The following is a 57,671-nucleotide window of genomic DNA, read 5'->3' as shown; positions in this document are numbered from 1 at the left end:
CGCCCGGCGCGACGCGGCGGACGTATCCGGCGCGGACGAGAAGCTTGTGGCTGGGCACCTCGGCGTCGGCGGGATCATCACGCAGGGTGCGCAGGAACAGGTGGGAGAGACGGGTGATCACGGGTGCACAGAGTAGCCTCCCAGTCCCGCGATACCGACAACGCATCAGCCATACGCCACCGCCTCCGCGTCCGGATCGTTCGCGCCGGTACCGTAACGGCTCGTGCTGGTGATCTTGCCTCCCTCCGAAACCAAGTCCGACGGTGGCGCGCTCGGTCCGCTGGACCTGGACGAGCTGTCGTTGCCGCAACTCAACGTGGTGCGCGACAAGCTGGTTACGGCGCTGACCGATCTGGCGGCCGATCCGGAGACCGCCCGCGCCACGCTCGGTCTGGGCAAGGCCGCCGAGCCGGAGATCGCCCGCAACGCGGCGCTGCGCAACTCGCCGACCCGACCCGCGCTGGAGCGCTACACGGGGGTGCTCTACGACGCGCTCGACCGCCGGGCGTTCACCAAAGCGCAGCGCGAGAAGGCCTACCACCAGCTGGCGATCGGTTCCGCGCTGTTCGGCGTGGTGCGGGCGGGCGATCCGATTCCGGCCTACCGGCTCTCGGGCGGTTCGAAACTGCCCGGACTGCCGACGCTTTCGTCGCTGTGGAAGCCGGTGCTGGCGCCCGCGCTGCAGGTCGAAACGGCCGGGCAGCTGGTGGTGGATCTGCGGTCGGGGACCTATCAGCAGCTGGGCCGCGTTCCGGGCGCCGTCACCGCGACCGTCCTCACCGAGCGGCCCGACGGGTCCCGCGCGGTGGTCAGTCACTTCAACAAACATCACAAGGGGCTGCTGGCGCGGGCATTGGTCTGCGGCCGCGCGGAACCGTCGGATATCCGGGGTCTGGCCCGGGTGGCCGAAAAGGCCGGGCTGCGCGTGGAGATCGCGTCGTCGGCGGAGCTGTTGATTCTCACCTGAGTGAATTCCCGGTAGCGTCCGGTGCAATTCGAATCGAATTCTGCCCGTCGCCGATTCGAATTACCGATGACGAAAACCCGTGCCGCACCACCTCTTTCGTGCAATCTGTTCGTAAGATACTGCCCCGCTTGGGAATGGCGACTGACGTACCGTAGTGTCTGTGCCGCGCGAACCGCGCGTATCTGTCGAATGCGATGCCGAGGAGCTTGGCGTGGGTGTGCATACCACCCCTGAGGACAAGGCCGCTCGTGAAGAAAAAGCGCTGCGCGAGCTGACGAATCGCCTCGTCGAGATCTATACCGACAGCCATCCCGCGGAGCGGGTGGAAACCGCGGTGGGTGCGGCGAGAAACAGATTCGACGGAACAGCGGTGCGCGATTTCGTGCCCATTCTGGTGGAGCGCCTGGCCCGGCGGGAGCTGGAGCCCCCGGCGGCGGAGCCGGAATCCACTGCCGCCCAGGCGGTTTCGGCGCCCGCAGAGCCTTCCTCCGGCAATCCGGGCCGGTGGCGCGCCGCGGCCGAGGATCTGGTGTCGCCACCGTGGTCGGTCCGCAAGCTCGCGATCCCCTTCGGGGCGCTCGCGGTGGTGGTGGCCGTGGCGGTCGCCGTCGGCATGAGCGGATCCTCCGAATCCCCCACCGCCGCAACCGCGTCACTGACCACCGTGGGCGGCATCGTCGGCTCGGAGAAGGCGGCGTTCTTCACCGACCCGCGCGTGGTCGACGCCTTCGCCCGCGACGGCCTGCGCGTGCAGGTGGACCCGGCCGGCTCGCGCCAGATCGCCACGACGGTCGACCTCGGCAACTACGACTTCGCGTTCCCGTCGAGTACGCCTGCGGCGGAAAGGATTCTGCGCCAGCGCAATGTCACCGCGCGCTACACGCCGTTCTCCTCGCCGATGGCGATCGCCACGTTCCGGCCGATCGTGGAACTGCTGACCAAGGCCGGTGTGGTGCGGCCGGGGCCGGTGCCCACCTTCGACATGAACCGCTACCTGGACCTCACCCAGCGCGGTGTGCAGTGGGACCAGTTGGAAGGCAACACCGAGTATCCGGTGCGCAAGAGCCTGCTCATCTCCACTACCGATCCGCGCACCTCCAACTCCGCCGCCATGTACCTGGCGGTCGCCGGATATGTGGCCAACGACAATTCGATCGTGCGCGGCCGCACCGCCGAGGAGTTCGTGGTGTCCAAGGTGGCGCGGCTATTCACCAAGCAGGGCTTCACCGACAGCTCCAGCGAGGGCCCGTTCGCCCAATACCTCTCCGCGGGAATGGGACCCGCGCCGCTGGTGTGGAGCTACGAGGCGCAGTTCGTGGAGGCGGGTGCACAGGGCCGGTTGCAGCCCGATATGACACTGCTCTACCCGTCACCGACCGTGCTGTCGCGGCACACGGTGGTCCCCCTGACGCCCGAGGGCGACCGCGTCGGTCGCCTGCTGTCGACCGATCCGGAGCTGCAGCGCCTGGCCGCCGAGCACGGGTTCCGGCCCAACGACGCCGCCCAGTTCTCCAAAGTCGTTGCCGAACACAAGATCCCGGCGGCGTCCGAGGTGGTCGACGTGGTGGACACCCCGGCCTACGACACCCTCGAGCATCTCCTCGACGGCGTCTCGGAGTCCTACAACTGAACGATCCGGCCCCGCCCGAAAATTCCGGCACGCTTTCGGCCGGAATCCACAGCCCGAGTGGATCCCGGCCAAAAGCTCGCCGGGAATGAAAGGCCGGGCAAGACACCGGGATTCCCAAAACGCGAACGACACCGGGATGACGCAAGGCGGGCACAGCGCCGAGACATGCACGGGCACTGGGATACATACAGCGCCACGACGCCGGGATACACAGAGCGACGAGACACCGGGATACGCAGGACGGGCGAGACACCGAGATACCAGAGCGGACGCGACACCGAGATACGCAGAACGGACGAAGCACCGGTATAGGCAGGGCGGGCGAAGCACCGGGATACGCAGGACGGGCGAAGCACCGGGACACGAAGGGGCGGGGTGAGACGCTGGGGTGCTGAGGGTGGGTGAGGCGCTGGACTGAGGGGGCAGGTGCTTGCCGTTCGGGGTGGATAGCGAAATAATTGCTGGATGGTTGGTTCGGCGGTGTGGGAGGCCCGGAGTACCTCTGCGGGGGCGGGTAAGGACGCACGTAAACGCCTTACTCGTACCGACGCCGGGGTATGGAAACCCGAGAGTGGCCGGGCGGATCCGGTCGCGATCCTGGAGCGGCAGGCGCGGACCCGGCTGCCCGCGCTCGCGCCCATCCGCTATGCGCGAATGATGCAGTCGCCGTTCGCTTTTCTGCGCGGCGCACCGGCGATCATGGCGGCGGATCTGGCGCACAGCGCGGATACCGGGCTGACGGTCCAGCTCTGCGGCGACGCCCATATCTCGAACTTCGGCCTGTACGCCTCGCCGGAGCGCAACCTCGTCTTCGATGTGAACGATTTCGACGAGACGCTGCCCGGCCCCTTCGAATGGGACGTCAAGCGGCTGTCCGCCGGTGTCGCGGTCGCCGCGCGCGACGGCGGGTTCTCCGATCAACAGGCCGGCGCCATCGTCCGGGACGCGGCCGCCGCGTACCGCGAGACGATGCAGAGCCTGGCCGCCCTGGACAGCCTGGCGGTGTGGTACCAGGTCGCCGCCGCCGACCAGGTGGCGCAGCTGATCGATAAACCGAAGCAGCGCAAGAAGATCGAGAAGGCGGCGGACAGCGCCCGCAAGCGCACCAGCCTGCAGGCGTTGAACAAGCTGACCGAACCGGACCCGCACGGCGTGCCGCGGATCAAGAACCAGCCCCCGCTGCTGGTGCCGATCGAACTGGTGGACCGGCGGCTGATCGAGGCGGTCTTCGCCGACTACCGCGACAGCCTGCCGGACGAACGCCGGATTCTGATCGACCGCTACGAGATCGTCGACTTCGCGCTGAAGGTGGTCGGCGTCGGCAGCGTCGGGACCCGCTGCTTCGTCGTGCTGCTGCAGGACCGCGACACCGGAAGCCCGCTGTTCCTGCAGGTGAAACAGGCCGAATGCTCGGTGCTCGCCGACCATCTGCCGCCGAGCGCCTATCGGCACCAGGGACAGCGGGTGGTGGTAGGGCAGCGGCTCGTGCAGTCGGCCAGCGATATCTTCCTCGGCTGGTGCGCCGGTCCCGCCGACAACTGGTTCTACGTGCGCCAGCTGCGGGATATGAAGGGCTCGGCCGACATAGCCGCCATGTCCGCCGAGGAACTGGCGGCCTACTCCCGCCTGTGCGGCGCGGTACTGGCACGCGCCCACGCCCGGTCCGGTGACCGCGTCGCCATCGCCGCCTACCTGGGCACGAGCGACGTATTCGGCAGCGCGATGGCCGATTTCGCGATGTCCTACGCCGACCAGACGCTGGCCGACCAGCAGGCGCTACAGGACGCCCTCGACTTCGGACGAGTGACGGCTGCGGCAGAGCCGTACTGAGGATTTCGGCGGGGGAACTACGGGTGCCGCACACCGGGACGTGCTATGACTGGCGGCTCTCCAGGTGGTTGGGCAGCACGCAGACCGCGTCGAGGCCGAAGACGCGGTTGAGGCGGCCGAAGCCGAGCCACGAACCCAGGCACATGGTCAGTTCCACGGCCTCGCGCTGGGTGTAGTGGGTGAGCATGCGCGACCAGAACTCGTCGTCGAGGTTGTGGTGATCGAACGCGTAGCGTTCGGCGTATTCGGCGGCCAGACGGGTGCGCTCGTCGAACCGGTCGGTGGTGCGCCAGTCGGCGACGGCGTCGGCGAACTCCGGTTCGACCTTGGCGCCCTCGCGTTCGGTGCGCCAGTCCTGGCAGAACAGACACCCGTTGATCTGCGCGATGCGCAGCCGCGCCGCCTCGAACTCGCGCAGCCCCAGTGTGCTGTCGGAGTACACGGCGAGCGCGAATTGCGATGCGGCGACGCCTATTCCGGGAACCATCTCGCCCCAGACGTATTCGATCGGGTCACGCCCCTCGGGCACGTCGATGATCATGGTTTGTTCCTTCCGAGAATGCCGGGCGCCGGACGCAGGGGAACGTCGAGCGCGTCGTAGAGTCCGGGTGCGGCGGCGGCCAGCCAGTCGACGGCGCCGACGAGGCGGCCGACGGCGGTGGCATTGCCCCCCGCCGAGCGGTTGCCGTCCTCGTCGCTCGCCTCGACGGTGACCTCGATGCGCGGGCGGCCCTCGACGATCACGCGGTGCGCGCCGTCGCCGGTGGGCGGCGTCGGCCAGTCCGGCGCGCAGGACGGGTGGATGCGGGTGACGTGCTCGATGACCAAGCGCGGCTCACCGTCGACGATGCCCTGTACCTCGAACCGCACCGCGCCCTGGGTTCCGGCCTCGAAGGCGCCCATCCGCTCCGTGACGACCGTGTCGTCGAGCGCGCGACGGTCCAGGGTCTCGCGAATCTCGTCGAGTTCGGCGCCGAGCGCCCGGGCCAGCAGCCGAATCTGCCCGCCCCACACCATGGTCGGCACGCCCGGCGCCAGCATCGGCGGCTGGTAGTCCATCGGCTGGCCCATGCCGACCAGGAAGCGGACCGAATCGGGCTGGTCGTAGGTGGTGTAGTCGAAGATCTCCTGGCAGCGGATCTCCTCGACCTCGCTGCCCAGACCGCTGACCAGCAGCGGCAGCACGTCGTTGCCCCAGCCGGGGTCAACGCCGGAGACGAACAGGGAGCCGCCGCCCGCCGCGACCGCCGACAGCACCCGCTCGCGCAGTTCCGGTGGGGCGCTGCGATGGTCGTAGAACGCGTACAGCGCCGGGGTCACCACGACGGCGCCGGCGCCGATCGCCCGGACGATATCGGCGAGCGCGTCGTCGGGCCGGATGTCACCGGACGCCGCGTAGACCACCGCGCGCGGCCTCGACGCCAATACGGCCTCGACGTCGTCGGTGGCGGGGATGCCCAGCGTGCGGTTCAGGCCCGCGAGTTCACCGGCGTCGCAGCCGACCTTGGCGGGATTGTGGACGAGCACGCCGGACAGCTCCAGCGCCGGATGGGCGGCCACGGCACGTATGGCCGCGCGGCCGACGTTTCCGGTGCCCCAGACGATCGTGGGGATCATCGGGCGAGCCTAGCAAGTGCTTGGTCGGGTGTACGGCGTTTACGTGAATCGCGTGCGGCCGGTCACTTCGAATACCTGGAGCGGACCGCATGACCGAGAGCCTGAATGTCCGGGGTGGACTGGACCGGGAGCCTGGATTATCGGGGTGCGCGGTTTGCCCTGTGCGGGTGCGCGCTACTGGAAAGTGGTAGTAGTGGCCTGGTGACCGAAGGCATGGACATGGATCCGGAGCTGATCGAGCTGGCGACCAAGGTGTTCGACCTGGCCAGGACCGGTGATGCGGCGGCGCTGGCCGCCTATCTGGAGGCCGGTGTGCCGGTGAACCTCACCAACGACCGCGGCGACACGCTGCTGATGCTGGCCGCCTACCACGGCCATTCGGAGTCGGTGACAACACTGCTCGACCGCGGCGCCGACCCCGACCGCGCCAACGACAAGGGCCAGACCCCGGCCGCGGGCGCGGTATTCAAGGGCGAGGACGAGGTCCTGCGGGCGCTGCTGGACGCGGGCGCCGACCCGGACGCGGGCACCCCGTCGGCCCGCGACTCGGCCACCATGTTCGGCAAAACCGACCTGCTGGCCCTGTTCGGCGAGTCCGACTGAGGTCGTCGCAACCACTCCGGCGCGGGGCAGCGCCGATACTGTGGTCAATCCTTGGCGAAATCGATTTGCGCGGCGGCATTGCCGACGGCCGTGACCATCCCCGTGCCGATCGGGCCGCGCGAGTCGAACAGGGTCGCCGTACCGACGGACACTCCGTTGGAGGTCAGATGGCTCTCGGCGCGCAGACCGACACGATCGCCGACCGGCACGCGGTCGAGGGCGACGGTCAGGTCGGCGTTGATGTAACCGATGCCGTGCGACCCCCAATTGGTGACCAGGCTGGTGGATTCGGCGGCGACGACGGCTTGGACGAACGGGCTGCGCTCCTCGCCGTCCACCGCGCCCAACGGCACGGCCCACAGGCTCTTCCGTCCGGCATTCTGATGGTCCCCCATGCTGGTCGACCACTCGTGGCCACTGCGGAACCACCAGTCGACGCCCGCGTCGGCGGGCGGATCGAAGGGGTGCTCGGAGTGCCATTCCGCGCCGGGCGGCGCGTCGGTCGCGCGCAGTTGGACCAGGCGGGCCTGCGCGACCTCGGTGTCGCCCTGGCACACGCGGGCCGAGGAGATGTGGATACGCCGTCCCGATCGGACCACCTCGGTGTGCACCTCGAGCGGTTGGCCCTTGGCCGCCTTGAACAGGTCGATGGTGAATCGCGCCGGGATGAAATCGGCCAGACCGTGCGCGCGTTCGAGTGAGCGAGCGGCGGCGGCACAGATCGCCGGACCGCTGAGCATGTCGGCTCCCCAGCGGCCGTACGCCCACTTCTGCGGGAGGTATCGCCCGTCGTCGTCGACCTTGAACAGGGAAGGCATATCTGTCATACGCCCATAGTGTCGTATGCCCGATCAGCGTTCGCACCGGCCGGTCTCGGTGCGCCGCCCGACCGAGCGGTGTGCGGATCTGCCCGAGCGGACGCGAACCGCATCCGCATGGCGAGAATTGCCGCGTCACGCGGGATTGTGTCCGCTCGGGCCGGACGCTACCGGGACGCTCGGAGCAGGTCGGCACGATCCGGACGGCAGGCACCGAGTAGGCAAGACCGGTTCCGCGGCGGCGCACCACAGATGATCCGACGCGCAGTCGGGGCGCCGAACTCGCGAAGGGCGAGGATCGGCGAGAACCGTTGGGGCGGTGGGGATTACCTTTCCACCGCGTCGACATCTCGGGAAACGGACGAACGGGACGGCGGGGCGCGGTACGGTTCCGCTATGAGTTCTCCGGCACAATCGTTCCAGCCACAGCGGTGGACGCCGCCGATCGCCACTCCCCGTGCCCGGCAGAAACACAGCACGCCGCGGATGCCCGAACCGCGGCTGCTGCCGCTGCCCGGATCCGGGCCCGAGGATGTGGTCGTGGCTGCGGACGGGCGGGTGCTCACCGGGGTCGCCGACGGCTCGATCCTCGCCGTCGATCCGAAAGACGGTGCGGTCGAACAGATCGCGCGGACCGGCGGGCGGCCGCTGGGGTTGCATGCCGAACCGGACGGCTCGCTGCTGATCTGCGATTCCGAGCGCGGCCTGCTGCGGCTGGACAAACCGCACGGCACGCCCGAGGTGCTGGTCGCGGAGGTGGACGGGCAGCGACTCACCTTCGCCAGCAATGTGGTCGCCGATTCCGACGGCGCCATCTACTTCTCGGCCTCGACCCGCCGGTACTCGCTCGACAACTACATGGGCGACTTCTTCGAGCACTCCGGCACCGGCAGGCTGCTGCGGAGGAATCCGGACGGGCAGGTCGAAACCCTGCTGGACGGACTGCAATTCGCCAACGGCGTGGTGCTGGCGCCGGACCGCTCGTGCGTGCTGGTCGCCGAGACCGCCGCCTACCGCGTGGCGCGCTACTGGCTGACCGGCGCGCGGGCCGGTACCTCCGACTACCTGGTGGAGAACCTGCCCGGCTTCCCCGACAATATGGACCTGGGCAGCGACGGGCTGGCCTGGGTCACACTTGTCACACCACGAAATCCATTGCTGGACAGGCTACTTCCGATGCCCGGTCTGCTGCGGCGCATCGTCTGGGCGATTCCCTCCGCGCTCCAGCCGAAACCGGCGCGCTCGGCCTGGGTGCAGGCATTCGATTTCACCGGCGCGCTCGTGCACGACCTGCAGCGCGAGGGCGGCGACTACGCGCTGGTCACCGGGGTCGCCGAGCGGGACGGCACGCTGTATCTGGGCAGCCTCGTCGAATCGGCGATCGCCGTCACCCGGTTACCCGCCGAAGAATAGGCGCCGCAACCGAATTCGTGGTCGGCCGCACCATGCCGGGGACGGGATGCGGCGGGCTAACCGGCCACCGACAGGTCGATCTCGACGGGGTACGGGACCGCAGCGGCAAACGTCCCCGTGTGCACGGCTTCCGGCGCGGGAATGTAGGTGTCTGTCACCTGGTCGAGCCAGTACTCGTACAGGATCGGGCGGTCGTCCACGCCGCGCTCCACGCGCCAGAAGTAGGAGATGCCCGCGGCCGCATACAGTTCCGGTTTGCGGAACCAGTCGTCGACGCGGCCGTCGACTATCTCGACCACCAGCGTGACCGACTCCACCGGTAGATATTCGGCGGAATACAGGTCCACCCCGGTCTGGTCGACAACCACCACATCCGGTAGCGCGGGGTTGAATTCGTCCACGAGCACACACTGCTGGGCGAATACCGCGTACGGCGCGCGCCGGGCCTCCCCCAGCGGCGTCACCAGCGCATCCCGGATGGCATCGTGCCAGTCGTCGACGCCGTCGCGCACGGCGATCTCGCCATCCACCAGCTCCCAGTCGAACGGCAGCTCCAAGTCCCTGACCTGACCGTAGGTCCACCCCCGACGGGGGCGTAGACAGTCGATCGGCTCCGCGGTCATATCCCCCTCCTAACCCGTTGCGGGCCAGCGTAACCCGGGCCAGGGGTCGACGTAGGTCGAGCAGCACCCCCCGCACCCCTATTGCATTCACGCACCCCTACCAGCGCATACGCGGGGTGCGGGGGCGAACAAGCAGTGCGTGGGTCGGGGGTGGAGCATGGCGCTCAGGACTGCTGGGCTTCCTCCTGAGCGTGCTGGGCCTGAGCCAACTGCTGCGGGGTGTAGCGCAGGGTGAGCGCGATCAACCCGACCAGCGCCGCGCCGACGCCGCAGAGGAACAGCACCAGGGTGTAGCCGCTGTTCAGCGCGGCGATATCGCTCGCGTTCATATCGGCGGTGCGTCCCGTACGGCCGCCCAGGGACAGGGTGCGCGACGCGGCGATCGGGCTGAGAATGCCGATCGCGAGCGGCGTGCCCAGATTGAAGATCATCTGACCGATCGCCGACAGCGGGCCGACATCGGTGGCCGGGACGCCGACCAGCAGGCACAGCGGCCCCACCACGATCACGACACCGACGCCGAATCCGGCGGCCAGCAGCAGCGGCAGCAGCGTGGGCGCGTAGCTGATGCTGCCGTCGAGCGTCGACCCGTAGAGCCCCGCCGCGGCCAGGATGACCGCCGAAACGCTCAGCAGCCAGCGGGGTTTCACGACCATGGCGGCCTTGGACGCCACCGCGGTACCGGCGCCGGCGCCGAGGGTGAACGGGATCGACGCGAGCCCCGCCATCAGCGGGCTGTAGCCGATGACGTTCTGCAGGAACTGCGCGACGAAGTAGGTCATCCCGGCCAGCACGCCCGAGCCCAGCAGCACGGCCAGGAAGGTGGCGGACCGGTCGCGGTCGCCGAACAGCGACAGCGGAAGGACGGGGTTCTCGGCCGTGCGCTCGACGAAGACGAACGCGATCAGCAACAGCAGACCGGCGATCAGCGACCCGATGATCACCGGACTGGACCACCCCATAGCGGGCCCCTCGGTAGCTCCGAACACGACGGCGACACACGCCGCCGTGCCCAGCACCGAGCCCGGCACGTCGAGCGCCAGCCGGTGGTGGGTCGTATCGCGCAGCACCCAGACGGCGCCGAGCACGATCAGCAGGCCGATCGGCACGTTGATCAAAAACACCAGGCGCCAATCCAATTGGGTCAGGGCGCCGCCGATCACCAGCCCGCCGACCGAGCCGATGGCCTGCATCGACCCGAAGATGGCAATGGCCTGGTTCCGCACCGGTCCCGGAGCATACGTGCTTGCCACCAGGGCCATCGCCGAGGGCGCGGCGATCGCGCCGCCGATGCCCTGGACGGCGCGGGAGGCGATGAGCATCGCCTCGTCCTGCGCCAGCCCGCAGGCCAGCGACGCCAGCGTGAACACCACGACGCCGGTGATCAGCACGCGCTTGCGGCCGAACAGATCGCCCAGTCGGCCGCCGAGCAGCATCAGTCCGGCGAAGGTCAGGCCGTAGGCGGTGACCGTCCACGCGCTGCCGGAACTCGACAGCCCCATCTGCTCCTGCAGTCGCGGCAACGCCAGAATCACGATGGTGCCGTCGAGGATCACCATCAGGTTGAGTCCGCTGAGCACCAGGATCGGCAGCCCGAAGGCCCGCGTCGTCACCGGATATTGCATCGTCGCGGCGGGTTTATCGAGCACAGTGAGCCACTGTAACGGATACCCGGAGCCCCGCCCCGAACCCGCCGCGGCCGCCCGACGCGGCCCAAGGCCCGCGCAGGCGGGTCAGTGAGTGGCCGCGGTCCCGCCCCCGCATCCGCATGCACGGGCCAATGAATAGCCGCCGCCCCGCCCCCCGCCTCCGCATGCACGAGTCAGTGAGTAGCCGCGGTCCCGCCCCCGCCTCCGCATGCACGGGCCAGTGAGTAGCCGCGGTCCCGCCCCCCGCCTCCGCATGCACGGGCCAGTGAGTAGCCGCGGTCCCGCCTTCCGCATCCGCATGCGCGGGTCAGTGAATAGCCGCGGTCTCGGACCTCTGGGTGCGCATGGGCGGGTCACTGGGAGGCGGCGGTTTCGGCCTCGTCGGGGATGCCCGCGGTGAAGCCCGCCGTCGGGCCGATCACGATGATGGCCGGGGGGCGGATGTTTTCGGCGCGGACGCGTTCGGCGGCGGTGGCGAGGTCCGCGCGCAGGACGCGCTGGGTGCGCAGGCTGCCCTCCTGCACGACGGTGACGGGGGTGTCGGCGGGGCGGCCGCCGTCGATGAGCGCCGCGGCGAACTGTTCGATCCGCTCCACCGCCATGAGCAGGACGAGGGTGCCGCGCAGCCGCGCCAGAGCAGGCCAATCCACCAGGGAGTCCGGGTGATCGGGGGCGATATGCCCGCTGACCACCACGAATTCGTGCGTGACGCCCCGATGGGTGACCGGAATCCCGGCCAGCGCGGGCACCGAGATGGCACTGGTGACGCCGGGCACCACCGTCACCGGCACCCCGGCCGCGGCACAGGCCTCCAATTCCTCGTAGCCGCGCCCGAATACATACGGGTCGCCGCCCTTGAGCCGCACCACGAACTTCCCCGCCCTGGCTCCGTCGATGAGCGCGGCATTGATGGCGTCCTGGGCCATAGCCCGCCCGTACGGGATCTTCGCGGCGTCCACCACCTCGACGTGTGGCCCCAGTTCGGCGAGCAGTTCCGGCGGCGCCAGCCGATCGGCGACGACGAGGTCCGCCCGCGCCAGCAGCCGACGCCCGCGCACGGTGATCAGGTCCGGGTCGCCGGGTCCGCCGCCGACCAGCGCCACCCCGGGCGCCACCGGTGCGGAGTCGTCGGTCGCGACCCCCGACTGCAGCGCCTCCAGCAGCGCGGTGCGCACCGCCGCCGACCGTCGATGTTCACCCCCGGCCAGCACGCCGAGCGTCATGCCGTCGTAGCGGGCCGTGGCCGGGGTGACGGCCGTACCGAGCCGGGCGGCGTCCGCGCGCACGCAGAAGATGCGGCGCCGGGCGGCCTCGTCGACCACGGCGGCATTGGTGTCCGGCTCGTCGGTGCAGGCGATGGCATACCAGGCGCCGTCGAGGTCGCCGTCGGCGTAATCGCGCAACTCCACCGTGAGCTGCCCGGAACTCGCCATCCCCTCGACGGCCGGTGTGACCGCGCGGCTGATGACGTGAACCTCGGCGCCCGAAGCGATCAACAGCCCGAGCCGACGCTGCGCGACCGTCCCGCCCCCCACCACGACAACGCGGCGATCGACGAGATCGAGCCCGACAAGATAATTCGGGTCCCCAGCATGCGACTCGGCTGACTCAGGCACAATCTTCGAGCCTACGGCCTGCGCCGACCCTGCGGACAATCGCCCACACAACCGATAGACAGCTCACCCGTCATGCGATCGGCCGGAGTCGCCGGGAGGCGCTGACGCTACAGTCGCCCCAGCACCTTGGTGGGGGTGATGCGGACGATGACTCGCTCGGCATCGTTCGCCGAAGCCGGGTTGAAGTCGGCGTAGCTCTTGCCGGTGTATTTCAACGCGAGGCGATTCGGCAACTCCTTGTCCGGGTCCGGCGTGAGGGTCACGGTCCCGCGGATCTGCGCGTAGGTGTAGGGCGCGTCGGGCGGATTGATCATCACGGAGATCCGCGGGTCACGGACCAGGTTCTTGTACTGCTGCCGGGAGACGGTGGTGGAGTACAGCAGTTCGTCACCGTCGCGTTCGACCCAGTTGACGGTGAGGTGCGGCTGGCCGTCCCGGCCGACGGTGGCCATGGTCGCGAAGACCTTGGCGCTGTCCAAGTACTTCTTCAGGTCATCGGAAAACTCGACTGTCACCTCAGGTGCGAACCCGATACGCGCCGTGAGTATTCCGTACCCCATCGCCGACCAAAGCCTGGGCCGCCCGTGGCATCTATCCGGTGGGCTCGTAGTCCTGTACCCAGTGGAATCCTGTGCTGCGCAAGGGCAAACTGTCCGGATCCACTCGCCGCAGCGTCATCGTCACCGAGTGGCCGTCGAGTTCGCCGGTCAGCGTCGCCGCGTCGGGCGCGGGCTGCTCGAAGGTCAGCGCGGCCGTCGGCGCGCGGCCGTCGGTCAGTTCGATCCGGCGGGTGGCGGCGTCGACAGTGCCGGGGACGGTCACCAGCTCGCCGCCCATCCGCTGGTAGGACACCTGCCCTGGGAAGTCGAACACGACCGTGCGCCAGCGTGTTTCGTCGGTGAGCAGCGGCGGCACCGCCTGTCCGTCCCGGACGAACTCGGACACCGACCAGATGCCGTACAGCGGCGGCTTCGGACGGTCCGGGCCGCCCTCCTTCCAGAAGCCCCAGCCGACGTGGATCATCTCCACGGCCACCCAGATGCCGAGGGCGACCTGCACCAAGCCCGCGATCAGGCGCGAGCGCGGTGTGTGGAAGGGGTACGGCGTCGTCGACGGTCCCGCGGTCCGGTTGAACACCAGGACGTCGGCCAGGCGCCGCGCCTCGGGCGCCAGCAGTACCAGCGACATCAGCAACAGGTGCCCGGCCAGGATCTTCACCGGCACGCCGAAGGTCATGTTCAGCACGAAGATCTGCGCCGTGCTGATCAGGGCCAGCATGGCGCCCGCCAGGGCGGTGCGCGGGATGAACAGCAGGATCGCCGCCACCACCTCCGCGGCGCCGAGCAGCATCTCGTACGGCGGCGATGTCCCGACCTGATTCCACAGCACCTCGAACGGGATGAGGTTGCCGAACGGCTCCAGCAGGGTCGTCAGCGCCGGTTCCGGCATCTGGGACGGAATCAGCTTCCCGAAGCCGTAGTTCAGCATCTGCCCGGCCACGCACAGCCGGATGAACAGCAGGAACCACCCGGCCAGCGCCCGATAATGCGTACGGCGCCGGTCGAGCAGCGTCCACAGCATCGACCCGGCCACCGCGAGCACCAGCACGCAGAACACCAGCACCCACAGCACGCCCTGGTCACCACTGCCGTTGAAGCGCAGTTCGACGTCGGCGCCGAAGACCGTGCGACCCACCCAGGCGTAGACGGGCTCGAGGATCCGCACCTGCCACAGCACCACGTCGCGGGGCAGTGTCGAGTGGAACCAGCCGAGGTACGCGGTGACCGGCTGCGGATACAGCAGGCAGAACAGGCCGAAGTACAAGAAGGAGAACCGGAACACGACCCGGGTCACCGGATTCCAGGCTGCCGGACCCGGCTCCTCGATCTCCGGCTGCGCCGCCGGCGGTGTGGTTGCCGTTGCGACTGCGCCCACGCTTGTCCCCTTCCATGAAGTTTGCATTCCGAAGTTACGGAGCGAATGTCGTAGGCCGCTTCCGGGAAGGCCCTGAGTCGTACCCCGATCCCGCGCTACGTCGCAGGGCTGATCCACTATCGCGGTCCGCGGACCTCTTCGCTCACGACTGCCGACACTACGAACGTGGAGCCGAACCGCACCTCCCGCTGCGGACCGATTTGTCGCGCGCGGATACCGCGGAAGGCGGGGCGCCGTCCCGTACTCCGGTAGGGGTCGACGTCACCCACCGGTAGGGCAATCCGCGGTCCCGGTGACCGGAACTGGGGGAATTCGCCGCCGGATTCGGCCCCCACACTGGGTAGAACGCGTTACATTTCACTCACCGCGCGCCGCGGCCCGTGCCCTGCGCCACGGAACAGATTGGCGCGCAAGCATTTCCATACGCCCAGGAGGTCAGGTCATGTCGGCCGATTCCGAACCCGATCCCGGACAGCGCCGGCAGCTGACCACCAGCGCCCGCGATCTGGACGACCTCGCCGAGCGGCTCATCCGCTGGCTGGCCGCCCGCCTGGACTGCGACGGCCCGCCGAAGATCACCAACCTGACCCGCCCGCAGGCCGGTGGCATGTCGAGTTCCTCGGTGCTGTTCGACGCCGAATGGCAGGTCGACGGCCGGCGCGACGGTGGCTCCTATGTGGCGCGCATGGCACCCGAGGCCGGATCGTTCCCGGTATTCGAGACCTACGACCTCGAGACCCAGTACTCGGTGATGGCGGGGGTGGCCGAGCACACCGACGTGCCGGTGCCGCCGCTGTGCTGGCTGGAGACCGACGAATCCGTGCTGGGCACACCGTTTTTCGTGATGCGCCGGGTGGAAGGGCGGATCCCCGAGGACAATCCGCCCTATGTGTTCGTCGGCTGGCTGTTCGACGCCACCGCCGAGGAGCGACTGCGGCTCACCCGCAACACCGTCGACGTCATCGCCAGGATCCACGCCCTCCCCGATCCGGTCGCGAAGTTCCCGATGCTCGACGGTGCGGGTTCGCCGCTGCGCCGCCACGTCGAGGCCCAGAAGGCCTGGTACCGGTGGGCGCTGGCCGCCGACGGCTACCGGATACCGCTGCTGGAGCGGGCCTTCGAGTGGCTGGAGGAGCACTGGCCCGCCGATCCGGGCCCGGACGTGCTGAGCTGGGGTGACGCGCGGCCCGGCAATGTGATCTACCGGGGCTTCGAGCCCGCCGCCGTACTGGACTGGGAGATGGCGGCACTGGGCCCGCGCGAGCTCGACATCGCGTGGATCATCTTCATCCACCGCTTCTTCCAGGACATCGCCACCCGATTCGACCAGCCCGGCCTTCCGGACTACCTGCGCCGCGACGATGTGGTGGACCACTACCAACTGCTCACCGGATACACCGTGCGCGATCTGGATTGGTATCTGGTCTACGCCGCCCTGCGGCACGGCATCGTGATGGCGCGCGTGAAGCGCCGGATGATCCATTTCGGCGAGGACACCGACACCGCCGACCGCGACGACTACGTCATGCACCGGCCCAGCCTCGAGGCCCTGCTCGCCGGTACCTACGACTGGGACTGACCCCGCGACGAACAGGATCGATCATGCCCGTCCCCTTGGACGAATACCCCATCCACCAGACTCCGCTGTCGTTCGCCCGCGCCAGCAGCGGCGACCGGAACTTCTACGACCGCAGCTACTTCAACGCCCACGATCGCGACGGGGGCACCCTGCTGATCACCGGCATGGGCGTGTACCCGAATCTGGGAGTCGTCGACGCCTACGCCGCCGTCCGGCGCGGCGACACGCAGCGCGCGGTGCGGTTCTCCGACGCACTGGGCGAGCGCGGGCTGCGGCAGCGGGTCGGCGGCTACCGGATCGAGGTACTCGAGCCGCTGCAGCGCATCCGGATCGTCTGCGAGCACGACGATCTCGGCTTCGACCTCACCTGGACAGGTGCGTTCCCGGCGGTGCAGGAGCAGCCGCACCTGATCCTCGCGGGCAACCGGCCGATCATCGACGCGTCCCGGTTCGCCCAGGTCGGTTCGTGGTCGGGCACGCTGAGCCTGGGCGGGACCGACATCACCGTCGACCCGCGGATGTGGACGGGTACCCGCGACCGCTCCTGGGGCATCCGGCCCGTCGGCGAGACCGAACCGGCGGGCCGCGCCAATGCCGAAGGGCCGGGCGGGTTCTGGTGGATGTACGTGCCGCTGCGCTTCGACGACTTCGCCATCGTGGTGATCATGCAGGAGAACCCGGACGGCTTCCGCACCCTCAACGATGCCGTGCGGGTGTGGCCGAGCGGCCGGGTGGAGCAGCTCGGCTGGCCCCGCGTGCGTATCGAATACCGGTCCGGCACAAGAATTCCCGTCGCCGCGCGGCTGGATCTGACGACGCCCGACGGCACGCCGCTCGAGGTGGAGATCACGCCGCACACGTTCATGGCGCTGCACATCGGCTGCGGCTACGGCGGCGACCCGGACTGGGGGCACGGTCAGTGGAAGGGCGCGGACTGGTCGTCCAGTGTCGCTTACGATCTCACGGATCCGGCCGTCGCGGGCCGCATCCCGTGGGGCGTCATCGACCACGTCGCGCAGGCCCGATGCAACGGCGCCGAGGGCTGGGGCCTGTTCGAGCACGCCAGCCTGGGCCGCCACGACCCCACCGGCTTCGCGGACTGGACGGCGGTGGCGCCGTAGCGGATTCGGCTCATCGGTTGTACGGGAACTCCTGCACCCAGTGGAATCCGCGGCTGGGCAGCGTGAACGCCGTCTCGTCGAGGCGCTGTGCCAGGAGGCGGACCGGCTGGTCTCGCAGGGTGCCCTCCAGCACCATCCGGTCGGGCACGGGGCATTCGAAGGTCAAGGCCCCGTAGGGTTCTCCGGGCGCCAGCTCTATCCGGCGCTGACCGGTGTCGATGAGGGCCGACATCCGGCTGATCCGGGCGAGGGCGGCGCTACCTCCGGGCGACGCGCGTCCGCCCTTCGGTGGGCTCCTGATGGAGGGTGTCCCTCGCGGCGACGCCCGTGCCGAGATTCGTCCCGTCGTCGACCGGGTCCTGAACTCCTGGCGCTGATCGAGCGCCTTCGTTCTCGGCTCCGGCGCGGACGCACCGCTCACACGGCTCCGGGCCGGAAGGCCGGAAGCAGCCCTTCGGCGACGGAATCGACCGGCGGCAGAAACTGTTCGGCGATATCGCCGAGCAGATAGCGGTGCAGCGCCCGCTGATGCGCGGCGCCGACGAGCAGCACCGCGCCTGCCGCCGGATCTAGCCCGGCATTCACCAGCCCGGCCCGCTGTTCGGCGCGCAGCACCTCCGCGACCGAGCGCAACGCCAGGTGCGGGCCGATCTCGCCGTTCCTGTGCGCCAGCAGTTCCCGCAGCTGCCGATCGGACTGCAGGGCGCCGAGAATCGGCATGATGCCCAGGTAGAAGCGCTCCACGCCGGTCAGCAGCGCGGCCAGGGCCGCGCGTAGATCCTGGTTCGGGGTGCGGCGCCCCAGCACGACCGCGGCGTCCGCGAAGTCCGGCAGATGCTGACCGACCACCGCCTGCAGCAGACCGAGCCGGTCGCCGAAGTGGTAGAAGATGCTCGACTCGGCGACGCCGGCTCGGCGCGCGATCTCCTTGGTGGACAACGCCATTCCCGCCTCCGCCAACGTCTCCTCGGTCGCCCGCAGCACCGCCTCTCGGACCCCGGTGGACGGTCGGCCTCGTCGCGACACCGCCACGGATGCTCCCTTCTTATTGCGCGATCGCTCAGTAAAGAGGTTAAATTACTGAGTCACCACTCAGTAATTAGCGTATCGCCGAAGGGCCGATCATGACCACGCAGTCACACAAGGACACCATCCGCCGCCTCTACAAGAACCTGGAGACGGGCAATGCCGACATCGCCGACGAGCTGTTCACCGACGACTTCGTCACCACCGAGGGCGATCACCAGAACGCCGTCGGCGCACAGGGTTTCAAGGATGCGGTGCGCGCGATCCACGCCGCCTACACCGATCCCACCTTCGACATCCTCGACATCGTGGGCGAGGACGACGGGGTGATGGTGCGCTGGCGGATGCACGCCACCCACACCGGCGAGCTCATGGGCATCCCGCCCACCGGCCGCAAGATCAGCATGGAGGCCTTCGCCCTCTTCCGTTTCGTCGGCGACCGCATCAGCGAACGCCACGCCGTCATAGACCGACTCGGCCTACTCCGCCAACTCCAGGCCGACTGACCACCACAGTCGGCAAGCAACCCGGCCACCGCCCGCGGACCTACCGCGGGCAACCGCGACAGTGCGCCGGGCTCAACCGCCGACCGGACCTACCGTTGGCAGCGGGCGACCGCGACCGTGAGGCCCGATCGCACCTGCTTCGGGACGACGAGGTCCCCGCCCGCCGCCAGCACCGCCGCCGCCTCGGCCACGCTGGGCGCACCGATTGCGGCGGCGGTACGCGCCCGCGGATTCGGCACCTCGACCCGCGCCAACTCCTCCGCCCCGAACGACACAACAGGCACCCCGAGTTCGCCTGCCGCCTCGACCAACCCCGCATCGCCAGCCCGCCGGTCCACGGTTGCCAAACACCGAATCACCTTGTCCCCCACAATGTCCCGAACAGCCCCAACAATATCCGCACCCACCACGAACGACCGAAACCCCACCCCCACCACAAATTCTCCCCCAACCCCGATCACCACCCACCCTCCTCACCGTGCCCGGCCACGTGCGTTTCCCGCCGCGCGGCCCCTGGGCCGCGCAGGTCAGGCACTGGGGCGTTCGATTGCGTAAGCGGTTGCTGCCTTGACGAATCTTGCTGTGGCCGTGGGGTTTCCTGCTGGGTGGGTGTGGAGGTAGGAGGCGTGTGCGCGGTGGATCAGGGCGCCCTCGCGGGTCGGGCGGCCGTCCGGGGATCGCCAGCCCCACGCGGGGGCCTGTGTGTCCGCGCCGACCAGGTGGGTGCGATGGAACTCGTGGCCGCGTACCCGCTCGCCCGCCCGCCAGAGCGGAGAATCGGCCAGCGCCACGGCATCCCGGTATCCCAGGGTCAGCCGGGGGCCGAATTCGGCCGCCACGTCCACGACCCCGGCCATGCGGTGGCCGTCGAGCGAGCGGGCCAGGTACAGCAGCCCGGCGCATTCGGCGTGCACGGGCATGCCGCGCCGCACCGCCTCCTTCACAGCGGTCAGCAGCGGGCGGTTGGTGGCCAGTTCGGCGGCATGTTCTTCCGGAAAGCCGCCCGGAAGCACCAGACCCGCTGTGCCCCGGGGTAATTCGTCACGCAGCGGGTCGAAGGGGACGACTGTCGCCCCGGCCGCTTCCAGCAGTTCCCGATGCTCGGCGTAGCCGAAGGTGAATGCTGCCCCACCGGCGACCGCGATCACAATCTCGCCGGTATCGGGACGGGCCGTGGAACCCGTCGCCCGCGCCGCACCGGGCACCGTCCCGGAAATCACGTGCGACGACTCCGCGGACGCGCACACCACCCCTGCTACCGCATCGACCGGATCCCACGCCGGGCCATCGACCCGCACCGCCGCCAGCCTCGCGATCTCCGGCAGATCCACGTGCGCCGCGACGAGTTCGATCATCGTCTCGACCGCCGCCTGGGCCGCGCCACCGTGTTCCACCGCCGGGATCAGCCCCAGATGCCTTGACGGGACGGCCAATTCGGCCATGCGGGGCAAGGCGCCGAGCACCGGCAGGCCCACCCGGTCACAGGCGGCGCGCAGTACCTGTTCGTGACGCTCGCTGCCGACCCGGTTGAGAATCACGCCCCCGAGCCGGATCCCGCTGTCGAAAGTGGCGAAACCGTGCAGCAGCGCGGCCAGGCTCTGGCTGTGCCCGCGCGCGTCGACCGCCAGGACCACCGGCGCGCGGAGCAGCCCGGCGACCTGCGCGGTCGAGCCCTCCGCGACGACGGCGGTCCGGCTGTCGTCGATGCGGCCGTCGAACAGCCCCATCACGCCCTCGACCACCGCGATATCGCACCCCAGGGTGCCGTGCCGATACAGCGGCACCACGAGTTCGGCGCCGACGAGCACCGGATCCAGATTTCGACCCGGCCGCCCCGCCGCCAGCCCGTGATAGCCCGGATCGATATAATCGGGTCCCACCTTGAACGGCGCCACCCGATGCCCGACCCGCCGCAGCGCCCCGATCAAACCCGTTGCGAGAGTGGTCTTCCCGCTTCCCGACGCGGGCGCCGCGATCACCACCGCGGGGGTATTCACCGCTGGTCTCCGGGCGTCCGGGCTGCCCGACTACCGCTGTCCCGGCATGCTTTCGGCCGGGATTCACGTCTCGGCGGCAGTGGATCCCGGCCACAAGCGTGCCGGAGAGACAAAAGGTGGGGCAACACAGATCCCCGAGCGGAACTCACCACTCGATGCCCCGCTGACCCTTGCGGCCCGCATCCATCGGGTGCTTGACCTTGCTCATGTCGGTGACCAGATCGGCGGCGTCGACGAGGGCGGCGGGGGCGTCGCGGCCCGTGATCACCACGTGCTGATTGCCGGGGCGGGTCCGGAGCGTCTCGACCACCTCGGCCACGTCCACCCAGCCCCACTTCAGCGGGTAGGTGAACTCGTCGAGCACGTAGAAGCGGTGCTGTTCGGCGGCCAAGCGGCGGGCGATCTCCTGCCACCCGGCCAGCGCCGCGGCGGCATGATCCTCCTCGGAACCGGGCTTGCGCACCCACGACCAGCCCTCGCCCATCTTGTGCCACTCGACCGCCCCGCCGATCTCGGTCTCCTCGTGCAGACGCCCGAGCGCGCGGAAGGCGGCCTCCTCGCCGACCTTCCACTTGGCGCTCTTGACGAACTGGAACACCGCGAGGTCGAAGCCCTGGTTCCAGGCCCGCAGCGCCATCCCGAACGCCGCCGTCGACTTCCCCTTGCCCGCCCCGGTGTGCACGGCGAGCACCGGCTGATTGCGCCGCTGCCGCGTGGTCAACCCGTCGTCGGGAATCGTCTCCGGCACACCCTTGGGCATTGATTCGCTCCTTCTCGCACCTGCGCTGCCGCTCCACGGTGCCATACCCGGACCAGCACCGATCCGCGGGCCCGCCCGTACCCTGGACCTATGCCGGACACCCTGCCCGCCCGCGCCGGTCTCGAACTGGACCGGCTGCACGAGCTGATCACCGACCGCCGCGTCGCCGTACTGACCGGTGCCGGAATCTCCACCGACAGCGGCATTCCGGACTACCGCGGGCCTGGCTCACCGCCCCGCACCCCGATGACCTATCAGCAGTTCGTCGGCGATCCGGTGTTCCGGCAACGATATTGGGCGCGCAATCACGTCGGCTGGCGACGCATGGACGCCGCGCGGCCCAATCCCGGGCACCGGGCGCTGGCCCGCCTCGAGCGCGGCGGCCTCGTCACCGGCGTGATCACCCAGAATGTCGACCTGCTGCACACCAAGGCGGGCAGCCGCCGCGTGCTCGACCTGCACGGCGCCTACGCGCGCGTGCGCTGCCTGCGGTGCGCGGCCCTGATCTCGCGGATGACCCTGGCCGAACGGCTCGAGGCCGCCAACCCGGGCTTCGCCGAAACAGCGAGCGCCAGCGGACTCGAGGTGGCTCCCGACGCCGACGCGGTGGTCGCCGACACCCGACACTTCCGGACGGTCGACTGCGCCCACTGCGGCGGCATGTTGAAACCCGACATCGTCTACTTCGGCGAGAACGTGCCCAAGGACCGCGTCGCGGTCGCCTTCGAACTCGTCGACCAGGCGGACACGCTCCTGGTCGCGGGCTCGTCCCTGACGGTCATGTCCGGCCTCCGATTCGTCCGCCACGCCGCCAAAACGGGCCGCCCGGTAATCATCGTCAACCGCGGCCCCACCCGCGGCGACGACCTCGCCGCCCTCACCCTCGACACGGGCTGCTCCCCCGCACTGTCGGCCCTGGCCGACCGCTACGCCTGAAATCTCCACTCCACCATGACATTTCGACATGTGCGGATCCGAGCGAAACCGTGAGCACGACGCGCACCGGCTCTACGATCGGGCGTGACACTCGTCCGCACGAGCAATGAGCAGGATCTCATCGAATCGTAGTGGCGGGCGGCCGCAGTCGGTGAAAGTGCGAGACCGAGCAGTTCGCTGCCGGTTCACGCAACCCGCGAAGTACCTGCCGCACGCACCGCTCCGGCGACGGAATCGCCTGTGAGCTCGGACAATTGGAGGTATGTCGCCCGGAGGTCCCGGGCCAGGTCCGCTGCGAGGCCCAGGCGGACCATGCCGCGCTCGCAATCGACCACCACGCCGCCGACGCCGTCTCCGGCCAGTCTGCGGGCCGCGGTCCGGGCGCGCGGCACCGGGTCGACCCCGCCGGTGGCGCGGCCGTCGGTGAGCAACACGAGCATCGCGCGCCGCCGCGGGTCCCGCACGCGCTCGCGCCGGACGATCTCGCGGGCGCGCACCAGCCCGTTCGCGAGAGGCGTCTTGCCTCCGGTCCGCAGGTCGGCCAGGCGCCGCACCGCGATGTCGACCGAAGAGGTCGGGGGCAGCACCAAGTCGGCCTCGGCGCCGCGCATGGTGATCACGGCGACCTTGTCCCGGCGCTGGTAGGCGTCGCGCAGTAGCGCCACGACCGCGCCGGTGACGGCGGACAGCCGGTCGCGGGCCGCCATCGACCCGGACGCGTCCACCACGAATACCACCAGATTGCCTTCGCGCCCTTCGCGATACGCGCCGCGCAGATCGCCGACCCGCAGGGCGAGCGGCCCTGCGGACCGGCCGCGCGCACGCTGATGCGGGGCGGCGGCGAAGAGGGTGCCCAGCAGATGCAGCCCGGCCGAGGTGTCGGAGGTCGAGCGCACGACCCGCCCGTGCCTGGAACGCGCCCGCGAGCGGCGACCCGGTGCGCCCTCCCCTAGACCCGGAATTTCCCAATGCGGCGGGCGCGCACCGGAATTCACCGGAGTCGCGGCCCTACCCTCACGAGCGCCTCCACCCGGCCCGCCCTCGGGCGAATCGGGCCCGCCGCCCGGATCCTCCGGCCCGTTGTCGGGATCATCCGGCCCGCCGCCATCAGCACCGCCCGGCTCATTGTCGGCATCGTCGGGCCTGTTGTCAGCACCGCCCGACCCGTCTTCGGCATCGTCGGGCCTGTTGTCGGCACCGCTCGGCCCGTTGTCGGGACCATCGGTGTTATCGGGGCGATCGGGGCCACCGTCTCCGGGTTCCGCTTCGCTTGTGCCCGATTCGGTTTCGGATTGCCCGGCCTGCTCGCCCGCCTGCCGCATGGCCTCGTCCAACTGGTCCTCGCTGATGCCCGGCTCGTCGAACGGATCGCGCCGACGCCGGTGCGGCAGCGCCAGTTCCGCGGCGACGCGGACGTCTTCGGCTGTCACGCGGTCGCTTCCACGCCAGGCCGCGTGCGCGGTCGCGGTGCGGGCCACGACCAGATCCGCCCGCATGCCGTCGACGTCGAAGGCAGCGCACAGCGCCGCGATCCGGCGCAGCTCCACATCGTCGAGCGCGACCTCGCCGAGCCGGCCCCGCGCGCCGAGAATCCGCTCGGCCACCTCCCGGTCGACGCCGGAGTAGCGGGCGGCGAATCCCGCCGGGTCGGCCTCGTAGTCGAGGCGGCGGCGCACCACCGCCATCCGCACGTCCACGTCCCGGGACGCCGCCACGTCGACGGTCAGGCCGAACCGGTCCAGCAGCTGCGGACGCAATTCACCCTCCTCCGGATTCATGGTGCCGACCAGGACGAATCGCGCCGGATGCGAATGCGACACCCCGTCGCGCTCGATATGTACGCGGCCCATGGCCGCGGCATCGAGCAGCACGTCCACCAGGTGGTCGTGCAGCAGGTTCACCTCGTCGACGTAGAGCACCCCGTGATGGGCGGCCGCCAGCAGGCCGGGCCGGAACGCCTGCTCGCCGTCCCGCAGCACCCGCTCCAGATCCAGCGATCCGACCACCCGGTCCTCGGTCGCGCCGACCGGCAGCTCCACCAGCCGCGCGGGGCGCTCCCCGCGCTCGTCCACGACCGGCGGCAGCAGCTGCGCCAGCGCCCGCACCACGGTCGATTTCGCGGTCCCCTTCTCGCCGCGCACCAGCACGCCGCCGATCCCCGGATGCACCGCGCACAGGATCAACGCCAGCTGCAGCCGCTCCTGCCCCACCACCGCCGAGAACGGAAATCCGGCCTCGTCACGCGCTGACGTGGTCGTATCGGTTCGCGCAGCCACAGTGGTTCGGGATTCGGGCACGCCCCAACTCTAGGCGCGTCACCGCCGTGGCCCCGCGCCGCCCTCCTGTGAACAACCGCACTCACACAACTCTTCGCAACACCGCTGTCGAAAGTTGGAGCACACGCGGGCCGGGCAGCTGGCAACCAGGATCCGGGTAATCACCAGCCTCGCCCCTCCGCCCTGGACATGGTCGGCCATGGCGTCGTCGGTCGAGTACATGCGCAGGCCGTATCGGGCCGCGATATGCCGGGCGACGGTCGACTTGCCCGCACCGCTTCCCCCGCCGACCCAATAGATATGCCGCAACCGTGCTGCGGCGCGGCGCTGGTGATCAGCGTCGACGCCCATCGAATCCAGTATTGCAACGGCCCGACCCACTGTGCACCGGAAGCCGATTACGCTGTGCCGGTGCGTGATCTGGCGAACGGATTCGGTTACCTCGTGCGTGGGCAGCGGTGGGTGGCGACCCATCGGCGCTCGCTGGGGATGGGGCTGGCGCCCGGGGTGATCGCGCTGGTGCTGTACCTGGCCGCGCTCATCGCGCTGGTGTTGTTCGCGGGCGACATCGTGGACTGGGCAACGCCTTTCGCCGACACCTGGGACTCGCCGTGGCCGGGGCTGCTGCGGGGATTCCTGGCCGTGCTGCTGGTCGTGCTGGGGCTGCTGCTGTCCGTGATCACCTTCACCGCGGTGACGCTCGCGATCGGTCAGCCGTTCTACGAAGCGCTGTCCGAGCAGGTCGACCGGTCGCAGTCGCCCGACGGCACCGCACCGGGGTCGGGCCTGCCGTTCTGGCGCGAGCTGTGGATCTCGGTGCGCGACAGCGTGCGCATCGTGGCGCGGGCCGCGCTGTGGGGCGTGCTGCTGTTCGCCGCCGGATTCCTGCCCGTGGTGGGCCAGACCGTGGTCCCGGTGCTGGTCGTGTGCGTCACCGGATACTTCCTCACCCAGGAGCTGACCTCCGTGGCGATGCAGCGCCGCGGCGTGGCACTGCGCGAACAGCTCGCGGTCCTGCGCACCCGCCGAATGCTGGTGTGGGGCTTCGGAACTCCCCTCGCCGCGGCGTTCCTGATCCCGTTCGTGGCGGTGTTCCTGATGCCGGGCGCCGTCGCGGGCGCGACGCTGCTGGTACGCGAACTCGACGACCGAGACCTGCCGGAACGGGCGTCCGGACCGCCGGGAGCCTAGGCACCGCAACGAGTTCGCCGCACCGTGGAGCGAAGTCCCACGTCAAAGGCCCAGGCCCGCTCACCCGGGACAGAAGGTGAGCGGGGCGCCGGGAATACTGTGGTGGTTATCCGCGGCGCATCGGGACGTGGGGGATGCCGTCTTCGATGTATTCCTCGCCATCGGCTTGGAAGCCGTGCTTGGTGTACATGTCGACCAGGTAGGTCTGGGCGTTCAAACGGACCGTGGCCGAACCGGTTTCGGCGAGGGCCGCCTGCAGCAGGCGGGTGGTGTAGCCGTGCCCGCGTGCGGGCGGGGAGGTGCACAGGCGGCCGATGCGGAAGGTGTCCACGCCGTCGTGGTGCTCTTCCAGCAGCCGGAGGGTGCTGATGATCTCGCCCTCGTCGTCCAGCCAGAGGTGCCGCGTCTCGGGCAGCAGGTCGAGGCCGTCCAGTTCCGGGTACGCGCACTTCTGCTCGACGACGAACACCTCGACACGAAGCTTCAACAGCTTGTACAGGGTCGCGGTGTCCAGATCTGCGGCCCACGACCTTTTGAGAGAAACCGTTGACATCATCGCGTCTTGCTATCACATAGCCCGGGGCTACGCGACCCCGGCGGGCGTCGGCGTGTTGTCGACCAGGTTGTCGCGCGTCAGGTGCAGGGCCTTGTTCGACCAGTCCCACACCTCGCCGTAGAGCGCCCGGTTCTCCGACAGCTTCAGGCCCAGCGACGGAACCATTTCCTTCAGCTTCGGCGTCCACCCGGCGTACTCCTGCGGGAAGCACCGCTGCAGCACGTCCACCATCGCGCTGACGCATGTGGAGGCGCCCGGCGAGGCGCCGAGCAGACCGGCGACCGAACCGTCGCCCGCGGCGATCACCGCGGTGCCCAGTTCCAGCACCCCGCCGACACCCTTGCGGCGGATGATCTGCACGCGCTGCCCGGCGGTGATCAGCTCCCAGTCCGGCCCCTCGGCGCGCGGGATGAACTCCTCCATCGTGTTCACCTTGCCCGCGGGCGACTTGAGCAGCTCGCTGACCAGGTACTTGACCAGGCCCAGTTCGGTGACGCCGACGCCCAGCATCGGCGTCAGATTGCCCGCTCGCACCGACTTCACCAGGTCGGTGAGCTTGCCGTCCTTGAGGAACTTCGGGGTCCACCCGGCGTAGGGGCCGAACAGCAGGCCCGCCCGCCCGTTGATCACGCGAGTATCCAAGTGCGGCACCGACATCGGCGGCGCGCCGACGGCGGCCTTGCCGTACACCTTGGCGTTGTGCTGCTGGATCAGCTCGGGATTGGTACAGCGCAGGAACTGACCGCTGACCGGGAACCCGGCGAAGCCCTTGATCTCCTTGATCCCGGACTTCTGCAGCAGCGGCAGCGCGTAGCCGCCCGCGCCGACGAAGACGAACTTCGCGTTCACGGTGCGGGTGGCGCCGGTGCGGGTGTTGCGGGACCGCACGTTCCAGCTGCCGTCGGACTGCTTGTCCAGATCGAGAACCGCGTTGCCGAAGGCGATTTCGACGCCGCTGGCGCCCAGATAGGCCAGCAGTTGCTTGGTCAGCGAGCCGAAGTCGATGTCGGTGCCGAAGTCCGTCCAGTTCAGCGCGACCGGATCGGAGTAGTCGCGGCCCTTGGCCATCAGCGGCAGCCGCCGCGCGAATTCGTCGGGGGCGTCGATGTACTCCATGCCCTCGAACAGCGGGTGCCGCGACAGCGCCTCATAGCGCTTGCGCAGGTAGTCGACGTTGTCAGCGCCGTGGACGAAGCTGACGTGCGGAATCGGGTTGATGAACGCCGACGGATCGCCGAGCACCCCGTTCTCGACGGCGTACGCCCAGAACTGCCGCGACACCTGGAAGCGCTCGTTGATGTCGACGGCCTTGGACACGTCGACCGAGCCGTCGGCCTGCTGCGGACTGTAGTTCAGCTCACAGAGCGCGGAGTGGCCGGTCCCCGCGTTGTTCCACGGGTCGCTGCTCTCCGGCGCGGCGGCGTCGAGCCGCTCGAACATGGTGATCGACCAATCCGGCTGCAGCTGACGTAGCAGTGCCCCGAGAGTGGCGCTCATGATCCCGGCACCGATGAGTACCACATCGGTCTTTTCAGTCATCGCAGCGTTCGGCACGGGTAGTTCGACTTCCTTGTCCTGCGCGGGTCAGCAACTTCAGCGGGAAGGTTACCCGCCGTTCACTTCAACCTGATTCTGCCCCTCACCATGCCCGATTCGGAAAGGGCCTACGCGTGGTGTGACGGACTTCCCTCCCGCTGCCGCGGCTGAGCGGGTCGAATATCGTGGAGCTGTGACGAACGAGACGCCGGTGGCACCCGTACACACCGAGGCCTGGCAGGTCGATGTGCTGGGCACAGGGTACGAACAGCTGACCATCCCGCTGGGCGCCGACCCGGACGGCGAGGGCACGGCCGAGGCCACGCTGGTGCGCTACGCGGCCGACGCTCCCGAGCGGGCCACGGGCGTAGTGCTCTACGTCCACGGCTTCACCGACTATTTCTTCCAGCGGCACGTGGCCGAGCACATGGTCTCGCGCGGATACCGGTTCTACGCGCTGGATCTGCGCAAGTGTGGCCGGTCGCTGCGGCCGGGGCAGACCGCGCACTACGTCAGCGATCTGGCGCTCTACGACGCCGAACTGAACGAGGCGCTGCGCATCGTGCGCGCGGAGACCGGACTGCCGGTGCTGCTGATGGCGCACTCCACCGGCGGACTGGTGGTGCCGCTCTGGCTGGACCGGCTCAATCGGTCCGAAAGCGGTACGGCACAGGCCATTACGGGCCTGGTCCTGAACAGCCCGTGGTTCGACCTGCAGGGCCCCTCCTACTACCGGACCGTCGGCACGGCCGTCATTCACGGGCTGGGGCGGCTGCGGGCGATGACCCGGCTGCCGGGCGCGGAGGTGGACACCTACGGCGCCAGCCTGCATCACAGCGCGTCCGGCGAGTGGGACTACAACCTGGACTGGAAGCCGTTGGCCGGATTCCCGGTGCACTTCGGCTGGTTGCGGGCGATCCGGCAGGGGCATGCGCGGTTGCAGCGCGGGCTCGACATCGGGGTGCCGACGCTGATTCTGCGGTCGAAGGTGACGAAGTTCATGCGCCGGTACGGGCCCGCGGCCGATATCGCCGACACGGTGCTCGACGTACGCCAGATTCAGCGCTGGTCGGGCTGTCTGGGCGACCGCACCAATATCGTGCCGATCGAGGGCGCGCGGCACGACGTGTTCCTGTCGTCGGAGCCGGTGCGCGCGGCGGCCTTCGGCGAACTCGATTCTTGGTTGCGCTGGCTGGCCGAGTTCACCGCGAAACCCGCACGCGCGAAGTAGTTCTCAGCGCGGATTCACCACAGGCCGCTGCGCAGCACGATCTCGGTGGCCAGCTCGTGGTCGGCCTCCGTGGCGACGTGGGCGACGTCGACCTGCGTGACCCGGAATTCGCCGTAGACGTGGCGGCCGCTGGCATCGGCGGCGGTGCGCGGCAGGTGTTTGGTGGCGATCACGGTGGTGGGCAGCTCCACGGCCGGGCAGGTGGGGTCGCCGACCGTGCCGTCGGCGACCGGGACGGCCGGATGCGCCCGCCCGGCCACGACCAGTCCGATGAACCGGCCGAAACCCCGCGCGGACAGCTGCCAGGCCAGATCCGCACCCGCGCCGACCCCGGCCAGATTCGCCCAGGGGACGCCGAGATCGTCGAGTATGGCGTACACCGCCGTCGCGTCGAGGTCGTCGAGCGTCTCGACCGCGATCGTGCGCAGGTCGGAGGTGTGCAGGCGCGTGGCCACCCGGTCGTAGACGTCTACCGGGTCGCCCGCGTCGGGGAGCAGCAGCACGGTGTGCCGCGAGTGCGGTCCGCCGACTCGCACGGTCCACGCGCGGTCCCCGACCGCGATCCGCCGAGTTTCCATGGAGCCCCACGCTACACGCCGCGGCAGCGCCCGACCCCGTGTTGCTGCCCACCATTCAGGCCAGTAGACGCATTACCTCGGAGGTCGCCGCGGGATGGTCCACGGCCCCTGCGTGCGAGACGGCCGTCGCACGACACCACGGCCGCCGGCGGCGGTGCACCGGCGGTGGGTGCGGTCACGTATTCGCCGAGGCACCGCAGGTGTCAACGACCGATCGTGAGGGTGGGGAGGCCGGATGGGGCGCCGGTGGTGAGCAGTCGTTCGAGACGGTCGAGGTCGAGATGCTTCTCGATCAGGTCGGCCAGCAGGTCCAGCTGGGAGGTGCGGATGTCCGCTACCGAAACATCTTCGGCGACAACGAAACCCGTGCGACCCGCCTGCTCTGCGACCTGTCGGAGCCAGGATCGCCGGAACTGGTCGGACTCCAGTACGCCGTGCAGGTGAGTGCCCCAGATCGCGCCCCGCACACTGCCCTCCATGCTGCCGTCGGCCAGTTCCAGCCAGGCTCGCTCGGCGTTGTGACGCACGCGTCCGTGGTGAATCTCGTATCCCCGCACCGTGATCCGCGCGTCCGACGCTGCGGCCCCGCTCGGGCCCGTGGCCAAATCGCCGCCGTCGCCAGGAACACGCACCGGCGTGCTCTCGGACACGGAATCCTCACTCTCCCGGTCGACCACATGGCCACTCGTGCGGCACAGCACTTTCGGGTTCACGAATTCGATCTCCAGGTCCAGCAGGCCGAGTCCCGCGACCTCCCCGGCCGTGGATTCGACCTCATCCACGATGCGTTTGCCCAGCATCTGGTAGCCGCCGCAGATGCCCAGGATCGGGCTGCCCGACCGGGCGCGGGTGGTCAGTGCATCGGCTATTCCGGTGCGGCGCAACCATTCCAGATCGCTCACGGTGGACTTGCTGCCCGGCAGGACCACGAGATCGGCGCCGACCAGCCGCGAGGGATCGCTCACCCAGTGCACCGAGACGCCCGGTTCGCAGGCCAGGGCCTCGATATCGGTGGAGTTGGAGATGCGCGGCAGCCGGATCGCCGCGACCGTCAGCCACTCGGCGCCGACCGGCGGCCGCGGACGGCCGACTGGGGCGTCGGAGACGGTACCGAGCGAGTCCTCGGCGTCGATCCAGAGTTCGTCGGCATAGGGCAGCACGCCGAGGGTGGGGCGGCCGGTGAGCGCGGTCAGCTGTTCGAGGCCGGGGCGCAGCAGTTCGGCGTCGCCGCGGAACTTGTTGATCACGAAGCCCGAAATCAGTTGCTGGTCCTCGGGTTCGAGAATCGCCACGGTGCCGAACAGGTGCGCCAGCACGCCGCCGCGATCGATGTCGCCGACGAGCAGCACCGGCAGGTCCGCGGCCCGCGCCAGACCCATGTTCGCCAGATCGGTTGCCCGCAGGTTGATCTCGGCCGGTGATCCGGCGCCCTCGCAGATCACCACGTCGAATTCGTCTCGCAGCGAGGCCAATTCGTCGGCGACCACCTGCCGCAGCCGCTGCCGGTGGCGGAAGTAGTCCCGCGCCCCCACAGTGTCGACCGCGCGCCCGCGCACCACCAGCTGCGACCGCCGATCGCTGCCGGGCTTCAGCAGCACCGGGTTGAACCGCACACTCGGCTCCAGGCCGCACGCCCGCGCCTGCAGCGCCTGCGCCCGCCCGATCTCCCCGCCGTCCAGCGTCACCACCGAATTGTTCGACATATTCTGCGCCTTGAACGGCGCCACCCGCACCCCCCGCCGCGCCAACACCCGGCAAATCCCCGCCACCACAACACTTTTCCCCGCATCGGAGGCGGTCCCCGCCACCAACAACGCCCCCCTCACGGGAGGGTGAGGATCTCGGCGCCGTCGTCGGTTACTACCAGGGTGTGCTCGAACTGGGCTGTCCATTGGCGGTCCTTGGTGACCACGGTCCAGCCGTCGTTCCAGATTTCGTAGTCGATGCCGCCGAGGTTGATCATCGGCTCGATGGTGAAGGTCATGCCGGGCTCGATGACCGACTCGACAGCGGGCTGGTCGTAGTGCAGGATTACCAGGCCGCTGTGGAACGTGGGGCCGACGCCGTGGCCGGTGAAGTCGCGCACCACGCCGTAGCCGAAGCGGTTGGCGTAGGACTCGATCACCCGGCCGATCACATTGAGCGCCCGGCCCGGACGGACGGCCTTGATCGCGCGCATGGTCGCCTCGTGCGTGCGTTCCACCAGCAGCCGCGCCTCCTCGTCCACGTCACCCGCGAGAAAGGTCTTGTTGGTGTCGCCGTGCACACCGTTGATGTAAGCCGTGACGTCGATATTGACGATGTCGCCGTCCTCGATCACCGTCGAGTCGGGGATGCCGTGGCAGATCACCTCGTTCAGCGAGGTGCAGCACGACTTCGGGAAACCCTTGTAGCCCAGCGTCGACGGATAGGCGCCGTGATCGCACAGGTACTCGTGCACGACGCGGTCGAGCTCGTCGGTGGTGGTGCCCGGTGCCACCGCCCGGCCCGCCTCCTCGAGCGCCTGTGCCGCCAGCTTGCCCGCGAGCCGCATCTTCTCGATGGTCTCCGGGGTCTGCACCCAGGGCTCGCTGCCCTCGTTGACGGTCTTCTTCCACGCGTACTCCGGGCGCTCGATCGACCGCGGAACCTCGCGGATCGGTGACTGGGTTCCGGGAACGAGCGGTTTGCGGGTGCGGACAGACATGCTCATAGGGTATCCGGACGCGCAGCGTCTCGGTGGAGGGCGGCGGGCCGGCCTCTCCCGCCCTCAGCCGATGTCGAAGTGACGCCAGTGCCCGTGCAGTCCCTGACCACGTAGCGAGGTGCTGCGCCCCGCACGGATCGGGTGCAGGGTGATGAGTCCGAACCCGATGCGGACGGCGGTGGGCAGGCTCTCCGGGTGCGCGGTGAACACGGGGTTGCCATCGATCTGCCAGGTGACACTGCGCCGGTCGCGGTCGACGGTCACCGCATAGTGGTGGAACCGGGCCGGTGCGATATCGATACCGGCCAGCGGAGCGTGGACCACGTGGGTGAACGCGTCCGCCGGATCGACGACCCCGGGCACGAACAGGCGCTCGTGAATGGCGTGGGCATGGCGGCTGGTGACGATGAGATCGAAGACGTCCGCACTGGTCATGTCGAGGACGTTGAAGGCCGCGAATCCGTCGCGGTAGTCGTCGCCGCCGGTGCCGATGTTCTCGGCGGCCATCTCCACCGAGAATGTGCGGGGGCCGTTCGTGAGATCGAATTCCTCGGTCGACACGAGCAGGTGTTTGGGATTGTCGAGGATCTGCACCCGCGAGTGCGACCGGGTGAATTCGTCGACTCGGACCGCGACGGCGCCCTCGCCGACATCGGTCTTCGCGTCGGGTTCGCGGTAGGTCCAGGTCTGGGTGTCGTCGAGGGGGACCTGGAGGAATTGCCAGCGGTCCTCGCGCAGGGCGGGGCCGGACAGGTCGTCGTAGCGGGGCATCGCTCTCGTTCTTTCGGTCCGTGCGGTCAGTCTGCGGCGGGACGGCGCAGCGGGGTGACGACCGCATCGCGTCGGGCGGTCTTGTAGCCCACTCCGCCGAGCAGCAAACGCTTTTCGGTACAGCGGGACTCGAGCGCGGGTCCCATGGGCCACCAGTCGTCGAGTTCGACCAGGCCGGGCTCGAGCATCTTCAGATCCCCGAAGAATGCGGCGATCTCCTCCCGGGTGCGGTACCAGCCCGACCCCAGACCCGCTGTGATGAAACGCTTTTGGAGTTCCACCGCCATATCGTGGGCGTCGGAACCGTCGGCCGGATCCCAGAAGTGGGTGATGGCCACGTAGGAACCGACCGGTATGGCATCGATGTAGTGGCGCATGATGCCGACGGGATCGAGGGCGTCGTCGACGTGGTGCAGGATGCCGCACAGGATCAGCGCCAGCGGCCTGTCCAGGTCGAGATGGGAGACGACCTCGTCATGCTGCAGCAACGTCTCGGGCTCGGTCAGATCCGCGGGGACGAAGTGGGTGTACTCGTTGCGCTCCAGCAGCACTCGCCCGTGCACGTTGCAGACGGGGTCGTTGTCGACGTAAACCACTGCCGCGGAACGGTTCTGCTGCTGGGCGATCTCGTGGGTGTTACCGACGGTGGGCAGGCCCGCGCCGATATCCAGGAACTGATCGATACCGGCCGGTCCGGACAGGTAGCGGACCACGCGATGCAACCACTGCCGGTTCATCCACGCGACTTCGCCCTGTCTGGGCGCGATTTCGGCGACCTTGTCCCGGACCACGCGGTCGACGTCGTAGTTGTCCTTGCCACCTAGCGTGGCGTCGTAGACGCGGGCGATGCTCGCCCGCTCGGTGTCGACTCCGACCGGTACACGCACCCCGGTGACCGGGGTGGATTCGGACACGTCGGGCATTTCAGCCTCTCTGAGCAGGGGTGACGTAATTCATCAGCCTAGAGCCGCGCGCGGTTGTGCGGCAACGAAACCGAAAAATCCGCGGCTCGGTACGGCTCTCCTGATCGGTGACCGCTGGTCGGTCGATGCCATGATCGACTCCAATACCGATGCGGTACTTACGGTTTGCGACCCGCGACCGATGGTGGTCAATCTTGTTGGAGTTGAAAGATATTCACATCCGACCGCGTCGAATGGCATTACTCTCTCGGCCGCACACAAGGCCGCGGTTCGTGAATTCGAGTGCAGACAGGTAAAATTCGCGGCCTGCGGGGGGCAGCCGAACGAGGCTAGCCACGACGATCGACATCGCTACTGCGGCCGGAGGCGGTCCATGACCAACGAGCACGACAACGACGTGGAACCGGCGGTGACCGAACGCGGTCCCACGGTGTTGCGCATCGCGCTCGGCAGCTGGCTGCGTCGCCTCCGCGAGGACTGCGGCATCAGTCGGGAGGACGCGGGCGAGGCGATCCGCGGATCGCACGCCAAGATCACCCGCCTCGAGCGCGGGCAGACCGGCTACAAGGAACGCGACGTCCGGGACCTGCTCACCCTCTACGGTGTGCACGACCCCGAACGCCGGGAGGCCTACCTCGACATGGCGCGCCGCGCCAACCAGCCGGGCTGGTGGCACAGCTACAACGACCTGCTGCCCTCCTGGTTCGAGACCTACCTGGGGCTCGAGCACGCCGCGACGACCATCCGGACCTACGAGCCGCAGTTCGTTCCGGGCCTGTTGCAGACGGCCGACTACATCCGCTCCCTCCTCACCGGAGGGCCGCCCGGGGAGACCGAGCGCCGAGTCGCGATGCGCGTGCGTCGCCAGCAGATTCTCACCCGGCGCGACGCGCCCACGCTCTGGGCGGTCATCGACGAGAGCGCGCTGCGGCGTCCCGTCGGCGGGCCACAGGTCATGCTGGCGCAGATCGACCATCTCCTACACACCGCCGCCACGCTGCCCAACGTCCGGATTCAGGTCCTGCCGTTCAGCGCGGGCGCCTCCGCGTCGCCTGGCTGCCCGTTCAGCATCCTGCGCTTCCGCGAGACCGAACTGTCCGACCTCGTCTACAGCGAACAGCTGACCAGCTCGGTGTACCTCGACAAACAACGTGACGTCCAGGCCTACATGTCGGCGATGGACCAGCTCAGCGTGCAGTCCCTGCCGCCCCGCGCCAGCATCGAATTCCTCGCCGCCGCCCGCGGCGATACCGGGGAGCGAGACCAAACCGGTTAGCACCGCGGAATACATCCGGACCATGGTCCGTTTAGCCTGTCGACAACACCGACAGAGGACGGGCACATGGAACTGGGACTGACAACCTTCGCCGAACGGCATGCCGTCGGCGATCGCCCCGCGCCGAACGCGGGCGAGCGGCTGCGCCAGGTGGTCGAGGAGGCGGTGGCCACCGAGCGCGCGGGCCTGGACGTGTACGGCGTGGGCGAGCACCACCGCGCGGATTTCGCGGGCTCGGCGCCGGAGATGGTGTTGGCGACCATCGCCGGCCGGACCGAGCGTATCCAGCTGACCACCGCGGTCAGCGTGCTCAGCTCCGACGATCCGGTCCGGCTGTACGAGCGCTTCGCCACTCTGGACGCGCTGTCGAGCGGCCGCGCCGAACTGATGGCCGGTCGCGGCTCGTTCATCGAATCGTTCCCGCTGTTCGGCTACGACCTCGGCGACTACGACGAACTGTTCGCCGAGAAGCTGGATCTGCTGCTGCGCCTGCGCGAGGACGGGCCGGTGACCTGGTCGGGCAAATTCCGCGCACCGCTGCGCGACACCGTCGTGTATCCGCGCACCGATCGGCCGCTGCCGGTGTGGATCGCGGTCGGCGGCAGCCCGGAATCGGTCGCGCGGGCCGGGCTGCTCGGCCTGCCGCTGGCGATCGCGATCATCGGCGGCGCACCGGCACGGTTCCGGCCGCTCGTCGACCTGTACCACCGCGCGCTCGAGCAGGGCGGGCACGAACCGCGGCCGATCGCCGTGCACGCCCACGGCTATATCGCCGATACCGACGAGCAGGCTGTCGCCGACTTCTACGAGCCCTACGCCGCCGCGATGAGCGGACTGGGCCGTGAACGCGGGTGGGGACCGATGACCCCGGCCCAGTTCGACGCCCTGCGCGGACCCGGCGGTTCGCTGTTCGTCGGCACCCCCGACCACGTGGCGGAGAAGGTCGCCGACATCCGCGACACCCTGGGCCTGGACCGGTTCATGCTGCATCCGAGCGTGGGCACGCTGCCGCACGACCGGGTGCTGCACACCATCGAACTGCTCGGCGAGAAGGTCGCGCCCCAGGTCCGCTGAGGGGCCGCGTCGCGAAAAGGCCAGGCCCCCGGACCTTTGGCGGGCCCGGGGGCGTCGTCGTGCGGAACAAGTTCTACTTGTTCGCCTGCGCCTCGGGTTCCCTCCCGTTACCTTCGCCATCCTGGGTGTACCGGGTCCCGGTGCCGCTGTTGTACTCCGGTTCGCCGTCCTCCCCTTCGCCGCCCTGGGTGAAGCCACCTCCCTCACCGGTGCTGTCGCTGCCCTTGTCGCCAGGGGCATTGCCGCGGTTCCGGCTGGAATCGCCCAGGTTCGTGCCGTTCCCGGCGCCTTCCTCGCCGCTTCCCGGCTTGTCACTCCGGCTCGCGCCTTTGTCTTCGGACGTCCCGTTCTCGGTTCCGGCATCCTTTTCTTCGGTCGCGCCCTGATTGGAGGTATCGCTGCTTCCGCTGGACGGAATCGGCAGTTGCGGAGCTTCGGCGTTTGCGGCAATCGGCGCGACGACAATGCCCGCGACGGCCGCGAGTGTGACGACACTGCGAATCATGTGGGAGTCCTTACTGGTCTCGGTGTGTTTCGCATCGGGTCGATCTCGTGCATCCTCACGATAGGGGCGTGACATAATTCCACCTGGCAATCATGTAGTTACCCGCATGCTCGGCGTGTCGTCACGCTCACCCGGATGTGCGCGACCACAAGGCAGCGCATTCCCCGGCCGACAAGGCAGCGCATTCCCCGGCCGACAAGGCAGCGCATTCCCCGGCCGACAAGGCAGCGCATTCCCCGGCCGACAAGGCAGCGCATTCCCCGGCCGACAAGGCAGCGCATTCCCCGCCGCGCGGCCCCCTGGGGCCGCGCGGCGGGGATCTATGGCAGGCCGCGATGTTGGGGAGAAGGTGAGCGCCAGTCAGCTCCGAAGATGTTGCGGTGGACGGCTATTCGCGGAGGGTGGTTTCGAAGGCGATGCGGTCGCCGCGGTAGAGGGCGCGGACTCGTTCAATGGGGTGGCCGTCGGCGTCGAGGGTGCGGCGGTGCAGGAGGATCATCGGGAGGGCGGTGGTGCATTCCAGCAGGGCCGCCTCGCGCGGGGAGGCGAGCACGGTCTCGATGCGCTCGCGGGCAGAGGCGAAGACGACGCCCGCGGCCCGGATCGCGGCGTACAGCGATGTGGTCGGGTCGTAGTGCGCGCGCAGCCCGCCGAAGCGCTCCCTGGTGAGGAAAGTGCTTTCCAGGCCGATCTTTTCGTCGTCGGCCAACAGGATCCGCTCGAGGTGCATGATCGTCGTGCCGGTCGCGACGCCGAGCGCGGCGGCGGTATCCGCATCGGCGGGCACGTCGTCCCAGCCCACCAGCACGCGTCCCGGCGTGCGGCCCAGGCTGATCGCCGCCTCGGTGTAGGAACGCAACGACAGCGGCTGCACCAGCTTCGGCCGCGATACCACGGTACCGCGGCCCTGCCGCCGAATCCGACCCTCCACCAACAGGTCTCGCAGCGCCTGCCGGACGGTCTCGCGCGCCACCTCGAACCGCCCGGCCAGCTCGCGCTCCGACGGAACCGGATCCCCCTCCTCGAGCCCGCCGATGATGCGCTCGATCTGCGTGCGCACGCGGTAGGCCTTGGGCAGCCGGTTCTCCGAATCCGCACGGCCGCTCGGCATGTCGCCGACACCGGGACCGGGCGTCACCGCTGCCACATCGGTTGCGTCCATGCCCACAGCGTACCCCAATTGGTCTATACCAATTGTTAACCCAGCGTTCGCACAGGAAACACCCAACGGTCTAGACCATTGCCCATCATGGACGGCATGCGATTGGTCATCATCGGCGGCGGCATCCTCGGCACCGCGCACGCCCTGGCCGCGATCGGCCGCGGCCACGAGGTCGTGCAGTTGGAGCGCGAGGCGCAGGCCCGCGGCGCCACGGTCCGCAACTTCGGCCTGGTCTGGGTGTCCGGCCGCAGCGCGAACGAACTGGAGATCACGCTGCGCTCGCGCAGGCTCTGGGAGGAGATCGGCGGCAAGGTGCCGGGCGTCGGCTTCCGCCCGGCCGGTTCGATCACGCTGGTGCGCACCGAGGCCGAACTCGCGGTGGCCGAGGCCGCCGCGGCCGGTCCGACGGCGGCCGAGCGCGGCTTCGACCTGCTCGATCCGGAGCGGGTCCGCGCGCTGAATCCGGCGCTGCGGGGCAAATTCCTTGCGGGCCTGCACTGTTCGACCGACGCGGCGGTGGAGTCGCGGCAGGCGATGCCCGCGCTGCGCGCCTATATGGAGGCCACCGACCGGTACACCTTCTATGCAGGCGCCGAGGCTCGCACCATCACCGGCGGCACCGTCGTCGACGACCGCGGCCGTCGCTTCGACGCCGATCTCGTGCTGGTCTGCCCGGGCGCGGCGCACAGCGGCCTCACCCGGGAACTGGTGGGCGACATCCCCGTCCGGCGCGTGCGGCTGCAGATGATGCAGACCGCACCACTCGGGGAGTCGTTGACCACCGCCATCGCCGACGGCGACAGCTTCCGGTACTACCCCGGCTTCGCGGGCCCGGAGTTGAACCGCCTCAATAACGAAGAGTCCCAGGCTTTTACGGCGGCCCAGCACAAGATGCAGCTGCTGTGCGTACAGCGCCTGCACGGCGGGCTCACCATCGGCGACACCCACGAGTACGACGAACCGTTCGCCTTCGACGTCGACGAGGCCCCGTACGAACACCTCACCTCGGTCGCCGAGGAGTTGCTCGGCCGCAAGCTGCCGCCGGTCATGCGGCGCTGGGCGGGCGTGTACAGCCAGAGCATCGACCCCGGCACGATCGTCACCCGCGCCCGGGCCGCCGACAACGTCTGGGTGATCACCGGACCGGGCGGCCGCGGCATGACCCTGGGCCCCGCGCTCGGCGAGGAAACCGCCGACCTGCTCCACCTGTGAAGGGAAACACCTTGTCCGACAAGCAGATCGAGCTGGCCGTCCTGGATATGGCCGGTACCACGGTGGCCGACGGCGGGCTGGTCCTGCGGGCCTTCGACGCCGCCGCCACCGCGGCGGGCATCCCGGCGGCGGGGCCCGAGCGCGAGGCCGCCGTCCGCTACGTGGTCGAAACCATGGGACAGTCGAAAATCAGCGTATTCCGGGCGCTGCTGGGCGACGAGGATCGGGCCCGACTCGCCAACCGCACCTTCGAGGCGGCCTACGACGAGTTCGCGGGCGAGGCCACCCCGATTCCCGGTGCGGCCGAGGCGATCACGCGGCTGCGCGACGCCGGGATCAAGGTCGCCCTCACCACCGGATTCAGTCGCGGCACGCAGGACAGGCTGCTCGACGCCCTGGGGTGGCGCGAGATCGCCGATCTGACGCTGGCGCCGTCGGAGGCGGGGCGCGGCCGCCCCTACCCGGACCTGGTGCTCACCGCGCTGCTGCGCCTGGGGGCCGATGCCGTGGATCGCGTTGCGGTGCTGGGCGATACGGCCAGCGATATCGGCACCGGGCTGGCCGCGGGCGCCCGCATCGTCGCGGGCACGCTGACCGGCGCCCACGACGAGGAGCGGCTGCGTGCTGCCGGTGCGACGCACGTGGTGCCGTCGGTGGCGGAATTTGCCGATCTGCTGCTGACCGTGCACGCCGCCCGGACCACTCCGACGAGTAGCACCACCGCCGAACCGAACACGCAACCGCTCATCACGTCACCCGACGCTCCGACTCCCCCTGTCGTTCCGGCGGACGCCGGAACCGAGTCGTAAGCGACCGTCATCACCATCCGCACGTCCCTCCCCACGAAAGTTGCAGTCATCGTGCGTATTTCGATATCACGCCTCGCACGCACCGCGCTGGTTCTCACCTCCGCGACCGCGGTCATGTTCTCCGTTGTCGCCTGCGGCGGCACCGGCACCTCCTCCGGCAGCAACACCGTCACCGTCTACTCCGCCGACGGCGTCGGCGACTGGTACAAGTCCCAGTTCGCGAAGTTCACCGAACAGACCGGCATTTCGGTGAATCTGGTCGAGGCTGGCTCGGGTGAGGTGGTCAACCGCGTCGACAAGGAACAATCCAACCCGCAGGCCGACGTCATGGTGACGCTGCCGCCGTTCATCCAGAAGGCCGCGAAATCCGGTCTGCTGCAGGACAGCGGCGTCGATACGACAGCGGTGGCCGATACGGACAAGGAGCCGGGCGGCAAGTACGTCACCCTGGCCGGAAACTACCTGTCGTTCATCGCCAACCCCTCGATCGACTCCAAACTCACGTGGGACGACCTGCTGAAGCCCGAATTCAAGGGGAAGGTGCAGTATTCGACCCCGGGGCAGGCAGGCGACGGTACCGCCGTGCTGATCCTGCTGCAGCAGTTGCTCGGCAAGCAGGGCGCGCTGGACTACCTGGCCAAGCTGCAGGCCAACAATGTCGGCCCGTCCGCGTCGACGGGCAAGCTGCAGCCGAAGGTCGACAACGGCGAGCTGCTGGTCGCCAACGGCGACGTGCAGATGAACCTGGCCAACATCAAGGAGAAGGGCTCGAAGTTCAACGTGTTCTTCCCCGCCTCCGCCGACGGTACCCGCAGCACCGTCGCCGTGCCCTACGTCATGGGCCTGGCCAAGAGTGCGCCACACCGGGATTCGGCGAAGAAGCTGATGGAGTACCTGCTGTCGATCGATGTGCAGAAGACCCTCGGGCCCGATGCCATGGCGGTGCCGGTCCGCGAGGATCTGCGGGACGCCGCCGCGCCAGACGGCAGCGTGTCACCGGCGGCGTACGTCAAGGACGTCACCGTCGTGACGCCGGACTGGAACAGGGTCCTCGACGAGCTGGACGGCGATATCGCCGCCTACCAGCGGGCCACCGGAAGCTGATCGGGCACGGGAGCGCCACCATGTCCGCACCGACGACCTCTGTCGCCTCGGCGACCACCACCGACGCCGAGGCCGCGATCGTATTCGACCGGGTCGGCGTCCGCTACGGCCGCGGCCGCAAGGCCATTGTCGCGCTGGCCGGGTTCACCCTGCGCGTCGCCGCCGGGGAAACCGTTGCGCTGCTGGGCCCCAGCGGTTCCGGTAAGTCCACGGCGCTCAAGGCACTGGCCGGATTCGTCCGGCCCACCTCCGGCGCGGTCCGGCTGTCCGGTACCGACGTCACCGACCTCTCCCCCGCCAAGCGCGGGATCGGCGTGGTCGTGCAGTCGTACGCGCTCTTCCCGCATATGCGGGTGCACGACAATGTCGCCTTCGGCCTGAAGGCGCATCGAGTGCCGCGCGGCGAGATCGGCGCCCGGGTGGCCGAGGCGCTGGAGATGGTCGGCATGGCCGACTACGCGAAACGGTTGCCGCGCGAGCTGTCCGGCGGCCAGCAGCAGCGCGTGGCGATCGCTCGGGCGTTGGCCATCCGGCCCCGCGTGCTGCTGCTGGACGAACCGCTGGCCGCGCTCGACGCGCAACTGCGCCAGTCCATGCTCGGCGAACTGCAGCAGCTGCGAAAGGCCCTGCCGGACACCGCGATGCTGTACGTCACCCATGACCAGGCGGAGGCGCTGGCGCTCGCCGACCGGATCGCGGTGATGCGCGACGCCCGCCTGGTCGACATCGACTCCGCCGAGAACCTCTGGCGCCGCCCACCCAGCTCGTTCACCGCCGCCTTCCTCGGCGGCGCGAACCTGTTGCCCTGCACCGTGAAACACGTATCCGGGCACACCGCCCTGGTCACCGTCGGCGAACGCACTCTGCGCGCCGAGGCGCCGAAACCCGGTATCGGACAGCTGGACTGGGCTCCCGACGCCGCGGGGCTGCTGTGCGTGCGCCCGCACACCGTCCGGGTCGGCGCCACCACCGACCGGGACGCGGTACTCGCCACGGTCGTCTCGAGTGTGTGGCGCGGCTCGACCACCCGTCTGCACCTGGACGTCAACGGCCTGCCCGCCGAACTCGTCGCAGACGTTCCCGGCCACGCCGACGCCGCCGTCGGCGCGACCGTGGGCGTCCGGTTCCCGGACCCGACGGGCGTGCTCATCCCGGCGGCCGTCGGTGCCGAACCAGGCTCTGCCGCACCGGATTCCGGAGCCGCCCCATGACCCACCCCGCCAGCCCGACCGACTCTCGACGCGCACGAGTCGTTCCGGCCCCCCGAGCTTGGTCACACACGCCACTCGGGGACCCGAATCGGGTGCGTGAGCACCTCGGAGGTGCGCCGAGTTTCGGCGCTTGCCCGTGGGGCGCGATCCATGAGGGGGATCGCGCTCCCACGGTGCCGGAATCACGGACCCGCGTCCGTCCTCTGGCGTCGATCGAGAGGCCGGCATGACCGCCACCACCGTCGTCGAACCGGCGACCACCGATCCGGAACCGGCACTCCCTGCCGCACAACGCAACTGGCGACCGATCCTCTGGTCGATGCCGCCACTGCTGATCGTCCTGGTGATCGCGGTCTATCCGATACTGCGGGTATTGACCGAGTCCACCGAGACACCGAGCGGTCGCGGCGGGGCCGTGTGGTCGCAGGTGCTCGCGTCGCAGGCGTTCCGGGATGCGCTGTGGCGCACCGTATCCATAGCGGCGTGCTCGACCGCGGGCTGCCTGGTCCTGGGCACACTCCTGGCGGTGGTGCTGGCGTTCGTGCCGTTCCCGGGTTCGACGGTGGTGGGCAGGCTCGTCGACACCGTGCTCACGCTGCCGTCGTTCCTCATCACGCTGTCGTTCACGTTCCTCTACGGCACCGCGGGCGCGGTGAACGCGCTGATCGCGCGACTCACCGGAGACCGGTCCCCCGCACTGGATTTCCTCACCACCCCGACCGGCGTCGTACTGGCCGAGATCACCTACTTCACGCCGTTCGTGGTCCGGCCGCTGCTGGCCGCGTTCGCGCAGCTGCCGCGCGAACAGCTGGATGTGGCTGCGAGTCTGGGGGCTTCGCCGTGGCGCGTGCTGCGCCGCGTCGTGCTGCCGGAGGCCTGGCCCGCGCTGGCCGCGGGCGGGAGCCTGGTGTTGCTGTTGACGCTCAACGAATTCGGCATCGTCCTGTTCACCGGCGCCAAGGGTGTCATCACACTGCCCGCGCTGATCTACACGCGCGGCATCGTCACCTTCGACCTGCCGGGCGCCGCGGTGCTGGCGTCGGTGCAGGTGCTGCTGTCGCTGACCCTGTACCTCGGCTACCGGCTGATCTTCGCCCGGTTCACCGGATCTCGGACGCGGGAGGGCTGACCCATGCTGATCTGGACTCGACGCGGACGAGCCGTCGTACTCGCGATATTCGCGCTCCTCGTGCTGGTGGTGTTCGCGGCCCCGATCGCGACGGTCGTCGCGGCCGCGCTGGCCGGGCGCTGGACCGGCCCGCTGCCGTCGGACCTGGACCTGCGCAACTTCGAGCGCGCGCTGTCGGGTGAGCAGGCGGCGAGCCTGTCGGTGAGCCTGCAGACGGCGCTGCTCGCGGGCGCGGTCGCACTGGTGCTGGGCACATGGGCGGCGCTGTCCGCGCGGGAGGCGCCGCGGTGGTGGCGACGGATCACCGACGCCATATTCCATCTGCCCGTCGCGGTGCCGTCGGTGGCGATCGGGCTGGGCCTGCTGATCGCGTTCAACCAGCGCCCGCTGCTGCTCGGCGGCACGAAATGGATCGTGATCCTGGCTCATTCGGTGCTGGTGCTGGCGTACGCGTTCAGCGCGGTGTCCGCGGCGCTGGACCGGCTCGACCCCGGTTACCGCCAGGCCGCCGAATCCCTGGGCGCGGGACCGGTCCGGGTGCTCACGCGAATCACCTTGCCGCTGTTGCTGCCCGCGCTCGGCGCGGCCGCCGGGCTGGCGATCGCACTGTCGATGGGCGAGCTGGGCGCCACCGTCATGGTCTACCCCGCGACGTGGAAGACCTTGCCGGTCACCATCTTCGCCGCCACCGACCGCGGCGACGTGTTCGACGCCGCGGCGTGCACCACGCTGCTGGTGGCGGTCACGCTCGTCGCGCTTCTCGTCCTGGGTCGGCTGCGCGGGCGCGCCGCAGTGCGATAAGAAACAAACCTGTCGGTAATTATCGCAATTCTGATGTCGTCACCGCGGCAACAGATATGCGGCGGGAATTACGTGCGGGCGTGCCGCGCCAGTCGACCACGCGGCACGCCGGGCGGGGCGCCCCGTTGCGCCCGCCGATCGGGCGGGCAACGTCTCGGTTCGAGCGTGCTACTGGCCGAATAGCATTCGCTCAAGGGACGTCACCGATCGGGCAATGACTCCGGGTATCAATGCATTCGGGGCAGTCACTGCTCGGGTAAACGACGACGGCCACCGGCCACATCGATTACGAGATCAGTGTAACCGTCCACCAGTTCTGCCAGGTGATACCAGTGTTTATGGGTGTTATCGCTGCGCGGGCCGTGGCGATCGATCGCTTCGTTGGCATCGACCCAGCTCCGGGCCATGCGGTCGACGACCGCGCCGAGGCTTTCCGTGTGCAGTGAGGCGCCGTTGCGATGCTGCGGCAGCTCCTGTTCCACCCAGTCGTTGATATCGTCGACGAGTTCGCCCCGGCGGCAATCTATCTCCGCCAGCATGATCGGGTCCCGTATCTCCGCGCGCCGCGCGTGCAGCTCGGCGAGCGCGTGCGCGGTACGCAACAGCACCCGGTCCTGGAATCGCCTGCCCTGGAACGCGCTGAGCAATTGCGGCGCGGTCGGCAGCACCCCAGCTATCGACGTCGTCATCCTTGCACCCCGAAATCGCCCGAGTACTTCACTAATCGCGCCAACATGATTGATCTCCGGATTCCGCCGTTAACCGGTCATCGGATCGGTGCTTCACAACTAGGCTAGCTGGGATCATGCTCTTACAAATGCAAGAACGCAAGATTGCGTCCGCATTCTCGGCAGCGGGTGTCCGAACGACATCTCGGACATCGCCTCGAACGGTCGCCGCGACGCTCGACGGCGCCCGCTGCAAGCCGACCGCGGCGGCTCCTGTCGAGGCGAAACTGCTGGTCCGGGCATCGCGCACAACTCGGGCACACCTCGAGCGAGTCCGTCCGGGACAGCTGCGAACGCCTCACGCACCGCGCTGACCGCCCCCCTGAACAAGTCCCGCTCCCGAACCCCTATTCGCGCCCGATCGCCGACTCGCCGGCCGCACGACGGGTGGACCGCGAGGACTCCGCCCTCTAATATAAGTGACAACCTATTTAAGGAGTGACTTATGTCTATGTTGAGCGACCCCGTCGCCGTGGCCGGTCTCGTAACCCGTGAGATCCGCACCGGGAGCCGAGCCGGGGTCCCGACCAAGATCGCCATCGCCCGGCGCAGCTATCCCACCGATCGCGCCGACCTGTGGGACGCGCTCACCGATATCGAGCGGATCCCGCGGTGGTTCCTGCCGGTCACCGGCGACCTGGCGGTCGGTGGCCGATACCAGCTCGAGGGCAATGCGGGCGGCGTGGTCGAGAGCTGCGAGGCGCCCGAACGGTTCGCGATCACGTGGGAGATGGGCCCGCAGGTCTCCTGGCTGACCGTCAGCCTGACTCCCGCCGATGACGGCACCGTGCTGGAGTTGGTGCACGAGGCTCATGTCGACCCGGACCTGTGGTCGCAGTTCGGCCCGGGCGCGGTGGGTGTCGGCTGGGATCTCGCCCTGATGGGCCTGGGTATGCACGTGTCGAGCGGGGCGGCGGTCGATCCGGCCGAGGGAGCCGCGTTTGCGACCACGCCGGAGGGTAAGGAGTTCGTGCGGTCGGCCGCGGCCGGTTGGGCCGACGCTGCGGTCGGCGACGGCGACGACCCGGCGGCGGCGCGTGCCGCGGCGGAGCAGACGATAGGCTTCTACACGATCGTGCCCGAGGAGGACGCGCAGCACTGATGAGCGAGCCAGCCCGGGCACAGGTTTTCGAGGCACTCGGAGATCCGGTGCGCCGCGGCATTCTCGAGCTGCTGGCCGCCGGCGAACTGCCCGCGAGCGCGGTGGTCGCCGGTGTCCAGCGATATACGCCGATCTCTCAGCCCGCGGTGTCGCAGCACCTCAAGGTGTTGCGCGAGGCCGGGCTCGTCAGTGTCCGCGTCGACGGCCCGAAGCGCATCTACACGCTGGACCGCGCGGGCATCGACACGGCGCGGGACTGGCTCACCCGGCTGGCCGACCCGCTGGCCCCGTTCGACCAGCCCCTCGACGCCCTCGCCACCGAGGTCGCCCGCGGCAAGCGAACGCGCCGCCGCGCCGAGTGCGGCCAGCGGCACGAGGAGCTGCCGGATACCCGATTCGCATGACCGCCCGCGGTATCGACCGAAGGCCGTTACGGCGCAACGCCTTTCCGTCGCCCCCGGTCGAGGGAATCGAGTAGGTGAGCCAAGCGGGGAGCGATCCGGGCCAGGTTTTCGGGGTCGGCCAGGTGTTCGTGTTCGGCGGGGATCGGGTGCTCGACGATCTCGCCCACGATATGCGGCTGCCAATCCATCGGGTCGCCCACCTGGTCCACTGTGGCGGTGAAGAATTCGAGGGTGCCGTGGAAGTGCCCGGGATGGAAGTCGGCGGCGACCAGTTCGGTTGTGCGCATGACACCGTGGTGGATTCGGCGGAGGCGGTCCGGGGTCAGCAGTTCGGCCAGCTCGGGCGGGATCGCGGCGTGCAGGGCGGCCAGCGCCTCGTCGCCGAGTTCACCGATCCGCTCCTGCCGCGGCAGTTCGTCGGACGCCACACCCAGGTGCCGGAACACCTCGCGGATTCCCGCCCGGAACCGGTCGACGTCACCGACGGGGTAGGCGTCCATGATCGCCAGCAGCTCCACCTCGTCGTCCTCCTCCTGTAGCCGGGTCGCCATGGCATGGGCCAGAATTCCACCCAGCGACCACCCGAGGAAGCGGTACGGGCCCGACGGCTGCACCTTCCGGATCTCATCGATGTAGCGAGTCACGATGTCCGCCAGCGACTCCGGCGCGAAACCGTCATCGGTGAAGGCGGGCGACTGAATGCCGAGGATCGGCTGGTCGGCCGGAAGGTGTTGCGCCAGACCGGTATAACTCCACGAGATACCGGCCATCGGGTGGAGACAGAACAGCGGCGGTCGCCCGCCACCCGGCCGAATCGGCAAGACGACGCCCAGTGCGGCGCGGGCGTCGTGCCGATCCCCCCGCGTCCCGATCCGGCGGGCCAGGCCGTGCACGGTCGGGTCCGAGATGAACTCGGCCACCCGGATCTCGGTGCCGATCCGCTCCCGGAGCAAACCCACCGCTTGAACGACCAGCAGCGAATTGCCGCCGCGAGTGAAGAAGTCGTCGTCGGCGCCCACCCGGTCCACGCCCAGCACCTCGGCGAATACCGCGGCAACCACGGATTCCAGCGGGGTCGACGGCGCCCGGTACGCCCCGCTCGTCAGCTCGGGTTCCGGCAGCGCCCGGCGATCCAGCTTGCCGACCGGTGTCAGCGGAATCTCGTCGAGCACCACGATCGCCGCGGGCACCATGTACGAGGGCAGGCTCCGACCGGCGTGCTCGGTCAGCTCGGCCACATCGATCACCCGCCCCTCCGCTGGGAGCGCGTAGGACACCAGAGCCGTTGCACCGGCGGCTGTTTCGTGACCCACGGTGATGGCCCGCGCCACATCGCCGTGACTTCCCAGCACCGCGTCGATCTCGCCCAGTTCGATGCGGAGTCCGCGGACCTTCACCTGGAAGTCCGAACGCCCGACGTACTCGAGTTCCCACGGAACCGATACCGGATCGGAGGCATCACCGCACAGGCTCGGTTCCGCGTACCAGCGCACCACGTCACCCGTCCGGTACATCCGCTGCCCGGGCGCACCGAACGGGTCGGCCACGAACCGCTCGGCGGACAACCCGGCGCGACCGTGGTAGCCGCGCGCCAGCCCCGGCCCCGCCACATACAGCTCACCCGCCACTCCCGGCGGCACCGGGTGCAACCGATCGTCCAGCACCCGCGCCGACACCCCGGGCACCGGCCTGCCGACGGTGATGCGGCGCCCTGGCACCAACCGCCCGAACGAGCAGCCGAGCGTGGCCTCGGTCGGACCGTAACCATTCAGGTAGGTGCGCCCGGGCTGCCATCTCGCCAGCAGTTCCGGACTCGTCGCCTCGCCCACGGCGCATACCGCCCGCAGTTCGTCCAGGCCGGTGGGATCCAGCGTGCCCAGCACGGCGGGCGTGATCACCGCATGCGTCACGCGCTCGGTACGCAGCACCGCGGCGAGCGCACTCCCGCCGACCACCTCCGCCGGTGCGATCACGAGCGTCGCCCCGGTCGACAGGGCGAGCGACCACTCCGCGATCGACGCATCGAAACTGGGCGAACCGATCTGCAGGAGCCGGTGACCGGACTCGAGACCGAGCAGTTCCACCGCATGATCCACCACGGCGGCCAGCCCGGCGTGAGACACGGTGACACCCTTGGGTTTTCCGGTCGACCCCGAGGTGTAGATCAGGTAGGCCGGATGACCGCTCCGCAGCGGAGCGAGCCGATCGGCGTCGGTGACCGGGGCGCTGGACGACGCCGCGCACACGTCACGGGCATTCGGATCATCCAGCACCAGCCAGTCCACCGCATCGGGCAGCCCATCGACATGGGCGGACGCGGTAATGCCCAGAACCGCCTCCGAATCGGTGACCATGTGCAGCACCCGATCGGCCGGATACGTCGGATCCACCGGAACGTGAGCGCCGCCCGCCTTCGCGATCGCCAGGACCGACAACACCGTCTCGTAGGACCGCGGCAGCGCGACCGCCACGAACGTCTCGGGGCGGACGCCCCGCCGCACGAGCACCCGGGCCAGCCGCGAGGACTGCTCGTCGAGCTGGCGGTAGGTGACCGCTGTTCCGTTGTGGCGCACCGCGATTCGGTCATCACCCGACCCCGCGGCCCGCGTCAGCAGCTCCGGCATCAGGGTGGTCGCCGCGGTCCGGCCTGCGGATATGCCGGTGAACAGCTCGTACTCCGGCGCCGCCAGCAGCGGCAGATCGCCGACGGACATATCCGGCGCCGCCGTGATCGCCGCGAGCAGGCGGGTGAACCGTTCCGCGAACACCCGCACGGTCGACTCGTCGAACAGGTCGCGGGCGAACGAGAATTCGCCGTACATGCCCTGTCCGGGCGTCGCGAACTCCCGAATCGTCAGTGTCAGATCGATTTTCGTGGTGCCCGGGTCGAAATCGACGACGGCGATCCGCAATCCAGGTAGATCGAACGTGCTCTCCGGCAGATTCTCGAACGACAGCGCCACCTGGAACAGCGGATGTCTCGCGGTGGAGCGCTCCGGCGCCAGCAGTTCCACGAGCCGTTCGAACGGGATGTCGGCGTGCGCGAACGCCTGCAGGTCGGTCTCCCTGACCTGTGCCAGCAGCTCGTCGAACGGCAACTCGCCGCGCACGCGGGTGCGCAGTACCAGGGTATTGACGAACATGCCGATCAGATCGTCGAGTTCGCGTTCGCCGCGGCCCGCCACCGGGGTGCCGATGACGATGTCGCCGGAACCGGACAGCCGCGCCAGCAGCACGGCGAGCGCGGTGTGCACGACCATGAACAGGGTCGCGTTCCGTTCGCGGGCGATGCGCCGCAGGCCCCGGTGCAGCTCGTCGTCGACCGCGAACCGCACGCGACCACCGGCGAACGACTGCACCGGTGGTCGCGGACGGTCGGCGGGCAGGTTCAGCTCGTCCGGTATTCCGGCCAGTGCCCGGCGCCAGTAATCTACCTGCGCCGCGGCCAGGCTGTCCGGATCGTCCTCGGAGCCGAGCAGTTCGCGCTGCCACAGGCTGAAGTCCGCGTACTGCACCGGCATCGGCCGCCACGCCGGCGCCTCGCCCCCGGCGCGAGACGCGTAGGCCACCATCAGATCCCGGGTCAGCGGGCCCAGCGACCAGCCGTCGGCACTGATGTGGTGCGCCACGAAGACCAGGACGAACTCGGTCTCGGTGACCCGCAGCAGGCGAATGCGGAACGGGATCTCGGCGGTGACGTCGAAACCGGCGGAGATCAGCTCCGCGACTTCGGACACCACTCGGTCCTCGGTGACCGGCACCGGGTTCAGATCTATCGGAACGTCGGCAGGCGGCAGTATCCGCTGTATCGGTGCGGCCCGGCCGGAATCGAGCGCCTGCGGGTACACGGTGCGCAGGATCTCGTGCCGCACAACCAGATCCGCGACAGCCAGTCGCAGGGCGTCCACATCGAGGGTGCCGGACAGGCGGATGGCGGCCGGGATGTGCTGCGCCGAGGACGCGGTATCGAACTGGTTGAGCAGCCACATCCGCTGCTGTGCGGGCGAGAGCGGGATCCGGTCCGGGCGCTCGGCGGCCGTCAGCGGCGGACGTCCGCCCGCACCGGCGTGCAGTTCGGCCCGCGCGGCCAGGTCTGCCACGGTCGAGCCCTCGAACAGGCTGCGCACCGGCAGGCGGGTGTCGAGCGCGGCCCCGATGCGCGCGGCCACCCGCGTCGCCGACAGCGAATTGCCGCCCAGCGCGAAGAAGTCGTCGTCGGCGCCGACGCGGTCGACGCCGAGGACATCGGCATACGCCGCCGCCACGATCTGTTCGATCGGAGTCGACGGCGCGCGGTAGGCCGCGACCTCGAACTCCGGCTCCGGCAGGGCTTTCCGGTCCAGCTTTCCGTTTACCGTGAGCGGCAGCGCGTCGAGAACCACGAAGGCGGACGGGACCATGTAGGACGGAAGCGCCGCACCCAACGCGGACCGGACCTGAGCCACATCGAGTTCGCCGTCGACGGTCCCGAGGGTCGTGGACGCGGCGGCGCCACCGGAAGCGGCGGGGACCAGGTAGGCGACCAGCCGATCACCGGTGCGCGGATCGCCGGTCGCTATGACGGCCGCCTGCGCGACGTCCGGCAGTGCGAGCAGCGCGGCTTCGACCTCGCCGGGCTCGATGCGGAAGCCGCGGATCTTCACCTGGAAGTCGGTGCGCCCTCGGTATTCCAGCTCGCCGTCGGCGTTCCACGCCGCCCGGTCACCGGTGCGATACAGGCGCTCGCCCGGCCGGAACGGGTTGGCCACGAACCGTTCCGCCGTGAGGTCCGGGCGCTCGACGTAACCGCGCGCCAACTGGGCGCCCGCCAGATACAGCTCACCGGAAACGCCGTCGGGCACCGGGTGCAGGCGCGAATCCAGCACGTACGCCTGGCTGTTCCACTCCGGCGCGCCGATCGGCACGGACGCGCGATCGGCCGCCGTCACACGGTGATTCGTGATCGATACGGCGGCTTCGGTGGGACCGTACAGGTTGTACAGGGCGACGTCCGGGTAAGTTGTCCGGAAGCGTTGGGCGAGGGCCGCCGGCAGCGCCTCACCGATCGCCAGCACGCGGCGCAAGCCACTGGGATGCCGACTCCGGCCCGAGCTGTGGGGCTTGTCGCCCGAGTGGGCGGAGGCCGTCGCAGAGACGGCGTCGGTGAGTAACGCGTCCAGCATCGACGGGACCGCGTGCAAGGTCGTCACATTCTCGCGCGCCATCAACTCGTTCAGATACGCGGGATCGCGATGACCGTCCGCCGCCGCGATCACCAGGCGCGCACCGGATATCGCGGCGGACCAGAACTCCCACATCGACAGGTCGAAGGTCGCGGCGGTCTTCAACAGCACCGCGTCCTCGGCGCCGAGTCCGAATTGCGCCTTCTTCCATAGCAACTGGTTGACGATCGCGCCGTGCGGCACCGCCACACCCTTCGGGCGGCCCGTCGAACCCGACGTGAAGATCACGTAGGCGGTATTCGAACCCCGCAGCGGGGCAACGCGATCCGCATCCGCGAGCGGGGCAGTGGACAGATCCGACAGATCCAGCTCGTCGAGCAGGACAACCATCCCGATCCCGGCGTTCGCCGGGATGACGAAGGAGTCGCCGGTGGCGAAGGAGGCGCCCGCCACGGAGGACGTTGTCAGCACGGCCGCGGGGTCGGCGGCTTTCAGGATGTAGCCCACGCGCTCGGCGGGCTGGTCCGGGTCGACCGGTACGTACGCGCCGCCCGCGACCGATACCGCGTACATCGCGACGACGAGGTCGGTCGAGCGGCGCAGGGCCAGCGCCACCCGCGACTCCGGCCCGACACCGAGGGAAACCAGGTGCCGGGCAAGTCGGTTCACTCGTCGGCCCAGTTCGGTGTAGGTCAAAGCGACGCCATCGGGGCCTACGAGCGCCACCGCATGCGGTGTCGCCGATACGGTTTCGGCCAGGAGCGCGGTCAGCGTCGGTCGGTCGCCGGTGTCGAGTCCGTGTGTAGTGGCGTTGCGGCCCACCACGATTCCGGCACGTTCGTTGTCCCCGAGCAGTTCGATATCACCCACCGGCAGATGCGGTGTGGTCACGATCGCACCGACCAGTCGCACGAACCGGTCCGCGAAGCCCTGCACCGTATCCTGCTCGAACAGGTCCGTGGCGTAGGTGAAGACCCCGGTAATGCCCTGGGGCGCACCGGCTTCGCCGTAGTGGTCGGTGGCGATCAGATGCAGATCGAACTGCGACAGCTGGTTGTCGTGGTCGATCCCGGACACCCGCAGGCCGGGTAGTTCCAGTCCGGCCCACGCCAGGTTCTGGAACGACAGGCCCACCTGGAACAGCGGGTGCCGGGCCGTCGAGCGGACCGGATTGAGCACCTCGACCAGCCGCTCGAAGGGCACGTCCGCGTTGGCGAACGCCTGAATGTCGGCCTCGCGCTGGCGCCCCAGCAAGGCGGTAAAGGGCTCGGCGCCGTCGACCCGGGTGCGGAACACCAGGGTGTTGACGAACATGCCGATCAGATCGTCCAGCACCGCCTCGCCGCGACCGGCGATCGGGGTGCCGACGGCGATATCGCCCGTGCCCGACAGCCGCGCCAGCAGCACCGCCAGCGCGGTGTGCACGACCATGAACAGCGTCGCGCCCTCCGCGCGCGCCATATCGGCCAGGGCACGGTGGGTTTCGGCGTCGATGCGGATCTCGACCTTGCCGCCGGCGAAGGACTGCACCGGCGGCCGCGGGCGATCGGTCGGCAACTCCAGTTGATCCGGCAGGCCCTCCAGCGCCGACCGCCAGTAGGCGATCTGCCTGGCGGCCAGGGATTCCGGATCGTTCTCGTCACCGAGGAGACCGCGCTGCCAGAGGCTGTAGTCGGCGTACTGCACCGCCAAGGGCGCCCAATCCGGTGCGTGACCGGCGGAGCGCGCCGCATAGGCGACCATCAGATCGCGGGTGAGCGGGCCCACGGACGCACCGTCACCGGCGATGTGATGCACCACCATGGCCAACACGTACTCGGCGGTCGCCGCGTCCGCGACCTCGATCAGCGCCACCCGCACCGGCACCTCGGTCGTGACGTCGAACGTGGTACTCGCCACCGCGGCGACGATGCCGCCGATGTCCGCGGGCGTGACGGTGTGCACCTCGAGTTCCGGAACCGCCTGGGCCACAGGAAGAATCACCTGAACCGGGCCGTCCTCCGTCTGCGGGTATACGGTGCGCAGGGTCTCGTGCCGCGTCACCAGGTCCGCGATCGCCGCCCGCAGGGCCGCCGTATCCAGGTCACCGCTCAGCCGCACCGCGATCGGAATGTTGTAGGCGGCCGAGGCGGTGTCGAATTGGTTGAGGAACCACATGCGCTGCTGCGCGAGCGACAGCGGAATGCGGTGCGGCCGTGGTCCGGCCGTCAGCGCGACCCGGCCTCCGGTTCCGGCCATCCGCTCGACCGCGGATGCCAGCCCGGCCACGGTGGAGTCCTCGAAGACGCTGCGCACCGGCACGCGGGCGTCGAACGCCGCGCCCAGCCGGGCGACGACCTGGGTCGCCAGCAGCGAATTGCCGCCCAGGGCAAAGAAGTCGTCATCGAGCCCCACCGGATTCCCGGCCTCGTCGCCGATCCGGAGGACGGCGGCGTAGGTGTCGGCGACGGCGCGTTCGACGGGAGTGGACGGCGCCCGATACCGCGCGGCCCGGAACTCCGGCACCGGCAGGGCCCCGCGGTCGGTCTTGCCGATCGGGGTCAACGGGATCTCGTCCAGCGTCATGACGACCGCGGGCACCATATGCGACGGCAGGCTGCGCGCGGCGAACTCGGTCAGCGCGTCCGCGTCGATCTCACGGCCCGGCCGCGCAACCACGTAGGACACCAGTGCCGTTGCACCGGAAGCTGTTTCGTGCCCAACCGTGAGGGCCTGCGCCACGTCCTCATGCCCGCCCAGCACCGCATCGATCTCACCCAGCTCGATGCGCAGCCCGCGCACCTTCACCTGGAAGTCCGATCGCCCGATGAACTCGATCTCCCACGGAATCGACTCCGCCGCAGCGTCTTCGGCATACTCCTCCGGGTCGGAGTACCAGCGCACCACGTCGCCGGTCCGGTACATCCGCTCCCCCGGCGCGCCGAACGGATCGGCCACGAACCGCTCCGACGACAACCCGGCACGGCGGTGATACCCCCGTGCCAGCCCCACTCCCGACAGGTACAGCTCACCCGCCACCCCGGGCGCCACCGGACGCAGGCGGGAATCCAGCACCCGCACCGACGTGCCGGTCACCGGTCGGCCGATCGTGATGCGGCGCCCCGGCGCCAACTGCGCATAGGAGCAGATGATGGTCGACTCGGTCGGGCCGTAGGCGTGGAGGTACCTGCGCCCAGCCTGCCATTTCCCGAGCAGCTCCGGCGATGTCGACTCGCCGCCGACAGAGAGCACCCGCAGATCCTCGATACCGGCCGGATCCACCGTGTTCAGCACCGCCGGGGTGATCACCGTGTGCGTCACCCGCTCCGCGCGCAGCACTTCGGCGAGTTCCCGCCCGCCGATGACCTCCGGTGGCGGGATCACCAGCGTCGCCCCGGCCGAGAAGGTCAGCATCCACTCGTAGACCGACGGATCGGAATTGGTCGAGCAGATGTGCAGGAACCGATGATGGGGTTCGAGACCGAACAGGTCGACGACATACTCCACCAGCGGGGCCAGCCCGATATGAGACACCGTGACGCCCTTGGGTTTTCCGGTCGATCCCGAGGTGTAGATCACATACGCCTGCTGCTGCGCCCGCACCGGTCGCAGCCGGTCGGCATCGGTGACCGGGGCGGCCGACTGCGCCGCGCAGCTGTCCTCGACGGCGGGATCGTCGAGTATCAGCCAATCCACATCGCCTGGCAGCGCTTCCGTGTAAGAGGACGCCGTGATGCCCAGCAACGCAGCCGAATCGGTCAGCATGTGCCGCACCCGATCGACCGGGTAGGTCGGATCCACCGGAACGTACACGCCTCCGGCCTTCGCCGCCGCCAGGGCCGCCAGCACCAGGTCGAAGGAGCGCTCCAGCGCGACCGCCACCGGACACTCCGGTCCGACGCCGAATCCGATCAACACCCGCGCCAATCGAGAGGAACGCTCGTCCAATTCGCCGTAGGTGATCGACAGACCGTTGTGCCGCACCGCGATTCGATCCCGGCCATGCCGCAGTCCCCGGGTCAGCAGGTCGGCGAACAATGCCTCGGTGACCGCACCGGCGCCGCTCACCTGTGTCAGCGCCGCGTATTCGTCGTCGGCGAGCAGCGGCAGATCCCCCACCGCCGAGTGCGGCCGCGCCACGATCCCTCCCAGCATGCGCTGGAAACGTCGAGCGAAGCCGCGAATCGTCCGGTCATCGAACAGATCCCGGGCGAAGGAGAACTGGGCGGCCAGTTCGGCGTCGGTCTCCTGAATCGTGAGCGACAGATCGAATTTGGCGGTGTCGATCTCCACATCGACCGCGCCGAGCCGCAATCCGGGCAGCTCGAACGAAATATCGGGCAGATTCTGAAAACTCAGCGATACCTGGAACAGCGGATGCCGCGCCGTCGAGCGCGGCGGGTTCAGCAACTCGACCAACCGCTCGAACGGAATGTCGGCATGCGCGAACGCCTGGAGATCGGTTTCCCGCACCTGCGTCAGCAATTCGGTGAACGACATACCGGCCCCCACCCGGGTGCGCAGCGCCAGCGTATTGACGAACATCCCGATCACGTCGTCGAGCGCCGCCTCGCCCCGCCCGGCGACCGGCGTGCCGACGACTATATCGCCGGCGCCGGACAGCCGCGCCAGGAATACCGCCAACGCGGTGTGCACGACCATGAACAGGCTCGCATTGTGCTCGCGCGCGAGGTGCCGCAATCCCTCCCGCACCACAGCGTCCACCGTGAAATCCACCTGTCCGCCCGCGAAGGACCGGGCCGCCGGTCGAGGCCGGTCCGTCGGCAGATTCAACTCGTCCGGGACACCGGCCAGTGCGTCGCGCCAGTACTCCACCTGCGCGGAGATCAGGCTGTCAGCATCGTCCTCGGAACCGAGTACGCGGCGCTGCCAGACGCTGAAGTCGGCGTACTGCACCGGAAGCGGCGGCCACTGTGGCGCGGCGCCGGTCGACCGCGCCGCGTACGCCACCATGACGTCGCGCGTGAGCGGACCCATCGACCACCCGTCGCCGCTGATGTGGTGCACCACCACTGCCAGCACATGGTCGTCGCCGGTCTCCCCCACTCGGAACAGCACGCCGCGCAGCGGCACCTCGGTGACGACGTCGAACCCGGCGGACATGAACGCGGCGATCCGTCCGGGCAGCTCCGCCGCCTCGGCCGGTATCGGCGTCAGATCCGGAACCGCTTGTGCTGCAGGCACAATCACCTGGTGCGCGACGCCTTCCGCGTCGACCGGGTACAGCGTGCGCAGCGTCTCGTGCCGGGTGACCACGTCGGCGACGGCCTGCCGCAATGCCGCCACGTCCAGCGCACCGGTCAGTCGCACGGCCACCGGGAGGTTGTTCACCGGCGAGGAGGTGTCGAACTGATTGAGGAACCACATGCGCTGCTGCGCCAGCGAGAGCGGAATCCGTTCCGGCCGTGGGGCGGCCACCAGCGGCAGTTGGCGGTGGCTGCCCGCGACCGCGCCGATCGCCGCGGCCAGCGCCGCCACCGTCGGCGCCTCGAACAGGGTGCGCACCGGGATGCGCGCGCCGAGGGCGGCGCCCAGCCGCGCCACCGCGCGGGTAGCGAGCAGGGAGTTGCCACCCAACGTGAAGAAATCGTCATCGAGACCGACCTCACCGGCGCCGA

At 69.4% G+C, this 57,671-nt stretch carries 46 protein-coding genes and 1 pseudogene (1 of these 47 running past the window's edge); 21 read left to right on the top strand and 26 right to left on the bottom strand.

Going from position 1 to position 57,671, the window contains the following annotated elements:
• On the bottom strand, positions 1-121 hold the start of the coding sequence (locus ACYVLQ_RS26490) for a proline--tRNA ligase (protein WP_460700235.1). Its footprint begins 1,637 nt before the window's first position; only the first 121 of its 1,758 coding nucleotides appear in the window; its start codon is at positions 119-121; the stop codon falls past the left edge of the window.
• Between the two features lie 102 nt (positions 122-223).
• Between ACYVLQ_RS26490 and yaaA the strand changes: the two genes are divergently transcribed.
• From yaaA to ACYVLQ_RS26475, 3 genes are all read left to right on the top strand, one after another.
• Complete coding sequence (yaaA, locus tag ACYVLQ_RS26485) at positions 224-967, top strand: peroxide stress protein YaaA (RefSeq protein WP_460700234.1); 744 nt, start codon at positions 224-226, stop codon at positions 965-967.
• 211 nt (positions 968-1,178) lie between these two features.
• Entirely contained in the window at positions 1,179-2,597 is a 1,419-nt protein-coding gene (locus ACYVLQ_RS26480) for a three-helix bundle dimerization domain-containing protein (protein ID WP_460700233.1), read from the top strand.
• A gap of 465 nt (positions 2,598-3,062) precedes the next feature.
• On the top strand, positions 3,063-4,427 hold the full coding sequence (locus ACYVLQ_RS26475; RefSeq protein WP_460700232.1) for a DUF2252 domain-containing protein: 1,365 nt from the start codon (positions 3,063-3,065) through the stop codon (positions 4,425-4,427).
• A 43-nt stretch (positions 4,428-4,470) separates the two neighbouring features.
• On the opposite strand, the gene ACYVLQ_RS26470 is transcribed toward ACYVLQ_RS26475, so the two are convergent.
• Both ACYVLQ_RS26470 and ACYVLQ_RS26465 read right to left on the bottom strand, forming a co-directional pair.
• Complete coding sequence (locus ACYVLQ_RS26470; RefSeq protein ID WP_460700231.1) at positions 4,471-4,968, bottom strand: carboxymuconolactone decarboxylase family protein; 498 nt, start codon at positions 4,966-4,968, stop codon at positions 4,471-4,473.
• The gene (locus ACYVLQ_RS26465) at positions 4,965-6,044 is read right to left on the bottom strand and encodes an NAD(P)H-dependent amine dehydrogenase family protein (RefSeq protein ID WP_460700230.1); all 1,080 of its coding nucleotides are present in this window, start codon (positions 6,042-6,044) and stop codon (positions 4,965-4,967) included. The genes ACYVLQ_RS26470 and ACYVLQ_RS26465 overlap by 4 nt, the downstream gene beginning before the upstream one ends.
• Before the next feature lie 219 nt (positions 6,045-6,263).
• On the opposite strand from ACYVLQ_RS26465, the gene ACYVLQ_RS26460 reads away from it, so the two are divergent.
• Entirely contained in the window at positions 6,264-6,647 is a 384-nt protein-coding gene (locus tag ACYVLQ_RS26460) for an ankyrin repeat domain-containing protein (protein ID WP_460700350.1), read from the top strand.
• A 44-nt stretch (positions 6,648-6,691) separates the two neighbouring features.
• On the opposite strand, the gene ACYVLQ_RS26455 is transcribed toward ACYVLQ_RS26460, so the two are convergent.
• Positions 6,692-7,474, bottom strand: a complete 783-nt coding sequence (locus ACYVLQ_RS26455; protein ID WP_460700229.1) for an acyl-CoA thioesterase domain-containing protein — start codon at positions 7,472-7,474, stop codon at positions 6,692-6,694.
• A gap of 387 nt (positions 7,475-7,861) precedes the next feature.
• Here ACYVLQ_RS26455 and ACYVLQ_RS26450 point away from each other — a divergent pair, with 387 nt between their 5' ends.
• A complete protein-coding gene (locus ACYVLQ_RS26450; RefSeq protein WP_460700228.1) occupies positions 7,862-8,878 on the top strand; it encodes an SMP-30/gluconolactonase/LRE family protein in 1,017 nt (338 codons plus the stop codon).
• A 56-nt stretch (positions 8,879-8,934) separates the two neighbouring features.
• On the opposite strand, the gene ACYVLQ_RS26445 is transcribed toward ACYVLQ_RS26450, so the two are convergent.
• The 5 genes from ACYVLQ_RS26445 to ACYVLQ_RS26425 form a co-directional block, all read right to left on the bottom strand.
• The gene (locus tag ACYVLQ_RS26445) at positions 8,935-9,501 is read right to left on the bottom strand and encodes a Uma2 family endonuclease (protein ID WP_460700227.1); all 567 of its coding nucleotides are present in this window, start codon (positions 9,499-9,501) and stop codon (positions 8,935-8,937) included.
• Positions 9,502-9,665: 164 nt separating this feature from the next.
• Positions 9,666-11,126, bottom strand: a complete 1,461-nt coding sequence (locus ACYVLQ_RS26440) for an MFS transporter (RefSeq protein ID WP_460700349.1) — start codon at positions 11,124-11,126, stop codon at positions 9,666-9,668.
• A gap of 377 nt (positions 11,127-11,503) precedes the next feature.
• Positions 11,504-12,766, bottom strand: coding sequence for a uroporphyrinogen-III C-methyltransferase (gene cobA / locus ACYVLQ_RS26435; RefSeq protein ID WP_460700226.1), 1,263 nt, complete (start codon positions 12,764-12,766; stop codon positions 11,504-11,506).
• A gap of 107 nt (positions 12,767-12,873) precedes the next feature.
• Positions 12,874-13,281 carry a PPOX class F420-dependent oxidoreductase gene (locus ACYVLQ_RS26430; protein WP_460700225.1) on the bottom strand — a complete coding sequence of 136 codons (408 nt, stop codon included), beginning with the start codon at positions 13,279-13,281 and terminating at the stop codon, positions 12,874-12,876.
• 76 nt (positions 13,282-13,357) lie between these two features.
• Positions 13,358-14,701, bottom strand: coding sequence for a DoxX family protein (locus ACYVLQ_RS26425; protein WP_460700224.1), 1,344 nt, complete (start codon positions 14,699-14,701; stop codon positions 13,358-13,360).
• 442 nt (positions 14,702-15,143) lie between these two features.
• Between ACYVLQ_RS26425 and ACYVLQ_RS26420 the strand changes: the two genes are divergently transcribed.
• Positions 15,144-16,280, top strand: a complete 1,137-nt coding sequence (locus ACYVLQ_RS26420; protein ID WP_460700223.1) for a phosphotransferase family protein — start codon at positions 15,144-15,146, stop codon at positions 16,278-16,280.
• A 23-nt stretch (positions 16,281-16,303) separates the two neighbouring features.
• On the top strand, positions 16,304-17,401 hold the full coding sequence (locus tag ACYVLQ_RS26415) for a hypothetical protein (RefSeq protein ID WP_460700222.1): 1,098 nt from the start codon (positions 16,304-16,306) through the stop codon (positions 17,399-17,401).
• A 10-nt stretch (positions 17,402-17,411) separates the two neighbouring features.
• Here ACYVLQ_RS26415 and ACYVLQ_RS26410 read toward each other — a convergent pair whose 3' ends face one another.
• The gene (locus ACYVLQ_RS26410) at positions 17,412-17,633 is read right to left on the bottom strand and encodes a hypothetical protein (RefSeq protein ID WP_460700221.1); all 222 of its coding nucleotides are present in this window, start codon (positions 17,631-17,633) and stop codon (positions 17,412-17,414) included.
• Between the two features lie 185 nt (positions 17,634-17,818).
• Entirely contained in the window at positions 17,819-18,433 is a 615-nt protein-coding gene (locus ACYVLQ_RS26405; RefSeq protein ID WP_460700220.1) for a TetR/AcrR family transcriptional regulator, read from the bottom strand.
• A gap of 92 nt (positions 18,434-18,525) precedes the next feature.
• Here ACYVLQ_RS26405 and ACYVLQ_RS26400 point away from each other — a divergent pair, with 92 nt between their 5' ends.
• On the top strand, positions 18,526-18,933 hold the full coding sequence (locus tag ACYVLQ_RS26400) for an ester cyclase (RefSeq protein ID WP_460700219.1): 408 nt from the start codon (positions 18,526-18,528) through the stop codon (positions 18,931-18,933).
• A gap of 89 nt (positions 18,934-19,022) precedes the next feature.
• Here ACYVLQ_RS26400 and ACYVLQ_RS26395 read toward each other — a convergent pair whose 3' ends face one another.
• The 3 genes from ACYVLQ_RS26395 to cobO all read right to left on the bottom strand — a co-directional run bounded on the left by ACYVLQ_RS26395 (position 19,023) and on the right by cobO (position 21,690).
• On the bottom strand, positions 19,023-19,361 hold the full coding sequence (locus tag ACYVLQ_RS26395; RefSeq protein WP_460700348.1) for a cobalamin biosynthesis protein: 339 nt from the start codon (positions 19,359-19,361) through the stop codon (positions 19,023-19,025).
• A 99-nt stretch (positions 19,362-19,460) separates the two neighbouring features.
• On the bottom strand, positions 19,461-20,930 hold the full coding sequence (locus ACYVLQ_RS26390) for a cobyrinate a,c-diamide synthase (protein ID WP_460700218.1): 1,470 nt from the start codon (positions 20,928-20,930) through the stop codon (positions 19,461-19,463).
• Between the two features lie 145 nt (positions 20,931-21,075).
• Positions 21,076-21,690 carry a cob(I)yrinic acid a,c-diamide adenosyltransferase gene (gene cobO, locus ACYVLQ_RS26385; protein ID WP_460700217.1) on the bottom strand — a complete coding sequence of 205 codons (615 nt, stop codon included), beginning with the start codon at positions 21,688-21,690 and terminating at the stop codon, positions 21,076-21,078.
• 90 nt (positions 21,691-21,780) lie between these two features.
• Here cobO and ACYVLQ_RS26380 point away from each other — a divergent pair, with 90 nt between their 5' ends.
• Entirely contained in the window at positions 21,781-22,626 is an 846-nt protein-coding gene (locus ACYVLQ_RS26380) for an NAD-dependent protein deacetylase (RefSeq protein WP_460700216.1), read from the top strand.
• A 185-nt stretch (positions 22,627-22,811) separates the two neighbouring features.
• Here ACYVLQ_RS26380 and ACYVLQ_RS26375 read toward each other — a convergent pair whose 3' ends face one another.
• On the bottom strand, positions 22,812-24,923 hold the full coding sequence (locus tag ACYVLQ_RS26375) for a VWA domain-containing protein (protein ID WP_460700215.1): 2,112 nt from the start codon (positions 24,921-24,923) through the stop codon (positions 22,812-22,814).
• 390 nt (positions 24,924-25,313) lie between these two features.
• Here ACYVLQ_RS26375 and ACYVLQ_RS26370 point away from each other — a divergent pair, with 390 nt between their 5' ends.
• Positions 25,314-26,093: an EI24 domain-containing protein gene (locus ACYVLQ_RS26370; protein ID WP_460700214.1), complete on the top strand. Its 780-nt coding sequence runs from the start codon at positions 25,314-25,316 to the stop codon at positions 26,091-26,093.
• 106 nt (positions 26,094-26,199) lie between these two features.
• Here ACYVLQ_RS26370 and ACYVLQ_RS26365 read toward each other — a convergent pair whose 3' ends face one another.
• Both ACYVLQ_RS26365 and mqo read right to left on the bottom strand, forming a co-directional pair.
• Entirely contained in the window at positions 26,200-26,649 is a 450-nt protein-coding gene (locus ACYVLQ_RS26365; RefSeq protein ID WP_460700213.1) for a GNAT family N-acetyltransferase, read from the bottom strand.
• Between the two features lie 27 nt (positions 26,650-26,676).
• Positions 26,677-28,188 carry a malate dehydrogenase (quinone) gene (mqo, locus tag ACYVLQ_RS26360; RefSeq protein ID WP_460700212.1) on the bottom strand — a complete coding sequence of 504 codons (1,512 nt, stop codon included), beginning with the start codon at positions 28,186-28,188 and terminating at the stop codon, positions 26,677-26,679.
• A 190-nt stretch (positions 28,189-28,378) separates the two neighbouring features.
• Between mqo and ACYVLQ_RS26355 the strand changes: the two genes are divergently transcribed.
• Positions 28,379-29,416 (top strand): alpha/beta hydrolase, encoded by a 1,038-nt coding sequence (locus ACYVLQ_RS26355; protein WP_460700211.1) that lies wholly within the window; start codon positions 28,379-28,381, stop codon positions 29,414-29,416.
• 14 nt (positions 29,417-29,430) lie between these two features.
• Here ACYVLQ_RS26355 and ACYVLQ_RS26350 read toward each other — a convergent pair whose 3' ends face one another.
• The 5 genes from ACYVLQ_RS26350 to ACYVLQ_RS26330 all read right to left on the bottom strand — a co-directional run bounded on the left by ACYVLQ_RS26350 (position 29,431) and on the right by ACYVLQ_RS26330 (position 34,374).
• The gene (locus tag ACYVLQ_RS26350) at positions 29,431-29,994 is read right to left on the bottom strand and encodes an alpha/beta hydrolase (protein ID WP_460700210.1); all 564 of its coding nucleotides are present in this window, start codon (positions 29,992-29,994) and stop codon (positions 29,431-29,433) included.
• A 203-nt stretch (positions 29,995-30,197) separates the two neighbouring features.
• Entirely contained in the window at positions 30,198-31,820 is a 1,623-nt protein-coding gene (locus tag ACYVLQ_RS26345) for a cobyric acid synthase (RefSeq protein WP_460700209.1), read from the bottom strand.
• Positions 31,817-32,680: a type I methionyl aminopeptidase gene (gene map / locus ACYVLQ_RS26340; RefSeq protein WP_460700208.1), complete on the bottom strand. Its 864-nt coding sequence runs from the start codon at positions 32,678-32,680 to the stop codon at positions 31,817-31,819. Before map ends, ACYVLQ_RS26345 begins: the two co-directional genes overlap by 4 nt.
• 63 nt (positions 32,681-32,743) lie before the next feature.
• The gene (locus ACYVLQ_RS26335; RefSeq protein ID WP_460700207.1) at positions 32,744-33,451 is read right to left on the bottom strand and encodes a DUF6081 family protein; all 708 of its coding nucleotides are present in this window, start codon (positions 33,449-33,451) and stop codon (positions 32,744-32,746) included.
• A gap of 26 nt (positions 33,452-33,477) precedes the next feature.
• The gene (locus ACYVLQ_RS26330) at positions 33,478-34,374 is read right to left on the bottom strand and encodes an SAM-dependent methyltransferase (protein ID WP_460700206.1); all 897 of its coding nucleotides are present in this window, start codon (positions 34,372-34,374) and stop codon (positions 33,478-33,480) included.
• A 373-nt stretch (positions 34,375-34,747) separates the two neighbouring features.
• Between ACYVLQ_RS26330 and ACYVLQ_RS26325 the strand changes: the two genes are divergently transcribed.
• Together ACYVLQ_RS26325 and ACYVLQ_RS26320 are read left to right on the top strand one after the other, a co-directional pair.
• Positions 34,748-35,650 (top strand): helix-turn-helix domain-containing protein, encoded by a 903-nt coding sequence (locus tag ACYVLQ_RS26325; protein WP_460700205.1) that lies wholly within the window; start codon positions 34,748-34,750, stop codon positions 35,648-35,650.
• 66 nt (positions 35,651-35,716) lie between these two features.
• The gene (locus ACYVLQ_RS26320; protein WP_460700204.1) at positions 35,717-36,724 is read left to right on the top strand and encodes an LLM class flavin-dependent oxidoreductase; all 1,008 of its coding nucleotides are present in this window, start codon (positions 35,717-35,719) and stop codon (positions 36,722-36,724) included.
• A gap of 73 nt (positions 36,725-36,797) precedes the next feature.
• Here ACYVLQ_RS26320 and ACYVLQ_RS26315 read toward each other — a convergent pair whose 3' ends face one another.
• Together ACYVLQ_RS26315 and ACYVLQ_RS26310 are read right to left on the bottom strand one after the other, a co-directional pair.
• Positions 36,798-37,229 (bottom strand): hypothetical protein, encoded by a 432-nt coding sequence (locus ACYVLQ_RS26315; RefSeq protein ID WP_460700203.1) that lies wholly within the window; start codon positions 37,227-37,229, stop codon positions 36,798-36,800.
• A 388-nt stretch (positions 37,230-37,617) separates the two neighbouring features.
• The gene (locus tag ACYVLQ_RS26310; RefSeq protein ID WP_460700347.1) at positions 37,618-38,340 is read right to left on the bottom strand and encodes a GntR family transcriptional regulator; all 723 of its coding nucleotides are present in this window, start codon (positions 38,338-38,340) and stop codon (positions 37,618-37,620) included.
• Between the two features lie 147 nt (positions 38,341-38,487).
• Here ACYVLQ_RS26310 and ACYVLQ_RS26305 point away from each other — a divergent pair, with 147 nt between their 5' ends.
• The 6 genes and pseudogenes from ACYVLQ_RS26305 to ACYVLQ_RS26280 all read left to right on the top strand — a co-directional run bounded on the left by ACYVLQ_RS26305 (position 38,488) and on the right by ACYVLQ_RS26280 (position 44,657).
• Positions 38,488-39,603, top strand: coding sequence for a TIGR03364 family FAD-dependent oxidoreductase (locus ACYVLQ_RS26305; protein ID WP_460700202.1), 1,116 nt, complete (start codon positions 38,488-38,490; stop codon positions 39,601-39,603).
• An 11-nt stretch (positions 39,604-39,614) separates the two neighbouring features.
• Positions 39,615-40,283, top strand: a pseudogene (locus tag ACYVLQ_RS26300) (phosphonatase-like hydrolase); the annotation flags it as partial.
• Positions 40,284-40,526: 243 nt separating this feature from the next.
• The gene (locus ACYVLQ_RS26295; protein ID WP_460700346.1) at positions 40,527-41,516 is read left to right on the top strand and encodes a 2-aminoethylphosphonate ABC transporter substrate-binding protein; all 990 of its coding nucleotides are present in this window, start codon (positions 40,527-40,529) and stop codon (positions 41,514-41,516) included.
• Positions 41,517-41,536: 20 nt separating this feature from the next.
• Entirely contained in the window at positions 41,537-42,727 is a 1,191-nt protein-coding gene (locus ACYVLQ_RS26290) for an ABC transporter ATP-binding protein (protein WP_460700201.1), read from the top strand.
• Positions 42,728-42,953: 226 nt separating this feature from the next.
• Complete coding sequence (locus tag ACYVLQ_RS26285; protein ID WP_460700200.1) at positions 42,954-43,856, top strand: 2-aminoethylphosphonate ABC transporter permease subunit; 903 nt, start codon at positions 42,954-42,956, stop codon at positions 43,854-43,856.
• Between the two features lie 3 nt (positions 43,857-43,859).
• Positions 43,860-44,657 carry an ABC transporter permease gene (locus tag ACYVLQ_RS26280; RefSeq protein ID WP_460700199.1) on the top strand — a complete coding sequence of 266 codons (798 nt, stop codon included), beginning with the start codon at positions 43,860-43,862 and terminating at the stop codon, positions 44,655-44,657.
• 245 nt (positions 44,658-44,902) lie between these two features.
• Here ACYVLQ_RS26280 and ACYVLQ_RS26275 read toward each other — a convergent pair whose 3' ends face one another.
• Positions 44,903-45,262, bottom strand: a complete 360-nt coding sequence (locus ACYVLQ_RS26275; RefSeq protein ID WP_460700345.1) for a DUF4254 domain-containing protein — start codon at positions 45,260-45,262, stop codon at positions 44,903-44,905.
• Between the two features lie 568 nt (positions 45,263-45,830).
• On the opposite strand from ACYVLQ_RS26275, the gene ACYVLQ_RS26270 reads away from it, so the two are divergent.
• Both ACYVLQ_RS26270 and ACYVLQ_RS26265 read left to right on the top strand, forming a co-directional pair.
• Positions 45,831-46,487, top strand: a complete 657-nt coding sequence (locus tag ACYVLQ_RS26270) for an SRPBCC family protein (RefSeq protein ID WP_460700198.1) — start codon at positions 45,831-45,833, stop codon at positions 46,485-46,487.
• Complete coding sequence (locus tag ACYVLQ_RS26265) at positions 46,487-46,891, top strand: ArsR/SmtB family transcription factor (RefSeq protein ID WP_460700197.1); 405 nt, start codon at positions 46,487-46,489, stop codon at positions 46,889-46,891. Before ACYVLQ_RS26270 ends, ACYVLQ_RS26265 begins: the two co-directional genes overlap by 1 nt.
• A 26-nt stretch (positions 46,892-46,917) precedes the next feature.
• Here the strand turns inward: ACYVLQ_RS26265 and ACYVLQ_RS26260 are convergent.
• Positions 46,918-57,671 (bottom strand): amino acid adenylation domain-containing protein (locus ACYVLQ_RS26260; RefSeq protein WP_460700196.1); only part of this gene is annotated, 10,754 nt, incomplete at its 5' end.

The organism is Nocardia thraciensis, from assembly GCF_054782435.1.
Note: the sequence above shows the minus strand (reverse complement) of the source record. Positions and strands in the feature narration are given on the sequence as shown.

Bases quoted from the DNA above. Each gene is read 5' to 3' on its own strand.
- ACYVLQ_RS26450 (WP_460700228.1), top strand. From the start codon at position 7,862: ATGAGTTCTCCGGCACAATCGTTCCAGCCACAGCGGTGGACGCCGCCG.
- ACYVLQ_RS26465 (WP_460700230.1), bottom strand. From the start codon at position 6,044: ATGATCCCCACGATCGTCTGGGGCACCGGAAACGTCGGCCGCGCGGCC.
- ACYVLQ_RS26315 (WP_460700203.1), bottom strand. From the start codon at position 37,229: ATGATTCGCAGTGTCGTCACACTCGCGGCCGTCGCGGGCATTGTCGTC.
- ACYVLQ_RS26400 (WP_460700219.1), top strand. From the start codon at position 18,526: ATGACCACGCAGTCACACAAGGACACCATCCGCCGCCTCTACAAGAAC.
- ACYVLQ_RS26280 (WP_460700199.1), top strand. From the start codon at position 43,860: ATGCTGATCTGGACTCGACGCGGACGAGCCGTCGTACTCGCGATATTC.
- ACYVLQ_RS26410 (WP_460700221.1), bottom strand. From the start codon at position 17,633: ATGTCGGCCCTCATCGACACCGGTCAGCGCCGGATAGAGCTGGCGCCC.
- ACYVLQ_RS26335 (WP_460700207.1), bottom strand. From the start codon at position 33,451: ATGCCCCGCTACGACGACCTGTCCGGCCCCGCCCTGCGCGAGGACCGC.
- ACYVLQ_RS26380 (WP_460700216.1), top strand. From the start codon at position 21,781: ATGCCGGACACCCTGCCCGCCCGCGCCGGTCTCGAACTGGACCGGCTG.
- ACYVLQ_RS26420 (WP_460700223.1), top strand. From the start codon at position 15,144: ATGTCGGCCGATTCCGAACCCGATCCCGGACAGCGCCGGCAGCTGACC.
- ACYVLQ_RS26415 (WP_460700222.1), top strand. From the start codon at position 16,304: ATGCCCGTCCCCTTGGACGAATACCCCATCCACCAGACTCCGCTGTCG.
- ACYVLQ_RS26440 (WP_460700349.1), bottom strand. From the start codon at position 11,126: ATGCAATATCCGGTGACGACGCGGGCCTTCGGGCTGCCGATCCTGGTG.
- ACYVLQ_RS26265 (WP_460700197.1), top strand. From the start codon at position 46,487: ATGAGCGAGCCAGCCCGGGCACAGGTTTTCGAGGCACTCGGAGATCCG.
- ACYVLQ_RS26305 (WP_460700202.1), top strand. From the start codon at position 38,488: ATGCGATTGGTCATCATCGGCGGCGGCATCCTCGGCACCGCGCACGCC.
- ACYVLQ_RS26270 (WP_460700198.1), top strand. From the start codon at position 45,831: ATGTCTATGTTGAGCGACCCCGTCGCCGTGGCCGGTCTCGTAACCCGT.
- ACYVLQ_RS26475 (WP_460700232.1), top strand. From the start codon at position 3,063: ATGGTTGGTTCGGCGGTGTGGGAGGCCCGGAGTACCTCTGCGGGGGCG.
- ACYVLQ_RS26460 (WP_460700350.1), top strand. From the start codon at position 6,264: ATGGATCCGGAGCTGATCGAGCTGGCGACCAAGGTGTTCGACCTGGCC.
- ACYVLQ_RS26470 (WP_460700231.1), bottom strand. From the start codon at position 4,968: ATGATCATCGACGTGCCCGAGGGGCGTGACCCGATCGAATACGTCTGG.
- ACYVLQ_RS26445 (WP_460700227.1), bottom strand. From the start codon at position 9,501: ATGACCGCGGAGCCGATCGACTGTCTACGCCCCCGTCGGGGGTGGACC.
- ACYVLQ_RS26310 (WP_460700347.1), bottom strand. From the start codon at position 38,340: ATGCCGAGCGGCCGTGCGGATTCGGAGAACCGGCTGCCCAAGGCCTAC.
- cobO (WP_460700217.1), bottom strand. From the start codon at position 21,690: ATGCCCAAGGGTGTGCCGGAGACGATTCCCGACGACGGGTTGACCACG.
- ACYVLQ_RS26290 (WP_460700201.1), top strand. From the start codon at position 41,537: ATGTCCGCACCGACGACCTCTGTCGCCTCGGCGACCACCACCGACGCC.
- map (WP_460700208.1), bottom strand. From the start codon at position 32,680: ATGTCTGTCCGCACCCGCAAACCGCTCGTTCCCGGAACCCAGTCACCG.
- ACYVLQ_RS26330 (WP_460700206.1), bottom strand. From the start codon at position 34,374: ATGCCCGACGTGTCCGAATCCACCCCGGTCACCGGGGTGCGTGTACCG.
- ACYVLQ_RS26325 (WP_460700205.1), top strand. From the start codon at position 34,748: ATGACCAACGAGCACGACAACGACGTGGAACCGGCGGTGACCGAACGC.
- ACYVLQ_RS26365 (WP_460700213.1), bottom strand. From the start codon at position 26,649: ATGATGTCAACGGTTTCTCTCAAAAGGTCGTGGGCCGCAGATCTGGAC.
- ACYVLQ_RS26295 (WP_460700346.1), top strand. From the start codon at position 40,527: ATGTTCTCCGTTGTCGCCTGCGGCGGCACCGGCACCTCCTCCGGCAGC.
- ACYVLQ_RS26285 (WP_460700200.1), top strand. From the start codon at position 42,954: ATGACCGCCACCACCGTCGTCGAACCGGCGACCACCGATCCGGAACCG.
- ACYVLQ_RS26320 (WP_460700204.1), top strand. From the start codon at position 35,717: ATGGAACTGGGACTGACAACCTTCGCCGAACGGCATGCCGTCGGCGAT.
- mqo (WP_460700212.1), bottom strand. From the start codon at position 28,188: ATGACTGAAAAGACCGATGTGGTACTCATCGGTGCCGGGATCATGAGC.
- ACYVLQ_RS26350 (WP_460700210.1), bottom strand. From the start codon at position 29,994: ATGGAAACTCGGCGGATCGCGGTCGGGGACCGCGCGTGGACCGTGCGA.
- ACYVLQ_RS26455 (WP_460700229.1), bottom strand. From the start codon at position 7,474: ATGACAGATATGCCTTCCCTGTTCAAGGTCGACGACGACGGGCGATAC.